This window comes from Clostridium sp. J1101437_171009_A5, from assembly GCF_015547905.1.
Classification (GTDB): domain Bacteria; phylum Bacillota; class Clostridia; order Oscillospirales; family Oscillospiraceae; genus Pseudoflavonifractor_A; species Pseudoflavonifractor_A gallinarum.
In genome coordinates this window covers 281,986-339,656 of record NZ_JADMVY010000003.1, presented here as the reverse complement: position 1 = coordinate 339,656, position 57,671 = coordinate 281,986, and the positions used below count along the sequence as shown (strand labels likewise).

The following is a 57,671-nucleotide window of genomic DNA, read 5'->3' as shown; positions in this document are numbered from 1 at the left end:
TAAAAACGAGATAAATAAAAGCTTTGCAAAGTATATTTCAGAATTTAATGATATTCCTGAGCATTTAAAAGATAAGAGAGTTGATGAGATCGATCGAACTCCAGCTGAAAATCTTGCTTATCAGGTCGGCTGGACAACTCTTGTTATTAAATGGGAATCAGACGAAAGAAAGGGTATTCCTGTCAAAACTCCTTCGGATAATTTTAAGTGGAATCAGCTTGGCGAATTATATCAATGGTTCACAGATACATATGCCCAGCTGTCACTGCAAGAATTGAAAGACAGATTGAATGAGAATATCAACTCTATTTATGCAATGATTGATTCTCTGAGTGAGGAAGAATTATTTAAACCACATATGAGAAAATGGGCTGACGAAGCAACTAAAACAGCCGTCTGGGAAGTATACAAATTCATACATGTTAATACAGTTGCTCCGTTCGGAACCTTTAGAACCAAGATTAGAAAATGGAAAAAGATTGCACTATAACTTCCAGCTTGTCTTTCAGAAATTCTAACTGAATAATCACAGCACGAACCGCTGCTACATGGAATGAAGCCAACAAACCATGCAACAGCGGTTTTTCTTTACCATTTTTTCCTCTGGCTGATAGGCGTTCCCATTTTCTTTGATTTTTGGAGAATCCGAATCAGCCAGCGAAATTCTTCTTCCGATAAATTTTTGTAGTTGATACCGAGTTGCTTGCAGTAAAGCATTGCCAGTTTTTCCAAACGGCTGCCCTTGAAATTTTCGACGGCTTCCAGATTTTCTTTCAGTTCATCGGCAACGGTGGTCTGGGGCGCACTTTCACTGTCCTTTTTGTGGGATTCCCGAATATCCCGGATAATCAGGTTGAGGTCATCCAGAACCATGTGGCTGAAATATTCATCATCACTGATATGGGCAGCTTGCAGCACTTTCAAATGCGGGTCATCTTCGCCGGGGCGATACCGTTCAATGATTTCATGCCGGACGGTATCAACAAGTGCATTGAGGTTTTGAATCTGCATGGTGGCAATCCCGTCCACATAAATCTCAATGTCTGCAAGAAACTTGATAAAATCTTTATGTGTGGCAAGCTCACAGAGCAGACGGTTGTTAATCCGACCGCTTTTCAGAAGTGCAACCATCTCATCGTTCAAATGCAGCTCCGTCAATGGCGTGTTGATCTGCTCCTTGTTCTCTGTCCGGCACAGCAGATAATCAACGGAAACCCCATAGAAGTCTGCCAGCGTGATGAGGTTTCCATGATTGATTTCCTTAAAATCTTCTTTTTCATAACTGCCAAGGGCTGATTTAGAAATACCCGTCAGCTTTGAAAGTTCTTCCAGATTTAAGCCTTTGTCCTTGCGGAGTTCCCAAAGGCGTTCCTGTATGCTTGTTGCTCCTTTCATGGGTGCACGCTCCTTTCCGGCGGTTTCATTGTTGCCGTTTAACTGGATTATATCACACTTTCCGCAATCGTGGAAATTTCTGATTTTTACCCCTAATTCCTACTTTGTGGACATACGGCACAGGGCACAAAAATGTTCTATGATACAGGTAGTTCATCGATGGATTATTCCAATCGAATGACCAGCCTGTGTGGGATATGCTTCCCCGGCGATGTAGCGCCATGACTTTTGGCAGGGATATGGAGGAACCCTGACCGAAACGAGCGTACCAAAGGGAGCGATACGCCGCTGTGAGATTCAGGGGAGGAACGACACCGGGGAGAACTGGCGAACTGACACCGAAATGATACCGAAACACGACAATCTGATAGGGGGATAGTCTACCCTATCGCTGATACTTTGGGAGATTTTAAGCGGCTCTATGGCTGTAATTTTGCCGAAAATCGCCCCGAAACCATACACAAAAACGGGAGGGAGCGCAATATGCCGAGAATGAGCAAAAAGAGAAAGCATGAGCTTTCCTTTTACCTCAATGACCGGGGGCGTGTCACTTACAACGAATTATGCCGGAAATGCCAGCATGGGTGCAGGCAGAGCTTCCGGGCGGTTGTGATTAACTGCCCCCGTTATTTATCCAAACGAGCAAAGAAAAAGGAGGAACACACCGAATGAATTTTGAATTTATGACGATAGACACACCATTGCCGCTCTGTATGCCCTTTCCCAGAGCGTTAACAGGATTTCCAGTCAGCAGCACCGCAAAGGTTATGTACTGCCGGATGCTGGACGCTATGCTATCCAAAGGGCAGGAGGACGAGAACGGAATCCTGTTTGTCTGCTTCCCCATCACAGCCATTGCCGCAGTCCTGTCCCGCAGCTCTATGACGGTCAAGCGTTCTTTGAATGAACTGGAAACCGCCGGACTTATCATGCGGGTGCGTCAGGGCGTGGGAGAACCAAACCGGATTTATGTGCTGATACCGGGAAAGGAGGACGCTGCCCTTGCCTGATACCTCAAAACTGGAAAAGCTCAACCGGGAGTTGGAAAAAAGCGAAAAGAAACTGCGGAAAGCCATCAATGATGAAAAGGCATTGCAGCACCAGTTGAAGCAGCTTACCCGAAAGGAACGGACGCACCGGCTCTGTACTCGTGGCGGTATGCTGGAAAGTTTTCTGCAAGAGCCGGAACGCCTGACAGATGATGATGTCATGCTGCTGTTGAAACTCATTTTTCACAGGCAGGACACGCAGGAACTATTGAAAAAACTGCTGGAACGGGAGAAGCCGGAAACCCCTTAGTTTACTAAGGGCGCAATTATACACCACCCAAAGGTTGGTGCATTGCGTTCTCCGAAGGCTCCTCGCCGGAGGGCTGTAATTTTCCGCAGCCACGGTCTGCTCCAAATCAAACAGGGGACGCTACACTTCCCCTGCGCTGGCTTTCGCCAGCTACCCTTTTGTGGACTTGCCATCTGGGGACACCTTGCGTTGCAAGCTGTTCCCAGCCGACAAGTTTTACAGAATCAGTTTTCTGTCTTTTGAGAAGAAATGAAAAATGTTATACTAAAAAATGAAAATGCCTATTGACTCTCACGGAACGTCATAGATTAAAGTTACCTTATCAGGAACAGGAGGTCAGCAGCTATGAGGACAGTAAAAGAAATATCAGATTTAACAGGTATCAGCGTTCGCACGCTTCACTATTATGATGAAATCGGGTTGTTAAAGCCAACAGAAAAAAGTGATGCGGGATACCGGCTTTATGACGATAAGGCACTGGAAACATTACAACAGATTTTATTTTTCCGTGAGTTTGATATCTCCTTGAAAGAAATCAGATTCTACAAGTACAGCGAAAAATGTTGGTAACAAAGAAAGAACGAATGGAACGTCTGATTGCCAGCATTGATGACATTCTGAAAGGAGAGAACAAAATGGATTTTACAATTTTTACCAAAACAGAAGTAGAAGAAATGTTCCAAACCATGCTTGAGCATATGCCGGAGAATATGAGAAACATTGCAATTAAAGAATTTGGTAGCATTGAACAATGGAAAAAGCATTATATGGAAGTCGTATCTTCGGAAGAAATGCAGAAAGGCTATGCAAAGGTAGTTGAATGGTATGGTGGAAAGGACAAGTTTCTGTCTGTTGCCCGAACTCCCGTCAGCAAAGAAGTTGCAGAAAGCTATAACAAACGGATAGAAGCGATTTTGCAAAAACTGATTGCAAAACAGAATTGTGACATAGATTCTTTTGAAGTAAAAGAGCTTGTTGGAGAATATGGCTTTGTTATGAAACAGCTTGCCCAGATAAAAGAAGAAAAAGGCTTTATGATGGCACAGGCGCAGTATTACCGCAATGAACAAATCAAACCAATGATAGACGAAAAATACGGTGAAGGGGCTTCTGATTTCTTTGCACAGGCAATAGAAAACTATTATAAAGTTAAGTAATCTTGAATTTTAACTAAATACCCGCCGCCCCCAGCGGCACACCAAGCAGGAAATCTGAAAAAGGTCTCCTGCTTTTTTTATACCTAAAATCGGAAAGGAGGAACACTAAATGCCCTGTCCACACAATCAAATCTCCATCGTCCAGCGTAGCAACCGCCAGTCTGCTGTTGCCGCCGCTGCTTACCAAAGCGGCGAAAAGCTGTTCTGTGAATACGACCAGCAAGTGAAGCACTACCCAGAAAAGCGTGGTATCGTCCATAATGAAATCCTGCTCCCGGCAAATGCCCCGCCAGAGTATGCAGACCGCAATACCTTATGGAACGCCGCCGAAGCTGTTGAGAAGCAATGGAACTCCCAGCTTGCAAGGCGGTGGGTGCTTTCCATTCCCAGAGAGATACCGCCCGACCAGTACGCCGCCCTTGTCCGGGATTTCTGCAATCAGCAGTTTGTTTCCAAAGGAATGTGCGTGGATTTTGCCATCCATGACAAAGGGGACGGAAACCCTCACGCTCATGTCATGCTGACTATGCGGGCAATGGATGAACATGGGAAATGGCTTCCCAAGAGCCGCAAGGTTTATGACCTTGACGAGAACGGGGAACGGATAAAACTTCCGTCCGGCAGATGGAAAAGTCACAAGGAAGATACGGTTGACTGGAACGACCGCAAGTATTGTGAAATCTGGCGGCATGAATGGGAGATCATCCAGAACCGCTATCTGGAAGCCAACAACCGCCCGGAGCGGGTGGATCTCCGTTCTTATGAAAGACAGGGGCTTGATATTATCCCTACCGTCCATGAGGGTGCTGCTGTCCGGCAGATGGAAAAGCGAGGGATTCAGACCAACATCGGAAATCTGAACCGGGAAATCAAAGCCGCCAACAGCCTGATGAAGTCTATCCGGCAGCTTATTAAAAATCTCAAAGGCTGGATTATCGAGCTTAGTGAAAAACGAAAAGAACTGCTTGCGGAAAAAGCTGCGGAGGAAGCGGTATTTCTTCCCAATCTGTTGATGAAGTACATGGAGGTACGAAAGGCAGAACGGAGCGACTGGACACGGGCGGGACAAAACCGTGGAACTTCCAAAGACTTAAAGGCAGTCAGCGAAGCCCTGTCCTATCTTCAGAGAAAGGGACTTTCCACCGTGGAGGATTTGGAAAACTTTATAGAAACGTCCGGGAAATCTGCCGCCGACTACCGAAAGCAGATGAAGCCAAAGGAAACCCGCAGCAACGTGATTGACGCTATCCTTGCCGCCCGGACGGACTGTAAGGAATGTAAGCCCGTTTATGAGAAATACCAGAAGATATTTTTCAAGAAAACTAAGGAAAAATTCAAGCTGGAACACCCGGAGGTTGCCCGGTTTGAGAAAGCCAGTGCCTACCTTGCCAAGCACCCGGATGATAAGGACAGCACGAAAAAGGAGCTTTTGCAGGAACAGGCGAAGCTTGTGGGCGAAATCGCAGACTTGAAAGTACCGTTGACCGAGGTGCAGGAAGATTTGAAGAAGCTGCGGGACATCCGCTACTGGGTACGGAAAGCCACACCCGGCACAGAGGAAAGCAAAGAGCCGCCCAAGAAGCAGCCCCTCAAAGAAGTCTTGCAGGATAAGGCTGACGAGAAGAAAGCACAGAAAAACGCCCCGGCGCAGACGAAACACAAACAACAGGATATGGAACTTTAACAGGCACTTGCCATTTTCAGATTGAGAATGATAAGTGCCTTTTCTTTTTTACAAGGAGGAATTGATTTGAATGTATTTGAAGCTGTGAAGCAGTCCGTTACGACAAGACAGGCTGCGGAGCATTACGGAATCCGGGTAAACAGAAACGGGATGGCTTGCTGCCCGTTCCACAACGATAAGACCCCCAGCATGAAGCTGGACAAGCGTTTCCACTGCTTCGGATGTGGTGCAGATGGGGATGTGATTGATTTTGTAGCTGCCCTGTACGGGCTGGGGAAAAAGGAAGCCGCCGCACAGTTGGCGAGTGACTTCGGGCTTGCCTATGAGGACTGGAAGCCACCGGGCAGGGCAAGGAAGCCCAAGCCCCGGCAGAAATCCCCGGAAGAACAGTTCCGGGAAGCAAAGGCACATTGCTTCCGTGTCCTTGCCGATTATCTACACCTCTTACGGGTATGGAAAACCGACTATGCCCCGCACTCCCCGGAGGAAGCGTTTCATCCCCGGTTCGTGGAAGCCTTGCAGAAGCAAGCCCATGTGGAATATCTGCTGGATGTGCTGCTGTTCGGGGAGACAGAGGAAAAAGCGGTTTTGATTATGGACTACGGAAAGGATGTGATACAGCTTGAACAGCGAATGGCAGAGCTTGCAGCCGCAGACGCAGCAAGAACTAAAAAACACCATGAACGCCATGCAGCCGCCCCAGAGCGTTGAGGAAGTAAAGGCAACTCTGGAAACCACCGAGAAAGGCGGCGTCCGCCAGAGCATACGGAACTGCCTGACCGTATTCCAGCGTGACCCTGTGCTTGCCGGGGCAATCGCCTACAACATCCTGACCGACCGCAAGGACATCATAAAGCCCATCGGTTTTCACAGAGAAAGCACAGCCCTGACCGATACGGACATGAAGTATCTGCTTCTCTATCTGGAGGAAACCTACGGGCTTACCAGTGAGAAAAAGATTGAAACCGCCATCGGGATTGTGGCGAATGAGAATAAGTACCACCCCATCCGGGATTTTCTGAACAGCCTTGCATGGGACGGGACTGAGCGCATCCGCTTCTGTCTGCGGCACTTTCTGGGAGCTGATGTGGACGATTACACCTATGAAGCCTTGAAGCTGTTCATGCTGGGGGCGATTACAAGGGCATTTAAGCCCGGAAGCAAGTTTGAAATCATGCTGTGTCTGGTAGGCGGTCAGGGGGCTGGCAAATCCACCTTCTTCCGGCTGCTGGCAGTCCGGGACGAGTGGTTTTCCGATGATTTGCGGAAGCTGGACGATGATAACGTGTACCGCAAGCTGCAAGGTCACTGGATAATTGAAATGTCGGAAATGATGGCAACCGCCAATGCCAAGAGCATTGAGGAAATCAAGTCCTTTCTAAGCCGCCAGAAAGAGGTTTACAAAATTCCCTATGAAACTCACCCGGCAGACCGCCCCCGTCAATGCGTGTTCGGCGGCACTTCCAACGCCCTTGACTTTCTCCCCCTTGACCGTTCCGGCAACCGCCGATTTATCCCGGTCATGGTGTACCCGGAGCAAGCCGAGGTTCACATTTTGGAGGACGAAGCCGCTTCCAGAGCCTATATCAGCCAGATGTGGGCGGAAGCAATGGAGATTTACCGAAGCGGCATGTTCAAGCTGTCATTCAGCCCAGCCATGCAGCGGTATCTCAAAGAACACCAGCGGGATTTTATGCCGGAGGACACCAAAGCCGGGATGATACAGGCTTACCTTGATAAGTACACCGGGGAAACGGTCTGCTCCAAGCAGCTCTACAAGGAAGCCTTAAACCACACCTTTGATGAGCCGAAGCAATGGGAAATCCGGGAAATCAACGAGATAATGAACCAGTGCATTACCGGGTGGAACTACTTTTCCAATCCGAGGATGTTTGCGGAATACGGCAGACAAAAGGGCTGGGAGCGTGAAATCCCGGCAACGGACACCGACAACCCGCCCGAAAAATCTATGGACGGTTTTGTGGAGGTCACAGAGCAGATGGAGCTTCCATTCTGAAAATGACAGCCCGTTGCCGACTTCGTTGCTATCCCGTTGCCGAGCCGGTTGCCGGGGAAAATCCCTTATTTCCGGGCTTTTTCCCTCTCTGACAACCAAAACAACAGAAAAATAAAAGAAAAGTATAAATAGTAATCAACGCCAGATTGAGATTGTTTGCAAGGTCTTTTGAAGCCCGTTGCCGGACTTCGTTGCCGACCGTTCTCTGTCTGGCTATTTTCATGTATGGAGGATAACTGCCTATGGCGAAAAATAAGACCAAGATTGAAGTGACAACCGTATTTGACGGGGAACTGGACGCCACCGATGTGTTCGTCAGCCTGATTTCCCAGAAATACGGCAAAACAAATGCAAAAGAATATCTTGCTAAAAAGAAAGATTTGAAGTATAATGAAGATGAGGTTCAACAGAGCCAGATACCGTCTGGATTGTGTGGGTAAATGGCTATGATGAACGAAATGGAATACAGAACAATCGGTTCAGCACTTGCCGGGGGCTATCGTGCGGCGGTCTATTGCAGGCTGTCAAAGGACGATGACCTGCAAGGCGAAAGTGCCAGTATCGCAAACCAGCGTGATATGCTGGAAAAATACTGCGAAAAGCAGGGATGGGAGGTTGTGGCAGTCTATCAGGACGATGGCTTCACAGGTCTTAATATGGAGCGTCCTGATTTACAGAGAATGTTGAGAGCCATTGAGCGCAGGCAAATCAACCTTGTCATCACGAAAGACCTCAGCCGACTGGGGCGTAACTATTTGCAAACAGGGCATTTGATTGAGGACTTTTTCCCAAGAAACGGTGTCCGCTATATCGCCATGAATGACGGTATCGACACCCTGCGGGATAACAACGACATCGCCCCGTTCAAGAATATCCTGAACGAGATGTACAGCAAGGATATTTCCAAGAAAGTCCATTCCTCTTATCTTCTGAAAGCGCAGAAAGGACAGTTTACCGGGTGTCTTGCCCCGTTTGGGTATCGGAAAGACCCGGAGGACAAAAACCATCTGCTCATTGACGAGGAAACCGCCCCGATTGTGCGGCTGATTTTCGGATATGCCCTAAACGGTCATGGTCCGAACTATATCCGCAGACGGCTGGAGGAAGAAAAAATCCCCTGCCCCACATGGTGGAACCGGGAACGGGGGCTTCGCAATACCCGCACCAAATGGGAAAAGAAAGACCCGGAAAACGGGCGGTATATGTGGGACTTTTCCGTTATCAAAGACCTTTTGATGAATCCCGTTTACACTGGGGCGATTGCTTCCCAGAAAAAGGACTACCGTTTCAAAATCGGCACGATTGGGGAAAAGAAGCCGGAGGACTGGATTGTAGTGGAAGGACAGCATGAACCGCTGATTGACCGCATGAGCTTTGACATTGTGCAGAACAAGCTGAAATCCCGCCAGCGTCCGGGGCAGACCAATGAAATCAGCCTGTTTGCCGGACTGATAAAATGCGGCGAGTGTGGGAAGTCTCTGACGGTACGCTACACAAACGCAAAACATCCCCAGCAGATTTACTCCTGCAAGACCTACAATGCCTTTGGAAAGAACCACTGCACCCAGCACCGGATTGATTATGACACCCTTTACAGTCATGTGCTGCGGAAAATCCGGGAATGTGCCAGAGCTGCCCTGATGGACGGGAAAGCGGTTGCTGACCGCCTGACCAATACCTGTGAAGCCGAGCAGCGGGAACAGCGGGAAGCAATGGAACGCTCCCTTACAAGGGACGAGGAACGGATTGAGGTTCTGGACAAAATGGTAATGCGGCTTTATGAAGATATGATTGCAGGGCGTATCAGTGAGCAGAACTTCAACACCATGCTGGAAAAGACACAGACCGAGCAGACGGAACTTAAAACAAAAGTGTCCGAGGGCAGAAAGCGGCTGTCCGATGAAGTCCAGCTTGCCAATGACGCAAAACAATGGGTGGAAGCCATTCAGGAATATGCCAACATCACAGAGTTGGACGCAGCCACCCTCAACCGCTTAATCAAAGAAATCGTCGTGCATGAGCGCATTGACGAAGATAAAACAAGACACATTTCTATCGAAATTCATTTTAATCTCAAACCCATCCCGGAGGTGGAACAGGTCACTGCCTGACCTGTCCCGCCGGGACGGTTCTCTTAAAAACACCATATAGATTTTTTGTACGCCGCCGCCCGCCATCGAGCAGAGTTTTACACCTAATTGGGGATAAAACAGCTCATGGCTGGCGGCGGTGTTGCCCTCATCGGCACCACCCTTGTACCTCTGCTCTCCGGACTGTTCGGTTAATCACAAAACAAGGAGGTAATCGCCTTTGGACAGCATACTCCAACAGATCACAGACTGGCTGAAAGAAATGCTCGTTTCAGCTATTATGGGAAATCTGTCGGGGATGTTTGAGTCCGTCAACAACCAGGTTGGCGAGATAGCAACCTCCGTTGGCATGACCCCGGCGAATTTTTCGCCGGGTGTCTTTGCCATGGTACGAAACATCTCCGAGTCAGTGATTATCCCAATCGCAGGCTTGATTCTGACCTTCATTGCCTGTTATGAGCTAATTCAGATGATTATTGACCACAACAATCTGGCAAATTTTGAAACCTGGATCTTCTTCAAATGGGTGTTCAAGACTTTTGTTGCGGTCATGTTAATCACAAACACATTCAATATCACGATGGCTGTGTTTGATGTGACACAGCACGTTATAAACGCAAGCGCCGGTATCATATCCGGAAATACTGCCATAGATGCTTCGGCATTGGAAACAATGGAAGAAACGCTGATGGCAATGGATTTGGGTCCTTTGCTCGGCTTGTTCCTGCAATCCTTTATCGTGCAGGTCACGATGTCCGCTTTGGCAATCATCATCTTTGTGATCGTCTACGGTCGAATGATTGAAATTTATCTGATGGTCAGCCTTGCCCCGATTCCGCTTTCCACTTTTGGAAACAGAGAACAGAGCAATATCGGACAGAATTATCTGCGTTCGCTGTTTGCAATCGGATTCCAGGGATTCCTGATTATGATCTGCGTGGGCATTTATGCGGTGCTGATTCAGTCTATCGCATTCAGTGATGACATCATCGGTTCTATCTGGGGTGTTATGGGCTACACCGTCCTTTTGTGCTTCACCCTGTTTAAGACTGGTTCGCTTGCGAAGGGTGTATTCAGCGCTCACTAAGGGAAGGAGGAAATTGTTTGGCAGCGTATATTCCCGTACCTCGTGACCTGACGAGGGTAAAAACAAAAGTGTTCTTCAATCTGACGAAACGGCAGTTACTTTGCTTTGGTGCGGCGGCGCTCATCGGAGTGCCGATTTTCTTTCTGGTCAAAGCAACCGGAAATGTGAGCCTTGCAGCACTGTCCATGATGATCGTCATGTTACCGTTGTTCTTTCTGGCAATGTATGAAAAGGATAGTCAGCCGTTGGAAGTGGTTGTAGAACACTTCATTCAGACCAAATTCGTTCGTCCCAAGGTTCGCCCTTATCAGACGGACAACTATTATGACGCTTTGATGCGTCAGTACAAACTGGAAAAGGAGGTTGAACGAATTGTTTTTCAAAAAGAAGCCACAGGCAAGAAACATCAAAATGCCTGCAAATCTGAATCGGAAGCAGCAGCGAGAAATTAAAGCTGTTGTGGAACGGGCAAAGAAGGACAACGGTATTCCGCAGACTGCACAGCAGTCCATTCCCTTTCAGAGAATGTTCCCGGATGGCATCTGCCGTGTCACTGACAGTTATTACACCAAGACCATTCAGTTTCAGGACATCAACTATCAGCTGGCACAGCAGGAAGATAAGACTGCCATCTTCGATGAGTGGTGCAGTTTCCTGAATTTCTTTGACAGCTCCATTCACTTTGAGCTTTCCTTTATGAACCTGAGTACCGATGCTGAAAGCTTTGAAAAGAGTATCCGTATCCCGTTCAAGAAGGACAGCTTCAATCCCGTCCGTGCCGAGTATAGCCAGATGCTGAAAAAGCAGTTGGCGCAGGGCAACAACGGCTTGACCAAAACCAAGTACCTGACATTCGGCATTGAAGCCGAATCCATGCGGCAGGCAAAGCCGAGACTCAACCATATCGAAAACGATCTGCTCAATAACTTTCGGCGTTTGGGTGTCATTGCCACTACCATGAACGGCAAAGAGCGGCTGCATCTGATGCACTCTATGTTCCACATGGGTGATAATGATAAGTTCTTCTTCGATTGGAAGTATCTTGTGGAATCCGGGCTGTCCGTAAAGGACTTCATTGCTCCGACGGCGTTTGCCTTTAAGACCAACCGCACCTTCCAGATGGGCAGTATCTTCGGTTCGATGTCTTATCTGGCAATTACGGCATCAGACCTGTCTGATCGTATGCTGGCGGATTTTCTGGATATGGAATCCACGCAGATCGTGACCATGCACATCCAGTCGGTTGACCAGACTGCGGCGATTAAGACCATCAAGAGAATCATCACCGAGCTTGACCGTTCCAAAATCGAGGAACAGAAAAAGGCTGTGCGTTCTGGCTATGACATGGACATTATCCCATCTGACCTTGCTACCTATGGTAAAGATGCGAAGTCACTTCTGAAAGAATTGCAGAGCCAGAATGAGCGAATGTTCATGGTGACATTTCTGGTGCTGAACACCGGGCGCACCGAGCAGGAACTGGAGAACAATGTGTTCCAGGCACAGAGCATCGCCCAGAAGCATAACTGCAATCTGCGTCGTTTGGATTTTCAGCAGGAATCCGGACTGATGAGCAGCCTGCCTTTGGCACAAAACCTGATTGAGATTCGTCGTGGCCTGACTACCAGTTCCACGGCTATTTTTGTGCCTTTCACCACGCAGGAGCTGTTCCAGAATGGTGGAGAAACGCTCTATTACGGGCTGAATGCTCTGTCGAACAACCTTATCATGGTGGACAGAAAGAAGCTCAAGAACCCCAACGGACTGATTCTGGGTACTCCCGGTTCCGGTAAATCCTTTTCCGCAAAGCGTGAAATCACCAATGCGTTCCTGGTTACGGATGACGATATTATCATCTGCGACCCCGAAGCGGAATATGCGGCTCTGGTTCACAAGTTCAATGGTCAGGTGGTAAAAATCAGCTCCTCCAGTACCAACTATATCAACCCTATGGACATCAACCTGAACTACTCTGAGGATGACAACCCGGTAGCACTGAAAGCTGATTTTATCCTGTCCCTCTGTGAGTTGATTATGGGCAGTAAGGATGGCTTGCAGCCTATCGAAAAGACGGTTATCGACCGTTGTGTGCATCAGATTTACCAGAGATATTTCGACAATCCTGCCCCTGAGAATATGCCGATCCTTGAGGATTTGTATGATGCCCTTCTGAAACAGGACGAAAAGGAAGCCCACCATGTAGCGACCGCCTTGGAAATCTATGTTAAGGGTTCTCTGAAACTGTTTAACAACAGAACCAATGTGGATATTCAGAATCGTCTGGTGTGCTTCGACATTAAGGAGCTGGGCAATCAGCTGAAAAAAATCGGTATGCTGATCGTTCAGGATCAGGTCTGGGGGCGTGTAACTGCCAACCGTTCTGCCGGTAAATCGACCAGATATTATATTGACGAGTTCCATCTGCTTCTGAAGGAAGAACAGACGGCAACCTATTCCGTAGAAATCTGGAAGCGATTCCGTAAATGGGGCGGCTTGCCGACCGGTATTACTCAGAATGTCAAAGACCTGCTTCGTTCCCCGGAGATTGCCAACATCCTCGAAAACTCTGATTTCATCTATATGCTGAATCAGGCAAGCGATGACCGAAGTATTCTGGCACAGCGGTTGAACATTTCGCCGCATCAGCTGTCCTATGTAACCAACTCCGGTGAGGGCGAAGGACTTCTGTTCTATGGCAATGTGATTCTGCCGTTCATTGACCGATTCCCGACAGATCTGGAACTGTATCGCATTATGACCACGAAGTTAAACGAGGTGGCACAGGAAAAGGAGGCGTAATGTATGGCGAAAAGACCTACACGACTCCGTTTTACCGAAGATGACCTTGCAGATTCTCATGTGAAGAAAGCTGCCGACCGTGCAGATAAGGCGGTTGATAGGGCTGAAAAAGCGGCAGACAAATTGGCTTCTAAAAAGGCAAAGCCGAAGCTAAAGCTGGAAACAGATGCAGCCGGTTCCCGTAAAGCAAAGCTCCGTTTTGAAAAAGCGGAGTTTACGGAAATCGAGCGCCCATCTGTGGCAAAGCACATGGCAAGCCGTGGTGCCGCAGTCACGCTCACATCCAAAGCACATCGGGCGGTGTCAGAATATGAGGATGATAATATCGGCGTTCAGGCTGTGCAGGAAACGACCAAGGCTGTTGAATCCACTGTCTATACCGTCGATCATGCCGTTTACAGTCACAAGCTGAAAGCCTACGACAAGGCGGAAAAGCTGGTTGAGAAGTCAGATAAAGCAAATGTAAATGCCCTGTATGAGAAGTTCAAAAAGGACAACCCCGATGCCGGTTCCAATCCCTTTTCCCGTTGGCAACAGAAAAGGGCAATCAAGAAAGAATATGCTGCCGCCAAAGCCGGTAAGAATACCGCTTCGACAACGGCTTCTGCATCTAAGGGTGCAGGCAAGGCAACGGGCAAAGCAGCTCAGGGAGCCAAGAACATCACAGAAAGAGTAACGGAGTTCTGCACCACACACTCTAAAACGATTCTGTTTGTTTTGATTGCCGGACTGCTTTTTATGATACTCTCAGGGATGTTCTCGTCTTGTTCGGCTATGTTCCAAGGCGGCACACAGATCATTCTGGGAACTTCTTTTACTGCAAAAGAGGAAGATATTATTGGTGCGGACAATGATTACAAGGCTTTGGAAGCTGCGCTCCGCAATAAAATCAATAATATCGAGCGTACTCATAGCGGATATGACGAGTACCGGTATGACCTTGATGAAATCAACCACAATCCTTATGAGCTGGCGGCGTATTTGACGGTGAAGTTTGAGGATTACACCAGAGATGAGGTGCAGGCTACCCTGCAATGGCTATTTGAGCAACAATATGAGCTGACCCTGACGGAAGTAGTAGAGATTCGTACACGAACAACATCTTCTACTGATCCCGAAACGGGAGAGACAACAACAGAGGAAGAAGATTACGAATATTATATTCTGAATGTGAAGCTCAGAAATAAGGGCTTGAACAGTGTGATTTCAAATTCCGGCTTGTCGGAAGATGATATGGAGCGATATAGAATTTTGCTTCAGACAAGGGGCAACAGACCGGATATTTTCGGAAATGACATTTACGCCACCCCTGGCGGCGAGTACACCGATTATGATATTCCGGGCGAAGCGCTGACAGACACAAGATTTGCCAATATGATTCGGGAAGCTGAAAAATATCTGGGATACCCGTATGTGTGGGGCGGCAGCAGCCCGTCTACCTCCTTTGACTGCTCCGGATTTGTTTCCTATGTAATCAATCACTGCGGAAACGGTTGGAGTGTTGGTCGTTTGACCGCAAACGGTTTGATGGGCGTATGCGACATTATCCCGAAAAGCTCTGCCAAACCGGGAGATTTGATTTTCTTCCAAGGCACTTATGATACCTCCGGTGCATCACACGTTGGTATCTATGTTGGCAATGGTATGATGATCCACTGCGGAAACCCCATTTCCTACGCTTCTATCGAATCGAATTACTGGCAACAGCATTTTTACTGCTTCGGCAGAATCAGAAACTAAAGGAGGGATGGCGATTGAGTGCCAAGTTAGACAGAATAGGTGCAGACCTTGAAAAAGCCCGTAAGAAACGGGCAGAATGGGATGCTAAGGTGAAAGACCTGGAACGCAGATACCGTGAGGAGGAAAATTCCGAAATCCATGAGATGGTTCATGCTGCGAACCTGAATCCCGAACAGCTTTCCGAGCTGCTCCGTATGTTTGCTGCGGATATGGCTCCGAAGCCTGATACGATCAATACTATGAATGAGGAGGAAACGCAGAATGAGATTTAAGAAAATTGGAGCCGCATTGCTGGCGTGTGCAATGTGTTTTGGCGTGTTTTCTACAACGGCATTTGCCTATGTAGATGAAAGCGTAGCGACTGAAGAACCTGCGGTCGAAGAAAAAGTTCCCGAAACAGAGCCGGAGGAGCCGATGCTACCGCTTACTCCCGACGGCAATCTGACTTTGGTTGATGACGCTGGCTCGCCTACGAAAAGCGGAAAGCAGTTCATTACCGCTGTAACCAAAAACGGAAACTACTTCTATATCATCATTGACCGTGATGATAAGGGCGAGGAAACCGTGCATTTTCTGAATCAGGTGGATGAAGCCGACCTGCTCAAGCTGATGGACGAGGAAGAAGTTGCAGAGTTCACCAAGCCGGTTGAGGAAACAAAGCCGGAAGTAGTTGAAACAGTTCCTGAAATTACAGAACCGACACCGGAGGAAAAGCCGAAATCCACAAATATGCTCCCGGCGATTCTTACTCTGATTGTGCTTGCCTGTGGTGGTGGATTCTTCGTATTTAAGAAAGTCCAGGAAAAGAAGAAGGCACAGGAAGCGGCAAAGCCTGACCCAGATGCTGATTATGTGGACGATGACGAGGACTATGGGTACGATCCGGAGTTTGAGGACGACGATGAAGATAGCTCCGTCGATGAAGATGATAATGAACCTGTGTAAACAGGATAGGCTTGATGCCTGGGGCAGCCTTCGGGTTGCCTTTACATAGTTTCCGCTTTCAAAAAATAAAAAAATTTGCGTTTTTGAAAGTGACATCTTGCATATACTATTAGCAGACAGTATAATAAGTACAGCGAAGCGGTTTCGAGAAATGAAAAAACTTCAATTTTTGAAAGCGGGTGACTATATGAAAACAATCACGAGAGCAAAATATCTCGATAGAATCATTGAACTGAATGGTACTCCTGACATCAAGATCATCACGGGCATTCGTCGATCTGGTAAGTCCAAATTGATGCAGGCGTATATTGCGTATCTGAAAAGCAATTTTGAAAACATCAATATTATCTTCATCGACTTCATGGATTTGGCGTATGAAGAAATCAAGGAATACCATGCCTTACACGCCTATGTGGAAGAACATTATCAGGAAGGAAAAACGAACTACCTGTTTGTAGACGAGGTTCAGATGTGTCCCAAGTTTGAGTTGGCAATCAATAGCCTGTACTCTAAGGGAAAATACGACATCTATGTAACAGGCTCTAATGCTTTCCTGTTGAGTGCAGATCTGGCAACTCTGTTTACCGGACGCTATATTGAAATTCATGTGTTTCCTTTCAGCTTCCAGGAATATTGCCAGTATTATGATGATATTAGTGACAAAGATAAGCTCTTTGATGAGTACGCTATCAAGGGCGGTTTAGCAGGTTCCTATGCTTATAGAACCGAAAAAGACAGAACAAACTATATCAAAGAGGTCTACGAAACGATTGTTACAAGGGATTTGGTACAGAAATATACTCTCCCGGACACTTTGGTTTTACAACGTCTGAGCGAGTTCCTTATGGATAATATCAGCAACCTGACTTCTCCGAATAAGGTCAGTCAGCTACTGACAGCAAATGAGACTCCAACCAATCATGTAACCGTCGGCAAGTACATTAAGTATTTGTGCAATGCTTTTGTATTTTATGATATTAAGAGATATGACATCCGAGGTAAGAAATACCTTGAAAGCTCTGAAAAGTTCTATTTGTGTGACAGCGGTATTCGATATGCAATACTGGGAAGCAGAAATATAGACTATGGCAGAGTATATGAAAACGTTGTTTGTATCGAGCTTCTTCGCCGTGGATATGATGTCTATGTCGGCAAGCTCTATCAAAAGGAAATCGACTTTGTTGCTCAGAGAGGTAGCGAAAAGATTTATATTCAGGTCAGCGACAACATTTCCGGGCAGGAAACATTTGAGAGAGAATGCTCTCCTCTGCTTCAGATTCGAGACGCTTATCCGAAAATGATTATTGCCAGAACCAAACATCCCCAATATAGCTATGAAGGAATCGAAATTCACGATATAGCCGATTGGTTGCTACAAGAATAAGCAAGGTGAAATATCTCCGTCATTCTCTTTTGAAATGATGGAGATATTTTTATTATGACGGAGATTGTAGAACAGAAAATTGTATCAGGTTGCAAAAATCCTTTCCGAACTTTTTACATAGCAGTCATGCACTACGGTGTGTGGCTGCTTATTTTTTTGTGAAAGGAGCAGATGCAAATGAAATTAGTTTTGGCTGAAAAGCCTTCGGTTGCACAGAGTATTGCCAAAGTGTTAGGTGCTGCCAAGCGTGAGGATGGCTACTTAGAGGGAAACGGATATGTGGTCAGCTGGTGTGTAGGGCATTTGGTGGAGCTGGCACAGCCGGAAGTCTATGATGCGAAGTACAGCAAATGGGCTTATGCAGACCTTCCTATCTTCCCGATGGACTGGCAGTATGAGGTTTCTGCCGGTACGAAAAAACAGTTTGGGATTCTGAAAAAGCTCATGGCCAGAGAAGATGTTGCGAGTCTTGTGTGTGCAACAGATGCCGGTCGTGAGGGCGAGCTGATCTTTCGGTTGGTGTACCACAAAGCCGGGTGCAGAAAGCCGTTTGAGCGGCTTTGGATTTCCTCGATGGAAGATGTAGCAATCAAGGAGGGCTTTGAAAATCTCAGGTCTGGAACGGAATATGATGCTTTGTATGAAGCAGCACTGTGTCGAGAACGAGCCGACTGGATTGTTGGTATTAACGCTACTCGACTTTTTTCGACCCTTTACGGGCAGACCCTGAATGTTGGTCGTGTTATGACCCCTACCCTTGCTATGGCTGTTATGCGAGAAGCTGCCATTTCCGCATTCAAGCCTGAACTGTTCTACACAGTTCAGATTGGATTGGATGGTTTTACGGCTGCAAGCGAACGCTTCAAAACCAAGGCAGCAGCCGAAGCTGTCAAACAAAGCTGTTCGGTGGCAATCGTTCAGAAAGCTGAATGTAAGGAGAAAACAGAAAAGCCGCCTGCGCTCTATGACCTGACCAGTTTACAGAGAGAAGCCAACCGTGTGCTTGGCTACACGGCACAGCAGACCTTGGACTACACGCAGAACCTCTATGAAAAGAAACTGGTCACTTATCCCCGTACCGACAGCAGGTTTCTGACGGAAGATATGGCACATAGCCTGACCGACCTCGTAAAGCTGGCTTTCCACACATTCCCCGTGGAGGATGTGGATAACATACCAGTTCATGCAGAGCAGGTTGTGAATAACAAAAAGGTCACAGATCACCATGCCATCATTCCGACCAGAGAATTGCAGAAATGCAATCTGAGCGAACTTCCCAAGGGTGAACTTGCAATTTTGCAACTGATCTCGAATCGGTTGTGCGTAGCTGTTGGCGATCCGCACCGATACGCAGAGACAGTTATTGAGCTGGACTGTGGCGGTACCGTGTTTTCCACCAAAGGCAAAACTGTTGTGCAGGATGGATGGAAAGCTCTGGTTCAGAAAAATGATTCGACAAAATCCGACGAAAACGTGCAGACACTCCCTTCTGTTTCCGTTGGTGACGAAATGACCGTCAGCGGCACGGAAATCAAGGAAGGGAAAACATCTCCCCCTAAACACTTTACCGAGGATACTCTGCTTTCTGCTATGGAAACTGCCGGTGCGGACGAAATACCTGATGAGGTGGAGCGCAAAGGTTTGGGAACGCCTGCGACCCGTGCCGGTATCATTGAGAAGCTGGTTCGCATCGGTTTTCTGGAGCGTAAGGGTGATAAGAAAACCAAACACCTGATTCCGACCCACAAGGGTACGGCTCTGGTAACAGTCATGCCGGAACAGATTCAGTCCCCATCCATGACGGCGGATTGGGAAGAAAAATTGTTGCTCATTGAGAAAGGCGAATATGCCAGCGAGGACTTTATGGACGAGATCAAAGATGTGATTGCCGGTCTGATTCAGAACTATGAAGTAATCCGTGATTCCGAGGTTATGATGTCGAAAGAAGCCAATTCTATCGGCAAATGCCCGCTCTGCGGCAGTGCTGTAGAGGACAAAGCCAAGGCATTTTTCTGTTCCAACAGAGCTTGCAAATTTGCCCTCTGGAAAAACAATCGCTACTTTGCGAGCATCGGCAAGAGCATGACTTCTGCCACGGCGCAGAAATTGCTTGGTTCCGGCAAGGTAAAGCTCAAGAATTGCAAGTCCGAAAGAACGGGCAACACCTTTGATGCCACCGTCTTTATGGAGGTATCAGATGATGGCAAAACGAAGTTCAGTATGGAATTTGAAAATGGAGGAAAGCGCAAATGACAAATGAGTACAACCCGGATGGTAAGGAAATCCGATTTATCGACAGCCATTATAAGGATTTGTTTCATATCCCCGATGGCAGCTGTGTGCAGATTCACTACCCGGATGAAATGGTTGTGAAGCCCTGCACCTTCATTGACGAGTATCATACGCAGATCGGATACAATGTGTTTCATATCTGCCAGTTTGCAGAAATTATGGAGCGCAACGGCGCAAGCTATATGCCGGAGCCTGAGATTATGGGCGATGAAGCCGCATGGAAGGTCGGAAAGGATAGAATCCTTGCGGTGCAGACCTGCGAAGATGGTTACGACTACACCCTGTTGGATGAAAACTACAACGAGATTGATGGCGGTCAGGTTGATAACCCTGAACTGTCCATGCTCGAAGTCCGCCGGGATATTCTGGAATCCTTCGGGCTGGAGCGCCGGGAACTGCGGGCAATGTTCTATGAGGATGTCATGGAGCAGGCTTTTGAAGTCGGCAGACAGGCGGTGGTGGTCAATGACCCTATCGCTGAGCTTGCTTTTAAGCTCGACCGTTTTGCAGAGAACTTCGACCCCTATGAATATATGGATCAGGTCGATGATGTGCAGGCGCATATCCAAGAAATCAAGGCAGATCTTGCCGCTGGTAATACGGCTCCGTATCGTGAGTTCCTGAATACAGCCATTGAAGAAGCCCGTGAGGAAACTGCGGTTGAGGTTGCCAAAGTGCTGAAAAGTCAGCTGGATAAGCTCGACTCTCCGAAGCGTGAGTCGGTCATGGAAAAACTGGCACAGGCCGCAGAAAAAGCTGCGCCTGCCAGTCCCTCTCCCAAACGCAAAGAGCCTGAACGATAAGGAGGACACGGATATGAAAAACGAAAAATGGGATGATGTTCACGGAAATACCACCCCGGATGACAGAATGGTTGCTTTTCTGGAAAGCCCCACGGATTCCTATGCGATTCTTCAGCTGCGGGAAGATGTAGACGATAATATCCCGCTCATGTTTGCAAATTACAGCTACCTTCAGAAGAAAGAAATGGAGCCTGAGATTGACCGTTACGAGGTGGTCTATCATGGCTCCATTTCTATGTCCGAGGATGTGAATCGGCAGCTGGAAGATTTGTATGTAAAGTTCAATATTGACCACCCGGATGATTTCCGTGGTCACAGTATGTCGGTCAGCGACATCGTAGCCTTAAAGGTAGTCGGTGAGGTATCCTTTCACTATGTAGATTCTGTTGGGTTTCAGAAGCTGGAAAACTTTATGAAGTCCGAAAACTACCTGAAAAACGCAGAGATGGCAATGGAAGATGATTATGGGATGATTGACGGTATCATCAATAACGGAAAAGCGTCCGGATTAGAGGAACGTCCTTCGGTGTTGGAGCAGTTAAAGGAAAAGCCCGTGCCGGATGTTTCCCATAAGCCGCCCAAGAGCCACCCGGAAAGGGAGATTGAATGATGGATTTCACACAGGATGAGCGGAACATGATGATGCTTTACAGCCCTGGCACAAGGTCAGGGCTGTGTGAAGCACTGACACTGATGAAGGAACAGCTTTCGGAGGACGAGTCAGAGCTTTTTGCTTTGGCAGACTCGGTTCTCCGTAAAGTTTCAGCCATGGACGATGCCGCCTTTGAGAAGCTGAACCTTTATCCGGATTGATAGGATTGGAGGGATACAATGAACGCAAAAGAGCGATTTTATTCCGGATTAGCAAAAGAAACGATTGGGAAAATCACCTCGAACACAGATAACTGGACTTCGTTTTTGAGAACGATGTCCCGCAACTATGAGTTCACCTATCCGGAACAGGTGATGATTTATGCTCAGCGCCCCAATGCGACCTTTTGCAAGCCCTATGAGGACTGGAACGCTGAAAATTACCGCAGATATGTAAAGCGTGGCTCTACCGGCATTGCTCTGTTTGTGATGAACAGGGATAAACCGTATCTGCGCTATGTGTTTGATGTGGCGGATACCGGCGTTCGCCGTTCTTCCCCGGAACTGAAACCGTGGGAGGTGACGCCTGAAAACCGCTCCTATGTCATGGAAGCGATGGAGCGTACCTTCGGTGTTGCCGCTGACGGGGTACTGGAAGCACAGCTTGAAGATATTGCATCCGCACTGGCGGCTGAGTATTGGGACGATTACAAAAAGCAGTTCCTCGACATCGTTGCCAACAGCTTCCTTGAGGAGTATGATGAACTCAACATCGAAGTAGCTTTCAAAAATGCGGTGGCAAACAGCGTATCCTATACGATGTATTGCCGGTTCGTGGAAAGTCCCGACAACTACTTCGAGCATGAGGATTTCCAGAAGGTGTTTGATTTTAACACCAGACAGACGGTAAATGCCCTTGGTACTGCGGTGAATGCCATCAGCACAAGGATGTTTCAGGAAATCGAAAAAGCGATTGGAGAACATGAGCAGATTAAAGCTACCGAAAGGAGTACAGATTATGAGCGAGATGACTTACAGACAGGCCGGAGATTATCAGATTCCGAACCTTCAGTTGGAGAACGAGGGAGAGAAACCTCTGGGCAAGTACGGCAGGATGCGTCGAGCATTTTTGGAACAGAACAATCCGATGCTCCTGAACGACATGATTCTGACGGAGAGCCTGTTCCCGCACCTGTGGGAGATCGAGGAAACAGCGAAAGCCAGAGTGGAGTTTCTGATGGAGCAGTACCTGAAGGACAGCCCCGCACCGGACAAGGAAACGCAGCAGATGGCGTGGGTGCAGCACATGAACAGCCTGAAAGCACAGGCGGAGGAAGTCGTGATGACGGAGCTTATCAACAGCTGAGTCTGAACCTTTTCCTCTCCGAAAATGAACAAATCAGTTTTATCGACCGAGCAGAGAGCTTTACGCCCTCTGCTTTTTCTTTTGCCCAGGAAGAAATCGACCACTTCCTTCTGCTTGGTAGCAATACCGATGAAGCCCGAAAAGTCGTAGCGCTGGAATATATGAAGCAGAAGCCGTTGGAAGAAATCGTTCAGACCTTAAAGCAGGTCTATCACGGCGGCTATGGTCTGAAAGAAGATAGCGGGAATATCTGTGCGTGGTATGCCGAGGACGGTATCCACCTTGCCAAAGGTTCCTCTGCCATTGACAGCCCCAGAGCGCAGATCGTTTCTTGGGAAACGGTTGCCGAGCGCATTGGAGAACTGCTTGAAAATGGTCGGTTCGCAACTAATGTGGAACTGGTAGAAGCATCCGGATATGAGCGTCAGAAGTTGGCAGAATCCCTGTGGCATCTTTATCACGATTTGAGTGAAGAAGCCCGTTCCAGCAACTATCTGGCAATTCTTCATCAGGAACCGTTTCGTGGTTTCCCTGACGAAACCGCAGACTTGGCTGAAAAGTTGGATGACCCTCGTTTCCACGCAACCTTGGTACAGCAGTATTCGGAATTTAGAAAAACCCTTGCGGAAAATCCCGATCTGCTTCGTTTTCACTATCACAAGCTGAATCTCATTCAGAAACAGCTGTATGAGTTGAATATGCCTTTGCGTGAGTATCAGACCGATATGATGCAGATGCCCCTTGTCCGCCAGTTCATTACGGATGATGAAGTCAATGCAGACTTGACCCGTGGAAGCGGCTTTTCCGGTGGTAAAGCCCGTATTTATAACTACTGGCAGGAGAATCATTCTGCCAAGGAAAAGATGGACTTCCTGAAGCATGAATACGGAACCGGTGGTCATTCCCATGCCTGCTCTGGTGCAACGCACAGCGGTCAGGATCACGATGCCAAGGGTGTTGCTTACACCAAGAGCGGTTGCGATAAATTGCAGATGTCCTGGGCGCAGGTGGTGCAGAGAATCGACGGTCTGATACGAAAGGGACGCTACCTCAGCCCGGAGGAAGAAGCGGAACGACAGGCTATCGAAGAAGCTAAAACTGATCCGTTGGAAGATGTTTATGACCGTTTCGCAGTGATTGATACCGAGGATGGCGAGTATGCGATCTGGGATAATCAGACCGATGACTACTATGTAGACCCGGAAGGCGTTACGGAATACTTCACGGACGAATGGCTTGCCAATGACTATTTGGAGGAAGTTCGTCAGTCCGTAGCTGCGATGGAGTCGGTTCAGCCAGAAGCGCCTGTGGCAGAGCCTGCCGAAGTTGTGGAAGCATCTGCTTCCGAGGAACCGAAATGGAATTATCAGGTCGGTGACACGGTATATCTGGACGATACAGCTTTCCGTGTGGAGCAGATCACGGACAGAGAAGTTCAGCTGCGTGACCCTACGCTTGCTTATCCCATCTTCCGTGCCGAGAATCGTGAGAATTTCGAGCGTATGCTCTCTCAGGACGAAAGAAACCATGCGGTAAGGGTTGATGCCCAAACCGAAGAAAAGCCCGTTACAGAGGATTTTCTGGGCAAAACCGAACCGAGGGACTACACCCCTGAGTATCAGCTGTTAGACCGTCTGCGTATGGACTGCGAATACTTCCTTGGTGCAGGACAGCACAGCGAAAAGCATCTGTGGGCAGGCAACCGCCATGCACAGATTGCCAAGATGCGTGAGCTGTATGAAATGATTCCCGACAAACCAGAATGGCTGACACCTGAGATGATTAACAGCTACGAGGAGCGCATGGCTCCCCGCTATCTGGTTGCCGCCTACCATCACTTTGAAAACGGCTTCGATGATAAACTGGACTACTACACTCTGGAAGAAGCGGAAAAAGCTGCCCAGGGCTATGTGGACGGAACCATGGAGGATGACGGATTCAAGTACGATGGTGCTGCCGTTTACGATCAGCAGGAGCATAAGTGCATCCGTATCTATGGGGACTACCCTGACGAAAAGGCACACGCACAGGTCAGAGCCAGTGCGGAACCCGAACAGCAGGAACCGGAACACTTCATCGATCATTTTTATGTTGCCGAGGACATTCAGAAGCGGGGTGCGCTGGACATCAAGGAATACAGTTCCTTTGATGATGCCCTGCGAGCCTACTATGCACTTCCTGACACGCAGAGAAAAGCCCTGGGTGCAATGAATACCAGAGATCTGCCGGGTAGTCTGGACTTCGTACAGTGCGTAGATGGAAAGGACACCATCATTCAGGATTATGCCCAGGTGGACGGATGGCAGAATGCCGAAGTCATGGACATTATCGCTCAGCTTGAGCAGTCCATCACCACCAGAGAAATCCCACCTGTTCCTGCGGTGAACTTCCACATCACGGATGACAACATCGGTGAAGGTGGACCGAAGCAGAAATTCGCAAGAAACATCGCAGCCATTGAAACTCTGTTCAAACTGGAAAGCGAGAACAGGAACGCCACTACCGAAGAACAGGAGATTTTGTCGAATTATGTCGGTTGGGGCGGTCTGGCAGATGCCTTTGACCCGGACAAGGGAAATTGGGCGAAGGAGTATCAGACACTGAAAAACCTGCTTTCCGAAGATGAATATGCTGCGGCAAGAGCTTCCACCCTGAACGCACATTACACCAGCCCTACGGTCATTCGCTCCATCTACGATGCGGTCGGACAGATGGGCTTTGAAACAGGAAATATTCTGGAGCCTGCTATGGGTATCGGCAACTTCTTTGGTATGCTCCCTCCTGAAATGCAGAGCAGCCGTTTGTATGGTGTGGAACTGGATTCCATCACCGGCAGAATTGCTCAGAAGCTCTATCCCAACGCAGAAATCAAAGTAGCCGGTTTTGAAACGACAGACCGCCGAGACTTTTACGATCTGGCTGTGGGTAATGTCCCTTTCGGCAACTACAAAGTGTCCGACAAGCCGTATGACAAGCTGGGATTCTCCATTCACAACTATTTCTTTGCCAAGGCTTTGGATCAGGTTCGTCCCGGTGGTGTGGTCGCTTTTGTGACAAGCCGTTACACCATGGATTCCAAGAACTCTGACGCAAGGCGATATATGGCGCAGAGGGCGGAACTGCTTGGTGCAATCCGTCTGCCAAACGATGCCTTTAAGAAAAACGCAGGCACGGAAGTCGTGTCCGACATCCTGTTCCTGCAAAAGCGTGACCATCCGATTGACATTGTACCGGAATGGGTAAACCTTGACCGCACCGAAGAAGGACACACCATGAACAGCTACTTTGTCGCTCATCCTGAAATGGTTCTGGGCGATACGGTGGAAGAAAGTACCGCCTACGGCATGGACATTACAGTGCGTCCCATTGAGGGCATGGAACTGTCCGAACTTCTGAAAGAAGCAGTTTCCCACATCCAAGGAACCTATCAGGCTGTGGAGCTTCCCGAAGCTGACAAGGGTAAGGAAATCGAAACCATTCCTGCAACCCCGGATGTAAAGAATTTCTCTTATACCGTGGTGGATGGCAATGTGTACTTCCGTGAAAACTCCCTGATGCGCCGTGTAGACCTGAATGAGAAAGCAAAAGACCGTGTGATGGGCATGGTGGAACTTCGTGGTATCGTCAACGAGCTGATCGAATATCAGCTTGAGGATTACCCGGATGAAATGATTACTCAGAAACAGGCAGAACTGAATGATGCCTACGATGCGTTTGCCGCAAAGAACGGGCTTATCAATAATCGAGCCAATGGTCAGGCATTTGCTGACGATTCCTCCTACTATCTCCTGTGTTCTCTGGAAAATGTGGATGAGGACGGCAATCTGAAAAGCAAGGCGGATATGTTCACCAAGCGAACCATCAAGCCGGAACGCAGAGTGACGAGCGTGGATACGCCGTCCGAAGCTCTGGCAATCTCTATCGGTGAGCGTGGCAAGGTGGATTTGCCGTTTATGGCACAGCTGCTTGGAACACCTGGAGAATACGATGCGATTCAGGCAGAGCTTCGAGGGGTGATCTTCAAAGACCCGATGGCTCCCGATGCTGTGGAAGTTGGATGGCAGACTGCCGATGATTACCTTTCCGGTGATGTAAGAAGCAAGCTGCGTGTCGCACAGATGGCGGCAGACAGGGATTCTTCCTTCCACATCAATGTGGAAGCCTTGCAGAAAGCACAGCCGAAGGACTTGGATGCGTCCGAGATTGATGTGCGTTTGGGTGCAACATGGATTGATGCCGATTATATTCAGCAGTTCATGGAGGAAACCTTTGAAACGCCGTATTACTTGCGCCGTTCCATTGAGGTCAAGTTCTCCGAGCTGACCGCAGAGTGGCGCATCAACGGTAAGAGTTCTCCCAACTACAACGATGTGGCGGCGTATGTCACCTACGGTACAGAGCGAGCCAACGCATATCGGATTCTGGAGGAAACGCTGAATCTGAAGGATATTCGTATCTATGATACGATTGAAGATGCAGATGGTAAGCAGAAGCGTGTCCTCAATAAAAAAGAAACTACCCTGGCACAGCAGAAACAGCAGGCAATCAAGGATGCGTTCCGAGATTGGATTTGGAGAGATCCGCACAGACGAGAAACCCTTTCCACCAAGTACAACGAACTTTTTAACTCCACCAGACCTCGTGAGTATGATGGCTCTCATATCCGTTTCGGCGGCATGAACCCGGATATTACCCTCCGTGAACACCAGAGAAATGCTATCGCTCATGTGCTATATGGTGGAAATACGCTGCTTGCACACGAAGTTGGTGCGGGCAAGAGTGCGACACGTTCGTAACTGAAAAGGTTACGCACAAGTCAGCTAACAATAGAATCGGGATTTGAAAGGAGTCCCTGAAAAGACTTGGAGAACTAATATTCCGATAGGTGGAATGAAGGGGTAACGCCCTGAAACGCCTACCTTATAAACTGCGATATGCGGCAGTCCTCTGTAACAAGGGCTACGGTATAACGCTCGCTAAAGTCGGCGGAAATGCACCCAAACGGATTATGCCGTGGAAAGTGTCCCAGAGGTGGGATATGTGCATGATACGCCGGAGGTCTATAAACTGCCTATGGTCAGAATGTCATGGATGACTGACGAAATCCCGAATGTACGGGTCTAAAAGGCGCAGGAGCAGAAATGCTCCTTTCCGATTACGGAAGTATGTGAGGATGAGTAAGAATTTTTACTATGAAAGTCCTTGCGGTGTTATAGGCACCGCCCAGCATACAGGCTCAGAGGGACACCTAAGGGCAGATATGTACAGATAGGAATATTGGAACGTGGAAAGGCTGGAACACGGAGCCGGTTACAGGCTATGAGGTGTTGGATTGGAAAGCGTATTGCGTATAACAATCCTTTATCCAGTTGAGAGAGATGGCACAGTACCGTTGAAGCCGTAGAAATACGGTGGAGGGATGGCCATTAGTCGTCAGCAATCAATAAATTGAAAACTATACAGACACAAAGGTTCGAGTATGACTAAGAAAAGCGAAATCCTCTCGAAAGAAAGGAAAGTACCTGACTTTGGCAAACAAGAAGAAACCCTTAAAGAAACAGAAAATCCGCAACTCCGAATACTACGATATGCAGCTCGTTCTTGACGAACTGTATGCCGCAAGTGTCAAGGGGCAGCGGTTCTGCAATCTTGTGGAACTGATAAAACGCCCTGAAAACATCAAGTTGGCATATAGAAATATCCGAAAGAACAGCGGCAGTCGGACGGCGGGTGTGGATAATAAAACAATAAGCGATTTGAACAAGTGGAACGAAAATGCCTTAGTTGCCCATGTTCAGCGCAAGCTGGACTGGTATATTCCTAATGCTGTCCGCAGAGTGGAAATACCAAAGGATAACGGGAAAACCCGTCCCCTCGGAATACCCACGATTATGGACAGGCTCATTCAGCAATGTATTCTGCAAGTATTAGAACCTATCTGTGAAGCAAAATTCTTCAAGCGAAGCAATGGTTTCAGACCAAACCACAGTGCAGAAAATGCCATTGCCCAAGCGGAGAGAATGATACAGAACGTCGGTTGCCACTATGTCATTGATATAGACATTAAGTCTTTCTTTGACAATGTGAACCACGGAAAACTGCTGAAGCAGATGTGGACACTCGGAATTAGGGATAAAAAGCTGCTGTCTATCATTTCTGCCATGCTAAAGGCAGAAGTGGCTGGAATCGGTTTTCCCGAAAAGGGTACGCCACAGGGCGGTATCATTTCCCCACTGTTGTCAAACATCGTCCTGAATGAACTGGATTGGTGGATTGTCAGCCAGTGGGAAGAAATGCCCACCCAAAGGAACTATGTACACAGAATCTATGCGAATGGAACTCCCGACAAAAGCAGTACCATCCGTACTCTGCGTAACTACACGAATCTAAAAGAGTGCTATGTTGTCCGTTATGCAGATGATTTCAAAATCTTTTGCAAAAAGCGGTCGGATGCAATCAAGCTGTTCGAGGCTACGAAACAATGGCTTTTAGATCGTCTGGGACTGGAAATCAGCCCGGAGAAATCAAAGATCGTAAATCTGAAACGCCATTACTCTGAATTTCTTGGCTTTAAGCTGAAAGTTCGAACAAAAGGAAAGAAGCCAGATGGACAACCAAGGTATGTAGTAGAAGCGCATATCAAGGATAAAGCATTGCAGAAAATCCGGGAGAAAAGCAAGGAAATTATTGGGCAGATACGGCAGACCTATGACCCAGGAATGGAATATCGTCTGATACAGAAATACAACTCCTATGTCATGGGCGTTCATAACTATTACAGCATTGCAACCCATGTGAATATTGACTTTCACAAAATCGCTTTCGATGTCAAAAAGAGCCTTTACAACAGATTGAAGCACAGACTGCAAAAGAAAGGTCAAATCACAAACAGGTATATCAAGGAGAAATACGGCACAAGCCGGGAGGTGCGTTATCTGAATGGTCATGCCATCGTCCCGATTGCCTATGTTCAGCATAGAGTACCTATGGATAAGAAAAGTCGGGTAAACAAGTACACGCCAGAAGGACGGGTTGAGATTCATAAGAATCTTGCTGGTATCAATATGGCAGTACTCTATCATCTGATGAACAATCCATGCGGTAAGCAGAGCGTAGAGTACAACGACAACCGCATTGCGCTCTATGTTGCGCAGAAAGGAAAATGTGCTGTCTCTGGTGCTGAACTGGGAGCAAATCAAGTGGACTGTCACCACAAAAAGCCGTTGGTGCTTGGGGGCAATGACAGTTACCAAAACCTGATTATTGTCTCCGATGTGGTTCACATTCTCATTCATTCCAGTAATGAGCGCACCATCCGAAAATACCTGAAAGTGCTGAACCCAGATAAAAAGCAGTTGGCAAAGCTCAATAAACTTCGTGTGATGGCAGAAATGCCGGAACTCGTTTTCTAAAGGGCAAATCTGTTTGATGTATAGATTATCATAAAAAAATGCTGACGATGGAAAGCCGTGTGATGGGAAACTGTCACGCACGGTTTGGAGCGGGGGAAAATCTGGAGGAACGGATATGCAGCCTGCGGCTGCATATCCCGACCAAAGGATTACCTATCGCTATCCTTCGAGATGGCTGCATCGGCTATGGAGAGTAAACGGCTTGGATTGAGCCAGAAATCCCTGTTCGTTGTGCCGAATCACTTGACCTTACAGTGGGCAAACGAGTTCCTGCACCTCTATCCGAGTGCCAAGCTCCTTGTTGCCACCAAGAAGGATTTTGAAACAGCAAACCGTAAGAAGTTCTGCGCTCGTATCGCAACGGGTGACTATGATGCAGTCATCATCGGTCACAGCCAGTTTGAAAAAATCCCGCTTTCTGCCGAACGACAGGAACGGCAGCTGCGGGAGCAGATTGATGAGATCGAGGGTGCGATTGCGGAGCTGAAATGGCAGCGTGGCGAAAACTTCACGATCAAGCAGATGGAGAAAACACGAAAATCATTGGAAGCCAGACTGGACAAGCTCCTTGCCGCTGACAAGAAAGATGATGTCATTACCTTTGAGCAGTTGGGTGTAGACCGGCTGTTTGTGGACGAAAGCCATGCGTTCAAGAATTTGTTCCTCTACACAAAAATGCGAAATGTGGCAGGTCTGTCCACCTCCGAAGCCCAGAAATCTTCGGATATGTTTATGAAGTGCCGCTATATGGATGAGCTGACCGGCGGGCGTGGTGTGATCTTTGCAACCGGTACTCCAGTAAGTAACTCGATGACCGAGCTTTATACGGTCATGCGCTATCTCCAGTACAGTACGCTCCAGCAAAAGAACCTGACCCATTTTGATTCCTGGGCATCGACCTTCGGAGAAACAACAACTGCGATTGAGCTTGCACCGGAGGGAACCGGCTATCGTGCCAGAACCCGATTTGCGAAGTTCTTCAACCTGCCTGAACTGATGAATATGTTCAAGGAGGTTGCCGACATCAAGACCTCTGACCAGTTGCATCTCCCTGTTCCCGAAGCAAAGTTTGAAACGGTTGTGGTTCAGCCCTCTGAGTACCAGAAGGATATGGTGGCTTCCCTTTCAGAGAGAGCAGCAGATGTTCATGCCGGTATTGTAGACCCGTCCGTCGATAATATGCTCAAGATTACCAGCGACGGACGAAAATTGGGACTGGATCAGCGGCTAATGAACACCCTGTTACCCGATGACCCTGACAGCAAGCTCAATGCCTGCGTGGGAAATATCCTGCGTATCTGGCAGGACGGTCAGGCTGACAAATTGACCCAGTTGGTGTTCTGCGACCTTAGCACACCGAAAAATGATGGAACCTTCAATGTCTATGATGATGTCAAAACCAAGCTGATTGCAAACGGTGTGCCTGCGGAAGAAGTTGCCTTTATCCATGATGCAGATACCGAGGCAAAGAAAAAAGACCTCTTTGCCAAGGTTCGTACCGGGCAGGTGCGAGTGCTTCTTGGCAGTACGCAAAAGATGGGTGCAGGAACCAACGTCCAGGACAAATTGGTGGCAGTTCACCACTTGGATGTGGGTTGGCGTCCGTCTGATATGACCCAGAGAAACGGTCGTATCATCCGTCAGGGCAACCGGAACAAAGAGGTTCAGGTGTATCAGTATGTGACCGAGGGAACCTTCGATGCCTACCTGTATCAGACCTTGGAAAACAAGCAGAAGTTTATTTCTCAGATTATGACCTCCAAATCACCGGTTCGCTCCTGTGACGATGTGGATGAGCAGGCGCTGTCCTATGCGGAGATCAAGGCGCTGTGTGCCGGCAATCCGCTTATCAAGGAAAAGATGGACTTGGACATTGATGTGGCAAGGCTGAAGGTGCTGAAAGCTGACCACCAGAGCCAGCAGTACCGTATGGAAGATAAGCTTCTGAAATACTTCCCGGCTGAGATTGAAAAGCAGACAGGCTATATTCATGGCTTTGAAGCTGATATTAAAACCGTGGAAGCACACCCGCAGATTGCCGATGGCTTTTGCGGCATGGAAATCATGGGCAAAGCCTACACCGAAAAGGCAGATGCCGGTGAAATCCTCCTTGCGGCTTGTAAGGACACGAAAAGTGCCGATCCGGTTCCTCTTGGCAGTTACCGTGGCTTTCAGATGGAGCTTTCGTTTGACAGTTTCCGGAACGAGTTCGATGTGACCCTGAAGGGCGCTGTGAGCCACAGAGTAGCCCTTGGAACGGACGCACGAGGAAATATCACCCGACTGGACAATGCCCTTGCAGGCATCCTTGAGCGCTTAGAACGAGCCAATGAGCAGTTGAATAATCTCTACAATCAGCAGGAAGCAGCCAAGGCGGAGGTTGGAAAACCGTTCCCGCAGGAAGCAGAGCTGACAGCCAAAAGTCAGCGACTGGCAGAACTGGATGCAGCCCTGAATATGGAGGACTCTGTGGAAAATCGTGACGAAAGAAGCGAGTCAGAGCGTCCTTCTGTGTTGGCTGATCTGAAATCCAAAGCGGAGCATATCCCGCCTGCAAAATACTCTGAAACCCGTGAGGAGGTGTTGTAATGGCAAAGCGAGATCAGGATGTTCATTTCCTTGCATCCAAGGAGGAGGTCGAGCGAATCCATGAGAAGATGGACGAGCTTGGCATCCGCAGCATGGGAGCCTATCTGCGGAAAATGGCTCTGGATGGTTACTGTATCAGACTGGATTTGCAGGATGTGAAAGCCCTGGTTTCGCTCCTGCGAATCTGCTCCAACAACCTGAACCAGTACGCAAAGCGAGCGAACGAAACAGGCAGCATCTATCGTGCTGACATTGAGGATTTGCAAAAACGGCTGGAGGAGATCTGGACGGACATGAGAGAAGTTCTTGTTCGCCTGTCCTCAATCCAGTAATCCGACAACTTGTTGGGAAGTCGCAGTTTCGGCTGCGGCTTTTACATAAGGGTTGACATCATTGCGTTATGGCAGATACCCTTGTACAATATAATTAAAAGAAAGGGGTTGAGCCTATGAAGCTGGTATTGAAGATATTGGCACTGCCGGTGCTGTTCGTTGTAAAAGTGATTTGCATTCTTGGAAATCTGCTTACAAATGTTGTGTCCTATGTAATTGGTTTATTGCTCTTGGTCATTGGCGGATCTGCGATTTACTGCATTGTAAAGGCTTTGTGGCAGTCCCTGCTTATTCTTGTGGTTCTTGGAATTGCGACAATAGCAGCGGTGTTCTTGCTCGTCTGGGCTGTTATGAAAGTCGAGAATATTGGAGAAAGTCTGGGAGCATTTATCAGGTCATAAGATAATATCAGAGAAAAGTCACCGACCGGTGGCTTTTTCTTTTTGGGAAGGAAGTGATGGGAATGGCAGCGACAAGATTGATTGCACTCCATGTGAATAAGGGAAAGACGGTCGCTCAATGTTTGGCAGACAGAACCGACTACTCACAAAATGCCGCAAAAACCAATGATGGCGAATTTATCAGTTCCTATGAGTGTGATCCAAAGACAGCAGATGAGGAATTTCTGCTTTCCAAACGGCAGTATCAGCATATTACCGGCAGACAGCAGAAGAACAATATCATCGCATACCAGATACGCCAGTCCTTTAAGCCGGGAGAAATCACCCCGGAAGAAGCGAACCAAGTCGGCTATGAAACAGCGATGCGATGGACAAAGGGAAAACACGCTTTCATCGTTGCGACCCACATCGACAAATCCCACATTCACAATCATATCATTTATAATTCGACCTCGCTGGATGCCACACGGAAATTCAAAAACTTCTTTCTTTCCGGTCTGGCGGTGCAAAGACTCAGTGATATGGTTTGCCTGGAACACGGGCTGTCCATTATTACACCGAAGCCGTATCGGGAGCGCCAGAAAAGAACTGTTTATCCCAAGAAGCGTACCCAGCGTGACGAATTATGTGATGCGATTGATGCGGTGCTGAAGCAGAAACCAAAGAGCTTTGATGGCTTTGTTCAGGCTCTGGCTGACATGGGATTTGAGTTCAAGGATGGAAAGCAGCCTGCGTTCAAGGGCGAGAATCAGAAGCGTTTCATTCGGCTGCGTTCCCTGGGCGAAGGATATAGCAAAGAGGAAATTCAAGCGGTTATCTCCGGCAAGAACCTGCACAAATCAAAAGGCGGCTCTGCCAAGGCTCCTGCCCCGAAGCAGTTCCAGATGCTGATTGATATTCAGGCAAAGATGGCCGAGGGCAAGACGGTCGGTTATGAAAAGTGGGCGAAGAAGTTCAACCGAAAAGAAGCTGCCCGAACGGTAATCCTACTGAAAGAAAAAGGCTTGGGCAACTACGACGATCTGACTGCTCATATTGAAAATCTGTCTGCCCGGTTCGATGCGCTTTCTGATTCTATCAAGGTCGCAGAGAAACGTATGGTTGAGGTTCAGGCGTTGCAGCAGCACATCAAAAATTATCGCAACACAAGGCAAATTTATATCGAGTACCGCAAGTCTGGATATAGCAAAAAATTCTTTGAAGAACACCGTCAGGAAATCACAATTCATAAAGCGGCGAAGCAAGCCTTTGATGAATTGCAGATTACAAAGCTCCCGTCCATGCAATCATTGTATGAGGAGTTTCATCAGCTGGCAGTCCAGAAAAAGCAGGACTACGCTGAGTACCGTCAGATCAGAAAAGAGAAAGAAGAACTGCTGATTGCCAAACGGACGGTTGAAACGATTTTGAATATCGACAGGCAGAAAGAGCAGGAAAAAGAGAAAGAGAAAGAGGAAAAGAAGAACTTCCGTTAAAGCAAAAAGCCACGGTCTGCACTCCCCAAAGGGTGCGGATCGTGGCTGCTTTTTTGCTTTTCGATTTCGGTGCTTTCAACCATGGGCAAATTTTTATTCTACTGTTCTTTGAGAAACGATTGAAAATCGTGTAGCCATCATCGGCAGATGATGTTCAAAGGGGATTGGGGATGCTTCCCCAACAAGCAAATTTGCGAAGATTGCACCGAAGGGAAAATCGAGAAAATGAGTGAACCTGTACAGGTTTACACTGCTTGCCAATTTGTGAGATTATGAATTTAGTATCGAGAATAGGGTACACCTAAATTTTGCAATGCTGCAACCCTATCATCGTTGCATGGATGAGTTGAGTATATTGCACTGAGAAAACCATCATGCGGAACATCTGAGATATGTTGGTCTAATACCGTCGCTAATTCAAGACCAAAACCAATTTTATAAGCAAATTCATCAGCCAGATACTCATTTTGTCTCATAGACCACATCAGAAAAAGCATACAGAACTTTACCCATAACCAAGAAAGTGCTGTTGATATTCCTGCGAAAACTGCGGTAATTATACCCATTACACCACTACGAGAGCATATTGCGAACAGCCCCATGATTGCAGAAAAAATCCAGTAGGATATTTTGATTAACAGGAGGCACCCGGATATAAATATATTGCCCCCGCCAATCAATAATTGGATAACAGTATGTCCGTATGAGAGATGTCCGATCTCATGGGCGAGAATTCCAAGTATCATATCATCGGAGAGTAAAAGCAATCCGTCAGTTATGCATAGTGTTTGCCTACCTAGAGCAAATGCATTTGGAGCAGGATCATGGATAATCTTCACTTTCACTTTTTTAGGACAGTATGATGTGTTCTCTTTTGCTTTATCTAAAACATATTGAACCAGCGGGACAACTCGAAGTTTTATATCTACTCTTTTTATATCGCTTGCTCCTGCGAAGGCAGCCAGGCACATTTCGCCTAATGGGGATAAGCTGATAGCTACTGTGAAAAAGTAAATACAAATCAGTTCAACAATGCTTCCTGACGAACCGAACACAGCAACAATCAGCAGAATATTAAGAGTAAAGAACAGAAGAGTTCCTAAGTTTGAGAAGCGAACAATTCTGCCTACACGATGCCAAATATCCATAATGCACCCCCCTTTTATCGTGTTGTTGGTTTGAGCTTGCATTGTTTAATTACTCAAATGTAAAGAAATCTTTGTTTCGCTCTTTGAACAGAGCAAAGACAGTCTCTAACACAAATTCGTTTTCAACACCAACATATTCTTCTGTTTCATCGTCAATTTCTTTCAGCTGCAAAATAACAACTTGCCCATCCGAATCTCCAATAGGAAGCAGGACAACATATTCGTTCTGGCGATACGGTATTAAGTCAAGAAATTCAAATTCAACTTCGTTCCCATTCTCATCATTCAAAGTTATAATGTTGTCTTCATCCATGTCGTCGTTCCTTTTCTTAATATAAATAATTATCGTTGATAATGATGCCTAATAGTTCAAAGAGATTATCCTTTTTGGAAAGAATGCATTTTTTCATGGCTTGTTTAATTTGTTCCGTTGAAATGCTATCAGGCAACATTTCCCTTGGGACACCATGACCGAATTGCCGAAAATACTGTTCTTCGATTTCATAATACTCATTATCAATTTTCGGTTCAGGTGTATTAAGGAAGCTATTCATAAAATCTGCAACGCTCTTGTTTTTGTCCATTGTATGCACCTACCTTTCTCTGCTCAAGACCCTAACATGATTATCTGGTCTAATAGAATCAATCATTGAAGAAAAAATACCAAACGCTGTAGGAAAGAAATTTGCTAATAGCTCTAATTTGCCTTGGTCTCCCATAGACGCTTCAAAAAAGTGGGCAAAGGCTTCTGCTTGTAGATTGCCCGGTCTCGTCCAATAGTTCCTTGAGTGACCATAATTTCCGTGCAATTGACCATTTGTTGTCGCATCAATTAAGTCCGAGAAGGAGTGAGCTGAATCCTGCCTAATACGGGTCAGAAAAGCAGTTTGCTTTTCCACTGGAAGATTGTTATATAAGCTCAGGATTCTTTGTCCGTCCTCAACCAGTGCCTCAGCAAATTCTGGAGTATTGGATAGATTGCTCCGATAGTTGCACGAAGCATGGTCGATCATGTGAGCAAGCTCGTGGAAATAAGTTGTTCCTGCACCTCTTGGATTTGTCATATCAGAAGCTGCATTGTAGTAGACTCCTCGTGAATGCCCTATATAATTTCCCGGTGAGTAATGTGCTGTCTGATCCGGTGGATATTCAGAATCTTGTATCATCAGTTTACCAGCGAAATGGTCAAACACTTCTCTGACATTCTGCTCTGCATTTTCATGGCGTTGTGATATAACAGCGATATATCCGTCTGGTGTGCTACCTTGGGTTAGCACGCCAAGGCAATACTGATAAGACGAATTACCAACATTAGGTGTTTGCAGACCCTGGAGGAAAGAATTTCGTGCAGAAGGAGTGTCCAAATTAACATTATCATATTCTTGTACACTTTTGGCAAGTGAAGCAACGTATTTTTCGGCCTGAAGCATAATCTGTAAAATATCATTCAGGGCTTTGTTGCAATCTTTTACGATAGTTCCCAGCTCATCGTACTTCTTGTCATTCCATCCAATTCCCAATTGCTGATATTTCATCTTCACAGAACTTCTTGTAGTTTCGATAGAAGAAATGGAGGTCCGCATATTTTTCAGTATTGTCAGTAATTGAGTTGCATCAGCATTTACGTTGCTCAAACACTCACCTCCTCATTTGTTAATCATTTCGAGTGTAGCTACCTGTTACTAAAACCGGGATATATGTATCAAGCGATTGAGCTGCAAGTGTTCGATGTCGCCCATCACTCTGAAATACATAATAAGAACCTACCTGCGCAACCTGGACAGGATTATTGTAATAGCTACGAATGGTATCATCTAACACTGGGTTTTGTGAAAGCTCATCCAAAGACATTCCTGACTCAGTATTTTGACGAACATCTTGGATGTGCGAAGCTCGCCTTAGAATGTTTTCTCTCGACCATCCCTCTCGACCATTCCGTGTCCAAAATCCTTCCGGGTTCCCAAGTTCTCGGTCACTGAGATAAACTCCTTCAATATCCCTTGCTCTAACGTATACGAGTTCTGGATTTTCATTTCGAGAAAAGGTATAGTTCCCGTTCTCCCAATAATCTCGATATTCTTCATAGTGATTTCCACGGGAAAAATATCGTTCAGCTGATAGTCTGTCTTGAACAAATGCAAGATTAGAACCAAAGGTATTTGACTCAAAGGTGGTTGTATCTGCACTTGATGGTGTAACAGCAAAACTACTGGTCTGAGGTGTGCTTGCAGATATTCCATTTGTAGATCCTAGTTGAACACTTTCGTATTCACTAAGGCTCTTGGCGAGTAAAGCCACATATTTTTCTGCTTGAAGCATAATTACCAATATGTCATTGAGAGCCTTGTTGCAGTCTCTTACAACCACGCCCAACTCGTTGTATTTTTTATCTTGCCATCCAGCACCTAACTGTTCATATTTCATCTTTACAGATTTTTTGGTAGTTTCGATGGAGGAAATGGAATCCTGCATTTTTTTCAGCATTGCGAATAGCTGAACGGAGTCAGCATTTACCATACTCATTTCATCACCTCCTGGCAGCGGATTTTGTGAAGTGCAAAGCGGCGATGTGTCAGGAAAGTCTGACACATCACTGCTTCGGCAAGATTTAATTTAGAGAGGAAAGAAATTGTTCCAACTCAGCAGCGGTCGGTGCAATGTACGGTTTCATCTGGTAAGTATCCTTAACACCGTCTGTGAAGTATACGCTCCTTTCTTTTTTCGTTTTGTTGGTTCATTTTCGCCAGTGTGTTCGTGTCGTTTGCTGTGACGAGAACGCAACATAGACACAAAGAAAACACAAGGGCGAGCTTGCTCGTTTATATACCCTTGTGTTTTCGACTGGATATGTTAAGGTAACAAACAGTAAATGACACGTTACAGACTGCAAAATGTACCAACTGAAAAAAGAAAGAATACCGTTGTGTGCTTTATTTCTCGATCAGCTTTTCAAACATGAGGAAAGGTTTTTATAAAAAAAGAGTAGTTACCGTTTTTTGGTAACTACTCTTTTCCTTTTTTAAGGTTTAAAGTCCTGGAAGTTTAGGTGTTTTGGGTATTGGTGGTGTAGGTAGCTGCAAGCTTTCCAATTTTTGTTGAATTGCTTTAAATTCAGGGGTTTCTTGGTGTTGATTTTGAACCATTTTTTGCTCTATTCTCTCCAAAGTCGGTTGAATTTCTTTCCCTGATACTTTACGATTTAATTCTCTTTCTAAGGTCTCTTTCGGACTAATGGAAGGCGTTTCTAAACTTGAATAGAAGTTTCACTCCTTCTCTATTATAAAGCCTTATATCGCTAAATAAGCCCGTTTTATGAAGGGTTTCTAAGCTGAAATGAACGGGTTTACACCCGGCCTTGACCTCCGCCCGCTGTCCCGCTGAATGGGTGGACAAGGCGGCCAATCCCTCAAAGTGCTTGGACGCTCTCTTTCTGATTTTGGAGCGTTTCTTTTCTAAAAATTGAAATGGGCGGGAAGCCATTTTAGGGCTTTCCCGCCTTGATTACTTTTTAGCAAAGACGGGCGTGACTGTCAACGGCGGCGCATGAAATGCGCCGTTCATCTTGACCGTTGACTGGCTCGGCTGGCTTTGCTATCTTCCTGACAAATGGGAATGTCTAAGATAGTAAAGACGTCCCACATGCAACTCTTTCTTTTATTGCGGAAACCGTATCTTTAATTGTGAATGTAGTTGTGTCTATGACATTTGATTCATATATCCCCAAACCGGAAAATTGCTCCCACATTGTTTCCACTAATTCAATATTTGTTTTTCTATCTAATTTTGAGCGTTCCACAGCTCGCTTCATAGTTTCTTTTTTACTCGCTCTTAATACAATATAGTGTACCTCGTAATCTTCTTGGGCAAGAGCTTTCCATGGCTCCAAAAACCATGGCCCGACAATCCCATCTACAATTACATCATATCCGCCACGAGCATATCGCTTTGCAGCTTCTAAAAAGGCTTCAATGACAACCAGATTTTGCTTGTTGGATTCTGGCAAATGTGGTGGTATTGCGCCTTTGCTTAAGTAATGAAAAAAGTCATCGGTGTGCATATGCACTGATTTATCCATATCTGATTCCTTTGCGACAATTGACGCAGTTGTTGTTTTTCCTGTCCCCGGTGAGCCTGTAATCACAATAATTCTTCCTTGATTCATCTGTATTTTCCCTCACAATTTGAATTTATCACTTTGTTCCTGCCTGCTCAATCATCTTCTTCGCAAACTGGTTTTCCCTGACCCTGATTGCCCACCAAGTAAAAAAGCGGTTGGCGATTCAACCGCTTTTTTACTTGAACCAATTCTTCTAAATTATCATTTAAGCGATTCTCAAACTGTTTGTCAGTAAAATTGACTATATTTGCCATATTAAGCCACTTTCTCTTTATTCAAAACTTGTTTTGAGTAACGATTCATTGACCGCCAATACTCATGAACGGCTTGTAATTCTTCTAAAGAATAATCAAAAAGATTTACACGTTTTGCAAGCTTTAATTGGTTTAATAAATTGACTTCCAATAATTGAGAGTCATTTTTATTTAATTCATGGTTCAAAACATAGTTTAATACTCGATTATAAACGCTTGCCGATAATTCGTTAATGATCTCTATTTCAAATGTTTTTTCATACGTAACTGCCATTTCATTTTCACTCCTTTTAAAGTTTGTCAGGTAAATATTTCCGTATATATTCTTCTAAGGCTTGATCCATAACTTCTTTTACGTTTCCGCCATTCTTTGCTGTTTCGATTTTTATGATATGGTGCAAGTCAGCACGAACACGAACCGTCTTATCTCCCATTATATCTTTTTTTGCACTGATTGGTGTATCATTTCGTTTTGCTTTTTGTGCGCCTAAATTTCCCACAATCACTCACTTCTTTCTATTTCTTCTTATTCTTATTTTATCATCAACAATCACAAATCACAAGTGATTTGTGATTAATCACTTGTGATTTGTGATTCTATTCTTTTTCGTTTTCTAATTGAATGATTCGCTCAAGCATTTCAAAAAATACGTTCTCATACATGGATAAAACTTTTTTGTCATAGCCTTTGTGTTCTGTAATTCCGTTTTTAGACCAGGTACTTACTTTATTACTTCGCTTGATAATATTTTGGAAAACCAAGTTATCTTCTTTATGTTGCTTGTACAGTTCTTCCAGGTTTGATTTTATCGTTGCGCTGTCCGTATCAACTAAATAAGGAACAAAACCGATCATATCTAGTCCAGGGTTAAACTGTTCTTGTAAATCAATCAAATAGGAAATATAGTTTTGAATGTTGTTTGTACTTTCTTCTTCTGCTTGTAAAGGGATCATAACGTAATCACTTGCCACGATTGCATTATTTGTATAAACGCTTGGCGTTGGTACAGTATCAATAATAATGAGATCATAGTCACTTTTTAAAGGTGCTAAAAGAGTAGCAAGCAATCTACTTTCATTTTCAAAAGTCCATGAGCGAGTTAATTTTGGCAGTAACATCAAATCAAACGTGCCAGGGATCAAGTCTAAATTATCAGTCAAATGAACAATAGAAGAAGCCAAGTTTCCATTTTTCAGTCCTTCATAAAAATTAACACGTGGCAATTCTACCTTAAATGTTTTTGCTAAGTCTTTTGTCAATGTTGCTTGTAAGTCCTTATCGATCATTAAAACTTTTAAATTAAATTTGTCTGTCAAGTAAGCAAACATAGTCGATAATTTTGACTTTCCAACACCACCTTTAAAATAATTGTTTAAGATAACAATCGCTTCATTTTTACTGTTTAAAATACGTCTTAATTCTTCAAGTATTTTGAGTTCTTCCTTCTCCATAACTACGCCCCATTCTTTTTTTGTATAGTAATATTGTATCATTAGGAATCACAAATCACAAGTGATTTGTGATTAATCACTTGTGATTTGTGATAAGTGATTTGTGATTAATATATAAAAGCCCTCTTTAAAGGGCTTTTATGCTTATTTTGAAAAAGAGATAAAATCAATATATCCCTTTTCTCCGATTTTTACAACGGCATTGTAGGACTTTCTATCTTTCGTTTTGATTCCTTTTACCAGGGTTTCTTTTCCCTCTAGTAATTCTTTTACATTTGTTTTGGTGAGTTTTTTCTTTCTAAAATGTTCAGCTAAAGTGAAGGTACATTCAGGATAATTTGAACAACCATAAAACGATTTTTTTAATACAATATTGTTGCCACACTTAGGACATTTTCCTACAAGGGGTCCCGAGCGCTTAGTGGGAATTTGTACCCCTTATCGATACAAATTCCCCGTAGGCGCTAGGGACCTCTTTAGCTCCTTGGAAGCTGTCAGTAGTATACCTAATAATTTATCTACATTCCCTTTAGTAACGTGTAACTTTCCAAATTTACAAAAGCGACTCATAGAATTATTTCCTCCCGTTAAATAATAGATAACTATTAAAAATAGACAATACTTGCTCATAAGTAACGGTACTTAAATTGTTTACTTTGGCGTGTTTCATTGCTTGATGAAACTGATTTTTAGTAAACAGTTGACGATATTCTCGATTGACCCATTTTGAAACAAAGTACGTATATAGCTTCCAATATTTATCTGGAACATCTGTGGTATGGCGGGTAAGTTTTATTAAGACACTGTTTACTTTTGGTTTAGGATGAAAGCATTCCGCTGGCAGCTTAAGCAATTGCTGAATCGAGACTTGAGTGTGCAAGAGCAACCCTAGTGTTCGGTGAATATCCAAGGTACGCTTGTAGAATCCTTCTTCAACAATCAGATAGATGTCAGACGCATGGCTTTCAAAAACCACTTTTTTAATAATTTGTGTGCTTAAATGGTAAGGAATACTCCCAACAATTTTATACCTCTGTTTGTTAGGGAATTGAAACTGTAGAATATCTTGGTGAATTAAAGTGACACGAGTATTCAGTTTTAATTTTTCTGACGATAAGTTGAATAGATGACTGTCTAATTCAATAGACGTTACCTGTTTACTTATTTTAGCCAGTTTCGTCGTTAAATGCCCTTTACCTGTTCCAATTTCGTAAACGGTATCGGTTTCTTTTAAATTCAATTGTTTTATTATTTGGTTGAGTACTTTTTCACTCGTTAAAAAGTTTTGAGAATATTTTATATTTTTGTTCATGTAATCACTCCTTCTTAATTACAAATTTTTAGCATCTAATTTAACTTCAATTCCTATTATACAAAATTTTAAGATACTGCACTATCAACACACTCTTAAGTTTGCTTCTAAGTCTTATTTCCATAACTTCTTTCATTTGGGAATAATTCAAGCTGGCGAATCATATAATGTGTACTTGGAATGTAATCAAAATAAAACAATAGTGCTAGATATAAACTCCATGGAATTGGGCGTGTCCGATTTTCGTAGGCACTATAAGTTTGTCGTGAAATACCAACAGCCGAAGCAATTTCTTCTTGTGATGCACCAACTTTTCCTCTGAGTGCGGGTAACTCAATCGCCAATTGAGTGGCCAAGTTCTCTTTCTCATCTTTACTAAAATTCCAAAACTGCTTATAAGCATCTCGCCCTACAAATTGAATCAATAAATCTCCTCCTGGGTATACTCTTTCGTAGAGTACATTACTCCACGAAAAAACACCGCCAAACACTGAAAACTCAGCATTATTTGACGGTGTTGACAATTTATTTGACGGCTAATAAATCAGAAAGCCGTTGCATATTTTCTCTTTTTAAATCCATGGATGGGTGTACATAGCGATTCATTGTAATATTCACGCTGGCATGACCCAATATTTCGCTGAGACTTTTTACATCGAATCCAAGCTCTATGCACCTTGTAGCAAATGTATGACGTAACGAGTGATAATTTGCGGAGGTGATTCCGCTGTTTTTCAATACCTTCTTAAAATGATTTTGCATGGTTCTTGGTTCTAATGGATTCTGATCGCTATTGGTTAGGATGTAGCCAGTAGAAGAAGCTTTGTGTGCTGTAAGAATAGTCATTAAGCCATGGGGTACTGGAATAGTACGGATGGAGCAAGCACTTTTTGGTGTGGTAACAACAATCCTTGTCTTGTATTCACTGTTGGTTCTATCTTGGATTCTCTGGAGCGTTTGATGCACGTGGATTGTGTAATCTGAGAATGAAACATCTTCCCATCGTAACGCACAAATTTCACCTACTCTGAGACCAGTGAATAAACATACTAATATACCAATATTGCAGGAATCAAGATTAGAATACAAGTATTGGCATAATTTTTCCTGTTCAGCACGACTCAAAACTCTCATTTCCTTCGTTTGACGTTTTATCTGTATAGATCGTGCGTCACAAGAAATGGCTTTCCCGTTTCGGGTGGCAAATTGTAAGACATTTCGAATTAGAGATAAAATATCTGAAACAGTTTTAGAGGAAAGTCCATTCTCCTTTAATCCACCAGAAACAAGGAAAAAATTACACTGCGTTTCAATAAACTCGTGTGTTATATCACGCAATTGTTTGCTTCCGAACACAGGAAGTATATACGAGCTGAGAAGATTCCTATATTTGTTGCTTGTAGATTCCTTCACTTTAGGACATATAGCTTGAAACCATTCCATAGCAACCTGTTCAAATTGATCTGAGCTAATTTCTGGATCGACAGTGACAGAATTACTCGTGCACGAACTTTGACTGATAAGTTTTGCCTTGACTTCTCGATATGACTTTGCATAAACATAACCGTAATTGGCTTTGCCTGTAGAAGATCGGGACTTAATGTATCTTCCTTCCCATCTGCCGTCTTTCCTTTTGTAAATATTTTCTCCTTTTCGTGCCATAAGGTACACCTCCTTCAATATGACTATAATTCTGACGGCAAATTGTGACTTTGGAACTTTCTAAGATGGATTTTTGTGCAAAACCTCGTGTTTTATGTCCCTAACATATTGACAAACAGTGCGACAATTTGTAAAATAAAGATATAAACTAAAAAAAACAGAGAAGAATGCGATTCGTGGAGTAATGTACTCTACGAATTTTTTATTTTAAAGAACCTCAAGATAGCTCATATTGTCGTCTTGGGGTTCTTTTCATTCTATCATTTAATGCAATCTGCCTATAAAATTTTATCATATTGCATTTATAAATGCAACTTGCACCCGATGTTGGTTGTTGAGATTTTTGGTACATTTTATAATGTATAGCAGAATCATACACAGCATGGAGGTGATTGAAACGCAACCGGAAATTGATTACGTTAAGATTGGTCAGCGCATTAGAGCTGCCCGACTGGAAAAGGGTTATAGTCAGGCTGATTTGGGTGCGTTGGTTGGTTGCTCGAACAATCATATGAGCCATGTTGAAGTTGGACAGACGAAAGTTTCTTTGGCAATGCTTCTAAAACTGGCATTCGTCTTGGAAAAGAACTTTGACTATTTTTTACTGGATACCCCATATGCAAAATGCGACAGCATCATTGATAATGAGATTGCTGCAAAACTGAAAAAGTGTAATGTAACAACATTGATAACCGTAGGAAAGTTGATTGATGTCTTGATTGACCAGCAAGAGATGATAAAAAAAGCGGAGCTTGATTGATATAATGAAAAAGAAGCCCATTGACGGTACAGAGTGAACTGCTATGGGGTTCTTTTTTGCAGCACAATATACTGATTCTTTAAGAAGCAAAAAGTCCACCAGTCATGATGCACTACGCATCGTACTGGTGGACTTTTTCTGTAAAGATATAAAAATAGATATTCATATATCGCCATAACCAATGTCGTTATCGTAGGCATGAAGATCTTCTTTCAGGAAATCTGCTTTACGAATATACATCGAATTTACCAGCTCTCCTTTTTCGTGGAGCAGGCTGAATTTGTAGTCTAATAATGCTGCCGGTACATAGAGCATTTTAGCCGTTTCAAAAAATGTGTGTTCCGAAAGGCATTCCAGGACTTTCCCATCTTCTAACAGAAGCTCCGCCGCAAAGAAGTTTGCTTCATTTTCTTCGATTGATCTATCATCAAAAACTTCCATTTCTTGAAAGCCGTGCATCATAGCGATTTTTGTATGCAGGACAGCGTGTCCTAATTCATGTGCGACTAATATACGCTCCAGGATACCGTTCACATTGTGATCTATCACGATATTCTTTTGTCTGGACTGGTAATAGAAGAAGCCCTTCAATTTCTTCTGTAAATCGTAATAGTGGATTTTGATACCTAACAGCTGACATAGCTCGTAAGGGTCTCTGGTGTGATATTTTCGCACAAGCTTATCGACAGTTTCAATGATATGCTCTGCCGTTTTCATTTGCTTCACCTCCGAATCGCACACAGAAAACATATTCTGTGCTTGAGGATTTTACTCTTTATCTTTATGCTTTCTGTATTTCTTCGGAGTGTACTTTTCCCGTGCTGTTTTCTTAGAGTCCATATAAACTGACATAATCGCCTGGAAGAATACATCTTTTGCGTCCTCGTCCAATTCTCCACCGGCAAACAGAGAATTTACACGACCCAACACTTCCTGAGCTTCTTTTGCTCCTTTTGAACCGAAGTTTTCCTTTGCCTCTAAAATAAACATATCCTGATCTATATGGCTCTGGCTATCCGTTTCAGATTCGTCCAAAAGATAGGACACAGAGATATGCAGTGCTTCAGCAAGTTTTCTGATGTTGCTTTTTCTGGGGAGTGTTCCGAGCTGCTCATAGGTGTAAAGGGATCTTTCGGAAATGCCGGTCATCTGGGCAAGCTCCGTTTGAGATAGGTTCATAGCCAAACGAGCTTCTTTAATTTTTTCTCCAAATGTCATGGTAGTATCCTTCCTTTCAAAAAATATTTATTCGTAACTTCCGATTATTTGTTGACAAACTTCTGGAAAATGCTATAATAAGAATCATAACAGAAGTTTTAATTCCACTTAATTATATATCGGAACTTTTATAAAGTCAAGAACTTCCGATTTCACTTCTGTTATTTTAATCAAATATCGGAAGTTATAGTCATTCTTGTCCCATGGTATTTGTTTCCCTTTAGCCAAGTGACAGGAGTTAGAAAGGAATTCTTATTTTATGGATTAGGCTGAAAGGAGATTCTGAATGAGCAGATATAATACACAGGTATTAAGCAGTATTCGAATGCTTTGCCGGATGCAGAACATTGACGAGAAGGTTCTGTATGAAAGAGCAAAGCTGATTTTATCCATATATCGAGAGGTGTGCTGGTCTACCATTGATCGTGCGAATGATGTATGTGATACCCTTATTTGTACTTACGGTGACAGCTTAGATGGTGCATTGATTTATCTGGAGAACTTTGCTCCGGATGAAGCGAGAGAACGATTTGAAGAACGCATTCGCAGCTTATTTGAGACAAAGTGGATCATTGAACTGGTAGATATGGCTATGTTGAAAATCAGAGAATATCCAGATAAAGGCGCTCTGTACTGTGAGATTATCTCAAAGGCATATCTCAACCGCTTCAAGTACAGGGAATCAGAAATGCTGGAGGTTTTGAATATGGAACGCAGCACCTACTATGACCGAAAGAAAGAAGCGATACTGTTATTTGGTCTGTCACTTTGGGGAACAGCCATTCCTAAATTGAAAGATTTCCTGGAAAGTGCCCGGGAGGAAGAAGCATTGTGTTATTGTGAATGCTAAGACAGGATTTTAGTCCGACTAAAATCCGATGAAAATACGACGGTTCCCCTACTGAAAGTCCGACTTGTCCAGTGTTAAAATGGCTATGCTGGGAGATAGCGGCATAAAATTGAATAGAGAGAGTTACGCCTCGTGCCTGTAATGGGTACGGGGCTTTTTTTATACCTGCCTATTTTCCCCCATAATTAACACAAAGGCATGAACGAGAGCTTGGAGTAATTTACTCCGGCTCTTTTTTTATGCCTGCAAGGAGGACAGGCAGATGGCAAAGGGTATTGAGAATCGGGCACGATCTCCTCCCGCTGTTTTTGATTTTGCAACTTCACAAATTCAAAAACACGGAGGAACGAAAATGTATTACGACTTGGTTGAAAGCGGAAAAAGAATTAAAGCCTTGAGAAAGGAACATGGGCTTACACAGGAACAGCTTGCGGAGCAGTTAGGTGTTGCCGCAAACACCATTGCACGAATTGAAACCGGCAACAGAGGTATCTCTATTGATTTGGCAATCGAACTGGTTGTGCGCTTTGAGACAACCCTTGATTACATATTTTTAGGTCGTGAATAACCTCAAAACTATACCTACGAGGCAATAAAAACTTGCATGAGGAACAGGTACAATTTAGATACAGCCAAAGAAAATCGGCTGCTTGATCCTTGAAAACTGAATACACAGTCATCGAATACGTTCCTGTTGCCGGTGCGAGAGCATCAGCCACATCAGCGGTACGCCGAGACGTATCGGATAGAGAAACAGAACGACTTTCTTCTATAAATTAAGCGCTTGTCTCTCTCCCGATGCCAGCGATCAATACTGGCTTGTAAATATTGGGTTGCTCCCAATACGGCCATGAAAGCAACAGGATTAAAGATACTTCTCTACGGAGCTGGCGGAGAACCCGGCAGAGGTTAGATTCCTATGGAACTGATTCGCAATCAGTCGTTCGGTGATTCCCTGAGGGCGTAAGCCCTCTTTCCCAGGGGTGCGTGGCAAATATGGGACACATAGACTTTTGGACTGACTGCCTGATTCCTTTCTGGCAGTCAGTTATTACATAGCCAACGAAAGGAGGTCATGGCACATGATGAAAGAAAATTGGGTATATTGCCGTGGTGATATTTATTGCGCCAAGCTGGACCCGGTAGTTGGGTCGGAACAAGGCGGCATCCGTCCGGTTATCGTCATTCAGAACGATACCGGTAATAAACACGCTCCCACATTGATTGTGGCAACGGTCACCACCAGAATCCATAAGAAAGCGAATATGCCGACGCACTTTGTTATTTACGACAATCCTGCATTCAAAGAAGCGTCCGTTGTTCAGCTGGAACAGATTCGTACCATTGATAAAAGCAGGATTGATAATTACTTAGGTAAGGTAACGCCCCGTGAAATGGTAGCGATTGAGAAAGCCTTATCTGTCAGCCTGGCAATGGAACAGCTGAAAAAGCGTTCCCCAAAACATAAAGCAAAGAGAGCGAAGGAGTGAACATAAATGTTTGAAGAAAGAATCGCTGCCATGAATCAGCGCACCGAAGAAGCGATGGCTGCTAACGCAGTTCAGTTTGATAAGAGAACCTATACGGTTGATGAGATTCAGGATATTCTGGGCATCAGCAGAACCAGCGCATACAACCTTGTGAAAAAGAAAGTTTTCCATAGCGTCCGCATCGGTGGCAGTATCAGAATCTCCAAAAAGAGTTTTGATGAGTGGTTGGATCATCAAATGTAAAATTTGTCAAGGGCGTCGTACAACCCGGCGACAAACTTCAAAACATATTGAGAGTTCGATAAAATGTAGCCATGACAAGAAACACATGGCTACATTTTTTACATAGGAGGTTGTACGATGGCGGAAATGAGAAAACGCACGAGTATGTCTGTTCTGGAAATGGGCAGGATGCTCGGTCTTGGTAAAACGGAGTCATACTGGCTCATTAAGAAGAATTACTTCAAAACCATTCTTGTCGGCAACACCATGAGGGTGATGATCGACAGCTTTGAAGAATGGTATGCCAATCAGTTCAAATACCAGAAGGTCGATGGAACCCCTCCCGGCGAGGAATTGAAGAAAACTACATATTCAATGGAGGAGCTTGGACAGCGCCTTGGGCTGAAAGAAGCGACTGCTTACGAACTGGTTGCCAAAGGGCATTTTGATGTGGTCGATGTCCTGGGCAAGCGCAGAGTGACAAAGGAGAGCTTTGAAAGATGGTATGCTTCTCAAACCGATTACCGCACGGTAGAGGATCAGGAACTGGATGCAGATATTATGGCATCCACCTACGGTCTGCCGGAAATGGCAAGAATGCTTGGGGTACATCGTCAGACCATTTACTATATCGTTGCCAATGAAGATTTTGAGCTTATCAAGGTTGGCAGGTATAAGCGAGCTACCAAAGAGAGCTTTGAAAAATGGTATCACAATCAGACCCGCTACCAGTTAGCGGAAGATAGACAGGAAAGGAGCTGATTACATGGCATCTATCGTTAAGAGAAAAAAGAAGTATTCTGTGGTTTATACATACACCGATGAGAACGGCAACAAGCGTCAGAAGTGGGAAACCTTTGAAACGAATGCCGAAGCAAAGAAAAGGAAGTTGCAGGTTGAATATGAGCAGGAGTCCGGAACCTTTATTCCCCCTTCTGCTAAAACCGTCAATGATCTTTTGGATGAGTATATGTCAATCTATGGTGTGAACACCTGGGCGATGTCTACCTATGAAAGCAGAAAGAGCCTGATTGCAAACTATATTCGTCCCCTCATCGGTGATATGAAGCTGGAGGATGTCACGCCGAGAATCATGGACAAGTATTACCGAGATTTGCTTTCTGTCAAAGCGGTTTCTTCTAAGTATGTAAAAGCCCGTACAGAATATCTGACTCCGCATACTGTCCGAGAGGTTCACAAGACATTGCGAAATGCTTTCAATCAAGCGGTCAAGTGGGAATTGATGACCAGAAACCCTGTGGAGCACGCTACGCTGCCGAAAGAAGAACACAAGACCAGGGATATCTGGACAGCAGAAGTGCTCCAGAAGGCTCTGGAAGCCTGTGACGATGATATTCTTCGTCTGGCTATTAACCTTGCCTTCTCCTGTTCCCTGCGAATGGGCGAGCTTCTGGGGCTTACCTGGGACTGTATTGACATTTCCCCCACCAGTATTGAACTTGGTCAGGCAAGCATCTTCGTTGAAAAGGAGTTGCAGAGAGTAAATCGTGAAGCGATGGCAGATCTGGACGGTAAGGACATCATGTTCAAGTTCCCACCGACCTTCGCCAGTACGCATACCGCATTGGTTCTCAAAACTCCTAAGACCAAAACAAGTGTCCGCAAGGTGTTCTTACCGAAAACCGTAGCGGAAATGTTGGTACAGCGAAAGGCTGACATCGAAGAACTGAAAGACCTTTTCGGTGACGAGTTCGTAGACTTCAATCTGGTTTTCTGTTCTTCCAATGGCAAGCCGATTGAGGGGCAGGTTATCAACCGTGCTTTCAATAAGCTGATTGAGGAGAAGGGACTGCCGAAAGTGGTTTTCCATAGTCTCCGACATTCCAGTATCACTTACAAGCTGAAGCTGAACGGCGGCGATATGAAATCCGTTCAAGGCGATTCCGGTCATGCACAGGTCAAGATGGTAGCGGATGTTTACTCCCATATCATCGACGATGACCGCAGACTGAACGCTGAAAGAATGGAAGCTGCGTTCTACTCAGGCAGACAGGCAACGCCTGAGCCGGTTCAACCAGCCGCAACGGAAAGCTCCGCTGATGATAAAGAACTTCTTCTGAAGCTTCTGCAAAATCCGGAAATGGCAGCACTCCTGAAGTCGCTGGCAAAAACATTATAGTAACTGCAAGGGCAGATCCTTTTACATAGCTACAATAGCTGTAAAAGGGTCTGCCCTTATTTTTTTGTTATGGAGGTCAACGAGTATGGATAGAATCTTTATGGACGAGTATTACGAGCATCTGAGAGCTGACAATATCGAGGCATTTTCCAAGGAAAGGAACGACGAATATGTTGGCAGAGCTGAGGAATACAAAGCAGCAAAGTCGGCATTGCTTGAAGGATTGGGACTTGAGCATTTGTTTGACCATAGCCATGAACTGACTCCGAAAGAGAAAGAAATATGGATGCTGTTCGATAGGGTTGATGTAGCAGAGCTTCTTGCAAGGGATGCTTTTGCCAAGGGTGCTTATATGCTCGGCGCTGAGGATAGAGAGATTATGCTGAAATAAAAAAAGACCTGCTTCGGCGGGTCTAAATTACATAGAATCATTGAGTCTGAAAAACCTTTGAAATTCTTAATAATTCTGGTTGAAAAATTCATTTTGAAATGATATATAAAACAGACTGAAATCTGTGTCTAAGGACACCCGCACCCTCACACGAGAATGAATAGGATTTCCTATCATTTCGCATCACGAGAAGTTACATAGTGACATTTACTTGCACTTGCAACGTCCACCAAAAATCGAAAGACTTGCTAATTTCGAGCCAATCGGACGGTGTAAAATCCCTCTGAATTAGCTATCACAGCGTAGTATCAGATGGGATTTGAAATGCTGAAAAACCTTGTATTTCCAAGCATTTTTAAGCATTAGATGCCACTTCCCGATGTCGTATCGGGTCTACTCCTAAGCGGAATGTAGTGCGTTCGAGTCGCGCCAGGGGTGCCACGTCGGAGCAAGCTTTGTATCGCTTGCTCCGGCTTTTTTATTCTCTTACAGAAAGGATGGGGTTCCCGCCATGCACGATCAGAACATCTATGATAATGAGGTCTTTTTTGAGGGTTACCGGAAGTTGCGGGAGCAGCCATCCGCTGCCAATCACCTTGTGGAAAAACCGGCGCTCTTTTCCCTCTGCCCAAACCTGTCCGGCAAGCGGGTCTTGGACCTGGGCTGCGGTTACGGGGAGAATTGCAGGGAATTTCTGCATCTGGGCGCGTCTCATGTGACGGGTCTGGACCTCTCCGAAAAAATGCTCCAGATTGCAAAGGCGGAAAATAACGCTGAACGCATCTCCTTTGTCCGCATGAGTATGAGCGACCTCTCCGCTCTGGATGGCACGTTTGACGTGGTGTTCAGTTCCCTCGCTGTACATTATGTGGAGGATTTTGACCAGCTGCTCGCTCAGATCCACCGGCTGTTGGCCGACGGTGGAATCTTTCTCTTCTCCCAGGAGCATCCCTTTACGACGGCCCTGCGGAAGGGTCCGCGCTGGTCCCAGAATGAGGACGGAACCATCAACCACTATAATTTGAGCGATTACGGCATTCCCGGTATTCGGACCACCACCTGGATCGTGGACGGTGTCATCAAATACCACCGCACCTTTTCCGACATCGTCAACGCCCTTTCGACCGCCGGTTTTCAGCTGGAGCAAATGCTGGAGCCGCTGCCCGGGGCAGATATTCTGGCACAATATCCCGCCTATCAAAAGTGTTATCATAAGCCGGACTTTTTATTGGTCCGTGCGAAAAAGTGTTGCGTATGATTGCAGTATAGCCGGACAGATTCTCGCTCCGCTCCCCGGCTTCTACTTGCACAATCCCGCAGCCTTGCCTATAATGAGTCTGACCCCATGGAAACAATACTACCATCATCATGGACGAATGGAGGCAGTACGATGTATCAAATCTCTAATTTTTTGGATAACGACGACGTTGCCGTCCTCTCGGCACTGGGCCCTTTCCAGGTCATCGAGTATCAGCGGGACCTGAGCGTAACCCCCAATTCCGCCATGCAGGCCTATTACTGCGCCCAGATGAATGTGAAAAAACGCCAGCTGGTATGTGATCTGAGCAAGGCCAATGTCACCATCCAGGCTGGCGCCATGCAGTGGATGCTGGGCAATGTGAATGCCACCACCGGCATCAAAGGCGTGACCGATCTGCTGGGAAAGGCCATGCGCGGCAAGGCCAGCGGCGAATCCACTATCAAACCCGAGTATACCGGCGATGGCCTTTTGGTCCTGGAGCCCACCTATAAGCACCTTCTTCTGCTGGACTGCGCCGACTGGGGCGGCAGCGTGGTGCTGGACGACGGTCTCTTCCTGGCCTGTGACAGCAATCTCAAGCACAAGGCTGTCATGCGCTCCAACTTCTCCTCGGCGGTGGCCGGTGGGGAAGGCCTCTTTAACCTGAGCCTCAATGGAAGCGGCACCTTCTGTATCGAGTCTGATTGCCCCCGGGAGGAGCTGGTTGAGATCACCCTCCAGAACGACGTCCTCAAGATCGACGGCAACTATGCCATCGCCTGGAGCGGCAGCCTCGACTTTACGGTGGAGCGCTCCGGAAAGAGCCTGATCGGTTCGGCCGCCTCCGGGGAAGGTCTGGTCAACGTCTACCGCGGCACCGGCAAAGTTCTTATGATGCCTACCGCAAAAATGCCCAATATCTGATCGCTTCACCGCCCCGGGCGGCTGAGCGGGGAAGGAGAACCCCTATGTCCCATATTATCGAGATAACCGATCTCAGCGCGCCGGAACTGGCGGTCTTTGCCCACCTCACCGAGGCCCAGCTGCGCAACCGGTTGGAGCCGGAGCAGGGCGTCTTCATTGCGGAGAGCCCCAAGGTCATCCGGCGGGCCCTGGACGGCGGGTGTGAGCCCCTCGCCCTCCTTATGGAGCGGCGCCATCTCACCGGACAGGGGCAGGAACTTCTGGAGCGCTGTCCCCAGATCCCGGTGTATACCGCCGACCGGGAGGTGCTGGCCCAGCTGACCGGCTACACCCTCACGCGGGGAATCCTGTGCGCCATGCGCCGTCCCTGGCAGGCAGAGGTGGAAACCCTGTGCGCCGACGCCCGCCGGATCGCCGTGCTGGAGGGGATCGTGGACAGCACCAACATCGGCGCCATTTTCCGCTCGGCCGCCGCGCTCCACATGGACGCGGTGCTGCTCACCCCCACCTGCTGCGACCCCCTCTGCCGCCGGGCCGCCCGGGTGAGCATGGGCACGGTCTTTCAGGTCCCCTGGACGTACATCGGCAGCGACTACACCCACTGGCCCCACCCCGGTTTGGAGCGTCTGAAGGCGCTTGGCTTCCGCACCGCCGCCATGGCCCTGAGTAACCGGTCCGTGAGCATTGAGGACCCCGCGCTCATGGCGGAGGAACGTCTGGCCATCATTCTGGGTACCGAGGGGGACGGCCTGGCCGCCGAGACCATTGCCCACTGTGACTACACCGTCCGTATTCCCATGGCTCACGGGGTGGACTCCCTGAATGTGGCGGCCGCCAGCGCGGTGGCCTTCTGGCAGCTACGCGCCCGCTGACCGGCGCTCCCGTTTTCCAACCATCCCATCGTATAAAAAAGGTCTCTGCACTTGCGTTCTGTGCAGAGACCTTTTTTCTTATTCCCGTTCTCTGGCCGCCTGTTCTACTCCGGCCAGCTGCCGGGAGAGGCCGTGGGCACTGGCGAGATAGCGGCCCAGTACATAGCCCAGGTCGCCCTCCTCCATTCCCGCCTCCAGCGAGAGGGCGTCCAGCGGTGGCCCCGGCCGGTCCATTTCCACACAGAGGGTACGGGCCAGCCGGTTCAGCCCCTGCCCCTGCTCCGGCGGGATAGCTCCCGCCTGGAGGAGATAGTGTACCTGCTCCAGCTCTGAGAACATATTCCACAGCGTGAGCAGAAGCGTACTGGCCTCTGTCCGCTCCTCCCCCTGGGGCAGTGTAAGGACGTAGCCCATGGCCGCGTCGTAGACCAGGTGGAACTCGGTCAGAATCTCACTGGAGAAAGCCGGGTCTACCCGCCCGCCCAGTCCCTGTGAGACCATATCCCAGTAGGTGGCGTGGAGGTGCGTCAGTGTGTGGAGATTGCTGCGGAACTGCTTCTCCCGCCGGGTGGGGACAAAGAAACGGTTGATCACCAGCACCAGCAGCACCGCCAGCAGCAGATAGAAGATCCGCAGACCGATGGCCACGGTGTCCTCCATGGTCAGGGAGGCCATGGTCACCGCAAAGGCCGTGGAGAAGATGGGGTGGACCCAGGTCCCGGGGGTGCAGCAGTACATAAGGGAGATCATCACAAAGGAAAAGACAAAGACACCAGGCACACCGGGCAGAAGGGGATAGACCACAAAGACCAGCAGACAGCCCAGGGCCGTGCCGATGGGCCGGGTGACCATCCGGTGGGCGCTCTCCTCATAGCTGGGCTGAATCAGAAGAAACGCATGGAGGGGGAACCAGTAGGTGTGTTCAAAGTCCCACAGGAGGCTGATGGTACAACTCACCGTCAGCACCACCGAAAGCCGCAGGGCAAAGCGCATCTCAAACCGCTCCAGGGAAAACCGCTCCCGCAGGCGGCGCCACAGTTCTCTTCCGCCCCCTCCTCGCCAGAGCGGGTGCCGGACCGGTCGGACCTCCCGCCAGTGCCGGAGCAGGAGGAGCATGCGGTGGAGAAAGCTCCGGTAAAAAATGCGCAGGCGCCCCTCGGGCAGAGGGGTATCGGCCAGCATGGCCTGGATCTGTTCCGCCACCGCGGCACGCTCCTCCGCGGTCTGGGCAGCACGCACGGCCCGGACCAGTCCGGCCAAGCCCTCCAGCGCCTCCCGCCGCTCCGGGGGAAGGACCTCCTCCTGCCAGGCCGCGTCGGACACCAGGTAGACTGCCCGCTGGAATAAGATCGCAAACATATTGTAAAAGAGTTTTTGGGGATCAGAGGATCCCGGGAGACGGTGGTTGCGGTATCCCATGCGGTGGAAGCTCTGTTCCAGCCCATACAGCTCCTTGCGCACCTCGTCGCTCCCGCCTTCCTCCGCCATGCGCTTGAGCAGAGCGGCCAGACGGTCCAAACTCTCTCCCACACTGTCCCGCTTTTTTTCCGTCCGGCCCCGCCACCATCCATAGCCCGCCAGGGCCAGAATGAGGGCCGCCGTACAGGCCGCCACCGCCAGAAGCTGTGTCCCCATCTCCTCCGGCGCAGGCGGCCGGAGCTCCAGAAACACAAAGGTCATGGCATAGCCGATATACCCCTTGGGCGCAAACTGGCTGCTCTGAAAAAAGACCAGCAGAAAGGGCACACTGAGATTCAGCAGTACACACAGCCATCCGCTCCTGGTGGCCACCATGGCCAATACGCACAGCAGCATGCACATGAAAAACAGGCGGACATAGTCGCCCAGTGTATGTTCCCGGTTGCGGCGCACCTGAAACAGGGTGGTCGTTCCAGACACTGCCATGGCATAGGCGCTGCCAAAGCAGACCGTGATCATCAAAAACAGCGCGATAAAAAAGAATACGGTGGGTCTGGCGCCCTTCCAGCGGCTCCGAAAGAGCTTGACCCCCTCACTCCATCGCAATCGCACCGGTAAATTTCCGTCCTTCATGCTTTCTCTCCTCTCCCGGCACGCGATCCTTTCTATCTTATCATACCACGCCGCTTTCCAGAGGAAAAGAGCGGGGTTTTGGGGGGCGGCGGGCATGGAGGCGGCTCTTTTCGGGGATGATAGCAGGAGAACCACCGCTTTGCACAAAAATAGCCTCTGATTTTTGGCGCCTTGACTGACTGAAAACGATTGTTTAAGATTGAAATTGATTGTAATTCTGCTATAATAGCATCAAGCAATAAAAACAAATCATTTCAGATCAAAAAGGAGGGTCTGCTATGTTGGCGGAAGAGCGGTTGGCCGCCATTGTCGCCGCAGTGGAGCAGCGGGGCGCCGCTACGGTGGCCCAGCTCTGTGAGGCCACCGGGGCCTCTGAGGCCACGATCCGGCGGGATCTGAACCTGCTGGACCGGCAGGGCAAGGTGAGCAAGGTCCACGGCGGGGCCGTCGCGGTGGGAGGACAGTTTGACCCGGAAGAGCCAGATCTCTCCACCAAGTCTCTGCTCCACATTGAGGAAAAGGCATCCATCGGACGGTACGCCGCCTCGCTGGTGTACGACGACGACTTTGTCTTTCTGGACGCGGGCACAACCACCCTGGCCATGGCCAACTGTCTGGGCCAGTCCGGCGCCACCTTTGTCACCACCAGCATCGCCTGTGCCCGCCGTCTGAGCGAGCTGGGCCGCAAGGTCTACATGGTGGGCGGCAG

At 46.6% G+C, this 57,671-nt stretch carries 57 protein-coding genes and 3 pseudogenes (2 of these 60 only partly in view); 42 read left to right on the top strand and 18 right to left on the bottom strand.

The features are described from left to right. A protein-coding gene (locus I2C21_RS07055; protein ID WP_007047424.1) for a ClbS/DfsB family four-helix bundle protein crosses the window boundary here: on the top strand, positions 1-490 show its 3' portion. It extends 29 nt beyond the left edge of the window; only the last 490 of its 519 coding nucleotides appear in the window; the start codon falls outside the window, past its left edge; it ends in the stop codon at positions 488-490. A gap of 98 nt (positions 491-588) precedes the next feature. On the opposite strand, the gene I2C21_RS07050 is transcribed toward I2C21_RS07055, so the two are convergent. Then, entirely contained in the window at positions 589-1,395 is an 807-nt protein-coding gene (locus tag I2C21_RS07050; RefSeq protein WP_007047423.1) for a helix-turn-helix domain-containing protein, read from the bottom strand. A gap of 483 nt (positions 1,396-1,878) precedes the next feature. Between I2C21_RS07050 and I2C21_RS07045 the strand changes: the two genes are divergently transcribed. The 29 genes and pseudogenes from I2C21_RS07045 to I2C21_RS06915 all read left to right on the top strand — a co-directional run bounded on the left by I2C21_RS07045 (position 1,879) and on the right by I2C21_RS06915 (position 34,858). After that, a complete protein-coding gene (locus tag I2C21_RS07045) occupies positions 1,879-2,067 on the top strand; it encodes a hypothetical protein (protein ID WP_003533394.1) in 189 nt (62 codons plus the stop codon). Then, positions 2,064-2,405, top strand: a complete 342-nt coding sequence (locus I2C21_RS07040) for a replication initiator protein A (RefSeq protein WP_195278853.1) — start codon at positions 2,064-2,066, stop codon at positions 2,403-2,405. The genes I2C21_RS07045 and I2C21_RS07040 overlap by 4 nt, the downstream gene beginning before the upstream one ends. After that, on the top strand, positions 2,398-2,694 hold the full coding sequence (locus I2C21_RS07035; RefSeq protein ID WP_002594808.1) for a DUF3847 domain-containing protein: 297 nt from the start codon (positions 2,398-2,400) through the stop codon (positions 2,692-2,694). Before I2C21_RS07040 ends, I2C21_RS07035 begins: the two co-directional genes overlap by 8 nt. A 345-nt stretch (positions 2,695-3,039) precedes the next feature. Next, positions 3,040-3,264, top strand: coding sequence for a MerR family transcriptional regulator (locus tag I2C21_RS17785; protein ID WP_353654786.1), 225 nt, complete (start codon positions 3,040-3,042; stop codon positions 3,262-3,264). A 14-nt stretch (positions 3,265-3,278) separates the two neighbouring features. Continuing rightward, positions 3,279-3,851, top strand: a complete 573-nt coding sequence (locus I2C21_RS07030) for a TipAS antibiotic-recognition domain-containing protein (protein ID WP_353654785.1) — start codon at positions 3,279-3,281, stop codon at positions 3,849-3,851. A 109-nt stretch (positions 3,852-3,960) separates the two neighbouring features. Next, positions 3,961-5,535 carry a MobQ family relaxase gene (mobQ, locus tag I2C21_RS07025; protein WP_025544159.1) on the top strand — a complete coding sequence of 525 codons (1,575 nt, stop codon included), beginning with the start codon at positions 3,961-3,963 and terminating at the stop codon, positions 5,533-5,535. Positions 5,536-5,601: 66 nt separating this feature from the next. Further along, complete coding sequence (locus tag I2C21_RS07020; RefSeq protein WP_025544160.1) at positions 5,602-6,246, top strand: CHC2 zinc finger domain-containing protein; 645 nt, start codon at positions 5,602-5,604, stop codon at positions 6,244-6,246. After that, complete coding sequence (locus I2C21_RS07015) at positions 6,215-7,552, top strand: virulence-associated E family protein (RefSeq protein WP_008394605.1); 1,338 nt, start codon at positions 6,215-6,217, stop codon at positions 7,550-7,552. Before I2C21_RS07020 ends, I2C21_RS07015 begins: the two co-directional genes overlap by 32 nt. A 242-nt stretch (positions 7,553-7,794) precedes the next feature. Further along, positions 7,795-7,992, top strand: coding sequence for a hypothetical protein (locus I2C21_RS07010; protein ID WP_195278852.1), 198 nt, complete (start codon positions 7,795-7,797; stop codon positions 7,990-7,992). Beyond that, positions 7,993-9,663: a recombinase family protein gene (locus I2C21_RS07005; RefSeq protein WP_008394601.1), complete on the top strand. Its 1,671-nt coding sequence runs from the start codon at positions 7,993-7,995 to the stop codon at positions 9,661-9,663. Between the two features lie 90 nt (positions 9,664-9,753). Then, positions 9,754-9,837 (top strand): annotated as a pseudogene (locus I2C21_RS07000) (Maff2 family mobile element protein); the annotation flags it as partial. A 25-nt stretch (positions 9,838-9,862) separates the two neighbouring features. After that, a complete protein-coding gene (locus tag I2C21_RS06995; protein ID WP_002304374.1) occupies positions 9,863-10,729 on the top strand; it encodes a VirB6/TrbL-like conjugal transfer protein, CD1112 family in 867 nt (288 codons plus the stop codon). A 17-nt stretch (positions 10,730-10,746) separates the two neighbouring features. Continuing rightward, positions 10,747-11,181, top strand: a complete 435-nt coding sequence (locus I2C21_RS06990; protein ID WP_002304375.1) for a PrgI family protein — start codon at positions 10,747-10,749, stop codon at positions 11,179-11,181. After that, positions 11,141-13,528 carry a VirB4-like conjugal transfer ATPase, CD1110 family gene (locus I2C21_RS06985; protein WP_002588967.1) on the top strand — a complete coding sequence of 796 codons (2,388 nt, stop codon included), beginning with the start codon at positions 11,141-11,143 and terminating at the stop codon, positions 13,526-13,528. Before I2C21_RS06990 ends, I2C21_RS06985 begins: the two co-directional genes overlap by 41 nt. A gap of 3 nt (positions 13,529-13,531) precedes the next feature. Beyond that, positions 13,532-15,268 (top strand): C40 family peptidase, encoded by a 1,737-nt coding sequence (locus tag I2C21_RS06980; RefSeq protein WP_002304377.1) that lies wholly within the window; start codon positions 13,532-13,534, stop codon positions 15,266-15,268. A 14-nt stretch (positions 15,269-15,282) separates the two neighbouring features. Further along, on the top strand, positions 15,283-15,540 hold the full coding sequence (locus I2C21_RS06975) for a DUF4315 family protein (RefSeq protein ID WP_002304378.1): 258 nt from the start codon (positions 15,283-15,285) through the stop codon (positions 15,538-15,540). Continuing rightward, on the top strand, positions 15,530-16,213 hold the full coding sequence (locus I2C21_RS06970) for a DUF4366 domain-containing protein (protein WP_002578950.1): 684 nt from the start codon (positions 15,530-15,532) through the stop codon (positions 16,211-16,213). The genes I2C21_RS06975 and I2C21_RS06970 overlap by 11 nt, the downstream gene beginning before the upstream one ends. Before the next feature lie 151 nt (positions 16,214-16,364). Next, entirely contained in the window at positions 16,365-17,597 is a 1,233-nt protein-coding gene (locus I2C21_RS06965; RefSeq protein ID WP_002304383.1) for an ATP-binding protein, read from the top strand. A 177-nt stretch (positions 17,598-17,774) separates the two neighbouring features. Beyond that, on the top strand, positions 17,775-19,850 hold the full coding sequence (locus I2C21_RS06960; protein ID WP_195278851.1) for a DNA topoisomerase 3: 2,076 nt from the start codon (positions 17,775-17,777) through the stop codon (positions 19,848-19,850). Beyond that, positions 19,847-20,692 (top strand): LPD16 domain-containing protein, encoded by an 846-nt coding sequence (locus tag I2C21_RS06955; protein ID WP_002304387.1) that lies wholly within the window; start codon positions 19,847-19,849, stop codon positions 20,690-20,692. The genes I2C21_RS06960 and I2C21_RS06955 overlap by 4 nt, the downstream gene beginning before the upstream one ends. Before the next feature lie 13 nt (positions 20,693-20,705). Further along, positions 20,706-21,302: a YodL domain-containing protein gene (locus I2C21_RS06950; RefSeq protein ID WP_002304389.1), complete on the top strand. Its 597-nt coding sequence runs from the start codon at positions 20,706-20,708 to the stop codon at positions 21,300-21,302. Further along, entirely contained in the window at positions 21,302-21,505 is a 204-nt protein-coding gene (locus I2C21_RS06945) for a transposon-transfer assisting family protein (RefSeq protein ID WP_015564218.1), read from the top strand. Before I2C21_RS06950 ends, I2C21_RS06945 begins: the two co-directional genes overlap by 1 nt. A gap of 18 nt (positions 21,506-21,523) precedes the next feature. Next, a pseudogene (locus tag I2C21_RS17905) lies at positions 21,524-27,430 on the top strand (DUF8437 domain-containing protein); the annotation flags it as partial. 747 nt (positions 27,431-28,177) lie between these two features. Continuing rightward, complete coding sequence (ltrA, locus tag I2C21_RS06935) at positions 28,178-30,061, top strand: group II intron reverse transcriptase/maturase (protein WP_195278850.1); 1,884 nt, start codon at positions 28,178-28,180, stop codon at positions 30,059-30,061. A 38-nt stretch (positions 30,062-30,099) separates the two neighbouring features. After that, complete coding sequence (locus I2C21_RS17435) at positions 30,100-30,258, top strand: hypothetical protein (protein ID WP_207730601.1); 159 nt, start codon at positions 30,100-30,102, stop codon at positions 30,256-30,258. Continuing rightward, positions 30,224-32,650 (top strand): annotated as a pseudogene (locus I2C21_RS06930) (helicase-like domain-containing protein); the annotation flags it as partial. The gene I2C21_RS17435 and the pseudogene I2C21_RS06930, both read left to right, overlap by 35 nt. Then, positions 32,650-32,982 (top strand): plasmid mobilization protein, encoded by a 333-nt coding sequence (locus tag I2C21_RS06925; RefSeq protein WP_002578947.1) that lies wholly within the window; start codon positions 32,650-32,652, stop codon positions 32,980-32,982. The pseudogene I2C21_RS06930 and the gene I2C21_RS06925, both read left to right, overlap by 1 nt. Before the next feature lie 116 nt (positions 32,983-33,098). Then, entirely contained in the window at positions 33,099-33,383 is a 285-nt protein-coding gene (locus tag I2C21_RS06920) for a hypothetical protein (RefSeq protein ID WP_002578946.1), read from the top strand. A 62-nt stretch (positions 33,384-33,445) separates the two neighbouring features. Next, positions 33,446-34,858 (top strand): relaxase/mobilization nuclease domain-containing protein, encoded by a 1,413-nt coding sequence (locus I2C21_RS06915; RefSeq protein WP_002578945.1) that lies wholly within the window; start codon positions 33,446-33,448, stop codon positions 34,856-34,858. A 278-nt stretch (positions 34,859-35,136) separates the two neighbouring features. On the opposite strand, the gene I2C21_RS06910 is transcribed toward I2C21_RS06915, so the two are convergent. The 14 genes from I2C21_RS06910 to I2C21_RS06835 form a co-directional block, all read right to left on the bottom strand. Continuing rightward, the gene (locus I2C21_RS06910; protein WP_002588966.1) at positions 35,137-36,006 is read right to left on the bottom strand and encodes a zinc metalloprotease HtpX; all 870 of its coding nucleotides are present in this window, start codon (positions 36,004-36,006) and stop codon (positions 35,137-35,139) included. A 49-nt stretch (positions 36,007-36,055) separates the two neighbouring features. Then, entirely contained in the window at positions 36,056-36,319 is a 264-nt protein-coding gene (locus tag I2C21_RS06905; RefSeq protein ID WP_002304397.1) for a DUF1292 domain-containing protein, read from the bottom strand. A gap of 16 nt (positions 36,320-36,335) precedes the next feature. After that, positions 36,336-36,590 (bottom strand): hypothetical protein, encoded by a 255-nt coding sequence (locus I2C21_RS06900; RefSeq protein WP_002588965.1) that lies wholly within the window; start codon positions 36,588-36,590, stop codon positions 36,336-36,338. A 9-nt stretch (positions 36,591-36,599) separates the two neighbouring features. Next, positions 36,600-37,640, bottom strand: a complete 1,041-nt coding sequence (locus tag I2C21_RS06895; RefSeq protein ID WP_002304399.1) for a hypothetical protein — start codon at positions 37,638-37,640, stop codon at positions 36,600-36,602. A gap of 19 nt (positions 37,641-37,659) precedes the next feature. Continuing rightward, the gene (locus tag I2C21_RS06890; protein WP_002578944.1) at positions 37,660-38,529 is read right to left on the bottom strand and encodes a hypothetical protein; all 870 of its coding nucleotides are present in this window, start codon (positions 38,527-38,529) and stop codon (positions 37,660-37,662) included. Between the two features lie 1,093 nt (positions 38,530-39,622). Next, a complete protein-coding gene (locus I2C21_RS06880; RefSeq protein WP_002304402.1) occupies positions 39,623-40,168 on the bottom strand; it encodes a P-loop nucleotide/nucleoside kinase family protein in 546 nt (181 codons plus the stop codon). 47 nt (positions 40,169-40,215) lie between these two features. Further along, the gene (locus tag I2C21_RS06875) at positions 40,216-40,377 is read right to left on the bottom strand and encodes a hypothetical protein (RefSeq protein WP_002304403.1); all 162 of its coding nucleotides are present in this window, start codon (positions 40,375-40,377) and stop codon (positions 40,216-40,218) included. Between the two features lies 1 nt (position 40,378). Then, positions 40,379-40,651 (bottom strand): antitoxin, encoded by a 273-nt coding sequence (locus I2C21_RS06870; protein WP_000301765.1) that lies wholly within the window; start codon positions 40,649-40,651, stop codon positions 40,379-40,381. A gap of 16 nt (positions 40,652-40,667) precedes the next feature. Further along, complete coding sequence (locus I2C21_RS06865) at positions 40,668-40,883, bottom strand: peptide-binding protein (RefSeq protein ID WP_001835296.1); 216 nt, start codon at positions 40,881-40,883, stop codon at positions 40,668-40,670. Positions 40,884-40,974: 91 nt separating this feature from the next. Then, positions 40,975-41,829, bottom strand: coding sequence for a ParA family protein (locus tag I2C21_RS06860; RefSeq protein ID WP_002594335.1), 855 nt, complete (start codon positions 41,827-41,829; stop codon positions 40,975-40,977). A gap of 144 nt (positions 41,830-41,973) precedes the next feature. Then, positions 41,974-42,258, bottom strand: a complete 285-nt coding sequence (locus I2C21_RS06855) for a topoisomerase C-terminal repeat-containing protein (RefSeq protein ID WP_073459356.1) — start codon at positions 42,256-42,258, stop codon at positions 41,974-41,976. Positions 42,259-42,403: 145 nt separating this feature from the next. Continuing rightward, positions 42,404-43,141, bottom strand: coding sequence for a 23S rRNA (adenine(2058)-N(6))-methyltransferase Erm(B) (gene erm(B), locus I2C21_RS06850; protein WP_002292226.1), 738 nt, complete (start codon positions 43,139-43,141; stop codon positions 42,404-42,406). A gap of 107 nt (positions 43,142-43,248) precedes the next feature. Beyond that, positions 43,249-43,632, bottom strand: coding sequence for a helix-turn-helix domain-containing protein (locus I2C21_RS17770; protein ID WP_099323097.1), 384 nt, complete (start codon positions 43,630-43,632; stop codon positions 43,249-43,251). A gap of 34 nt (positions 43,633-43,666) precedes the next feature. Continuing rightward, positions 43,667-44,803, bottom strand: coding sequence for a tyrosine-type recombinase/integrase (locus I2C21_RS06835; RefSeq protein ID WP_002304408.1), 1,137 nt, complete (start codon positions 44,801-44,803; stop codon positions 43,667-43,669). 382 nt (positions 44,804-45,185) lie between these two features. On the opposite strand from I2C21_RS06835, the gene I2C21_RS06830 reads away from it, so the two are divergent. Beyond that, positions 45,186-45,563 (top strand): helix-turn-helix domain-containing protein, encoded by a 378-nt coding sequence (locus tag I2C21_RS06830; RefSeq protein ID WP_002578940.1) that lies wholly within the window; start codon positions 45,186-45,188, stop codon positions 45,561-45,563. Between the two features lie 162 nt (positions 45,564-45,725). Here the strand turns inward: I2C21_RS06830 and I2C21_RS06825 are convergent, their stop codons facing one another. Together I2C21_RS06825 and I2C21_RS06820 are read right to left on the bottom strand one after the other, a co-directional pair. Beyond that, on the bottom strand, positions 45,726-46,280 hold the full coding sequence (locus I2C21_RS06825; protein WP_002304410.1) for an ImmA/IrrE family metallo-endopeptidase: 555 nt from the start codon (positions 46,278-46,280) through the stop codon (positions 45,726-45,728). 51 nt (positions 46,281-46,331) lie between these two features. Next, positions 46,332-46,781 carry a helix-turn-helix domain-containing protein gene (locus I2C21_RS06820; RefSeq protein WP_002304411.1) on the bottom strand — a complete coding sequence of 150 codons (450 nt, stop codon included), beginning with the start codon at positions 46,779-46,781 and terminating at the stop codon, positions 46,332-46,334. A gap of 286 nt (positions 46,782-47,067) precedes the next feature. On the opposite strand from I2C21_RS06820, the gene I2C21_RS06815 reads away from it, so the two are divergent. The 10 genes from I2C21_RS06815 to I2C21_RS06770 all read left to right on the top strand — a co-directional run bounded on the left by I2C21_RS06815 (position 47,068) and on the right by I2C21_RS06770 (position 54,910). Beyond that, positions 47,068-47,631 carry a hypothetical protein gene (locus I2C21_RS06815; RefSeq protein WP_002304412.1) on the top strand — a complete coding sequence of 188 codons (564 nt, stop codon included), beginning with the start codon at positions 47,068-47,070 and terminating at the stop codon, positions 47,629-47,631. A gap of 262 nt (positions 47,632-47,893) precedes the next feature. Then, the gene (locus I2C21_RS06810) at positions 47,894-48,199 is read left to right on the top strand and encodes a helix-turn-helix transcriptional regulator (RefSeq protein ID WP_002304413.1); all 306 of its coding nucleotides are present in this window, start codon (positions 47,894-47,896) and stop codon (positions 48,197-48,199) included. 517 nt (positions 48,200-48,716) lie between these two features. Beyond that, a complete protein-coding gene (locus tag I2C21_RS06805; RefSeq protein WP_002304415.1) occupies positions 48,717-49,121 on the top strand; it encodes a type II toxin-antitoxin system PemK/MazF family toxin in 405 nt (134 codons plus the stop codon). A 30-nt stretch (positions 49,122-49,151) separates the two neighbouring features. Continuing rightward, positions 49,152-49,364, top strand: coding sequence for a helix-turn-helix domain-containing protein (locus I2C21_RS06800; protein ID WP_477100006.1), 213 nt, complete (start codon positions 49,152-49,154; stop codon positions 49,362-49,364). 117 nt (positions 49,365-49,481) lie between these two features. After that, the gene (locus tag I2C21_RS06795; RefSeq protein ID WP_002304420.1) at positions 49,482-50,105 is read left to right on the top strand and encodes a helix-turn-helix domain-containing protein; all 624 of its coding nucleotides are present in this window, start codon (positions 49,482-49,484) and stop codon (positions 50,103-50,105) included. 4 nt (positions 50,106-50,109) lie between these two features. After that, positions 50,110-51,483 (top strand): site-specific integrase, encoded by a 1,374-nt coding sequence (locus tag I2C21_RS06790; protein ID WP_002304423.1) that lies wholly within the window; start codon positions 50,110-50,112, stop codon positions 51,481-51,483. Positions 51,484-51,568: 85 nt separating this feature from the next. Next, positions 51,569-51,874: a hypothetical protein gene (locus I2C21_RS06785; protein WP_002304425.1), complete on the top strand. Its 306-nt coding sequence runs from the start codon at positions 51,569-51,571 to the stop codon at positions 51,872-51,874. A gap of 511 nt (positions 51,875-52,385) precedes the next feature. Further along, entirely contained in the window at positions 52,386-53,132 is a 747-nt protein-coding gene (locus I2C21_RS06780; protein ID WP_193535912.1) for a class I SAM-dependent methyltransferase, read from the top strand. 132 nt (positions 53,133-53,264) lie between these two features. After that, positions 53,265-54,038: an AIM24 family protein gene (locus I2C21_RS06775; RefSeq protein ID WP_195278849.1), complete on the top strand. Its 774-nt coding sequence runs from the start codon at positions 53,265-53,267 to the stop codon at positions 54,036-54,038. Between the two features lie 44 nt (positions 54,039-54,082). Beyond that, positions 54,083-54,910: a TrmH family RNA methyltransferase gene (locus tag I2C21_RS06770; protein WP_195278848.1), complete on the top strand. Its 828-nt coding sequence runs from the start codon at positions 54,083-54,085 to the stop codon at positions 54,908-54,910. A gap of 78 nt (positions 54,911-54,988) precedes the next feature. Here the strand turns inward: I2C21_RS06770 and I2C21_RS06765 are convergent, their stop codons facing one another. Next, positions 54,989-56,962 carry an FUSC family protein gene (locus I2C21_RS06765; RefSeq protein WP_195278847.1) on the bottom strand — a complete coding sequence of 658 codons (1,974 nt, stop codon included), beginning with the start codon at positions 56,960-56,962 and terminating at the stop codon, positions 54,989-54,991. 278 nt (positions 56,963-57,240) lie between these two features. Between I2C21_RS06765 and I2C21_RS06760 the strand changes: the two genes are divergently transcribed. After that, positions 57,241-57,671: the 5' portion of a DeoR/GlpR family DNA-binding transcription regulator gene (locus I2C21_RS06760; RefSeq protein WP_101692324.1), read on the top strand. 328 nt of this gene lie beyond the right edge of the window; only the first 431 of its 759 coding nucleotides appear in the window; the start codon lies at positions 57,241-57,243; its stop codon lies off the right edge, out of view.

Coding starts and splice junctions, on each gene's coding strand:
- I2C21_RS06765 (WP_195278847.1), bottom strand. CDS start 56,962: ATGAAGGACGGAAATTTACCGGTGCGATTGCGATGGAGTGAGGGGGTC.
- I2C21_RS07010 (WP_195278852.1), top strand. CDS start 7,795: ATGGCGAAAAATAAGACCAAGATTGAAGTGACAACCGTATTTGACGGG.
- I2C21_RS07015 (WP_008394605.1), top strand. CDS start 6,215: ATGAACGCCATGCAGCCGCCCCAGAGCGTTGAGGAAGTAAAGGCAACT.
- I2C21_RS06905 (WP_002304397.1), bottom strand. CDS start 36,319: ATGGATGAAGACAACATTATAACTTTGAATGATGAGAATGGGAACGAA.
- I2C21_RS06825 (WP_002304410.1), bottom strand. CDS start 46,280: ATGAAAACGGCAGAGCATATCATTGAAACTGTCGATAAGCTTGTGCGA.
- I2C21_RS06960 (WP_195278851.1), top strand. CDS start 17,775: ATGAAATTAGTTTTGGCTGAAAAGCCTTCGGTTGCACAGAGTATTGCC.
- I2C21_RS06925 (WP_002578947.1), top strand. CDS start 32,650: ATGGCAAAGCGAGATCAGGATGTTCATTTCCTTGCATCCAAGGAGGAG.
- I2C21_RS06860 (WP_002594335.1), bottom strand. CDS start 41,829: ATGGAGAAGGAAGAACTCAAAATACTTGAAGAATTAAGACGTATTTTA.
- I2C21_RS06970 (WP_002578950.1), top strand. CDS start 15,530: ATGAGATTTAAGAAAATTGGAGCCGCATTGCTGGCGTGTGCAATGTGT.
- I2C21_RS06820 (WP_002304411.1), bottom strand. CDS start 46,781: ATGACATTTGGAGAAAAAATTAAAGAAGCTCGTTTGGCTATGAACCTA.
- I2C21_RS06965 (WP_002304383.1), top strand. CDS start 16,365: ATGAAAAAACTTCAATTTTTGAAAGCGGGTGACTATATGAAAACAATC.
- I2C21_RS06915 (WP_002578945.1), top strand. CDS start 33,446: ATGGCAGCGACAAGATTGATTGCACTCCATGTGAATAAGGGAAAGACG.
- I2C21_RS17785 (WP_353654786.1), top strand. CDS start 3,040: ATGAGGACAGTAAAAGAAATATCAGATTTAACAGGTATCAGCGTTCGC.
- I2C21_RS06920 (WP_002578946.1), top strand. CDS start 33,099: ATGAAGCTGGTATTGAAGATATTGGCACTGCCGGTGCTGTTCGTTGTA.
- I2C21_RS17435 (WP_207730601.1), top strand. CDS start 30,100: ATGCTGACGATGGAAAGCCGTGTGATGGGAAACTGTCACGCACGGTTT.
- I2C21_RS06785 (WP_002304425.1), top strand. CDS start 51,569: ATGGATAGAATCTTTATGGACGAGTATTACGAGCATCTGAGAGCTGAC.
- I2C21_RS06770 (WP_195278848.1), top strand. CDS start 54,083: ATGTCCCATATTATCGAGATAACCGATCTCAGCGCGCCGGAACTGGCG.
- I2C21_RS06880 (WP_002304402.1), bottom strand. CDS start 40,168: ATGAATCAAGGAAGAATTATTGTGATTACAGGCTCACCGGGGACAGGA.
- I2C21_RS07030 (WP_353654785.1), top strand. CDS start 3,279: ATGGAACGTCTGATTGCCAGCATTGATGACATTCTGAAAGGAGAGAAC.
- I2C21_RS06870 (WP_000301765.1), bottom strand. CDS start 40,651: ATGGCAGTTACGTATGAAAAAACATTTGAAATAGAGATCATTAACGAA.
- I2C21_RS06985 (WP_002588967.1), top strand. CDS start 11,141: ATGCCTGCAAATCTGAATCGGAAGCAGCAGCGAGAAATTAAAGCTGTT.
- I2C21_RS06795 (WP_002304420.1), top strand. CDS start 49,482: ATGGCGGAAATGAGAAAACGCACGAGTATGTCTGTTCTGGAAATGGGC.
- I2C21_RS06875 (WP_002304403.1), bottom strand. CDS start 40,377: ATGGCAAATATAGTCAATTTTACTGACAAACAGTTTGAGAATCGCTTA.
- I2C21_RS07045 (WP_003533394.1), top strand. CDS start 1,879: ATGCCGAGAATGAGCAAAAAGAGAAAGCATGAGCTTTCCTTTTACCTC.
- I2C21_RS06910 (WP_002588966.1), bottom strand. CDS start 36,006: ATGGATATTTGGCATCGTGTAGGCAGAATTGTTCGCTTCTCAAACTTA.
- I2C21_RS06955 (WP_002304387.1), top strand. CDS start 19,847: ATGACAAATGAGTACAACCCGGATGGTAAGGAAATCCGATTTATCGAC.
- I2C21_RS06890 (WP_002578944.1), bottom strand. CDS start 38,529: ATGAGTATGGTAAATGCTGACTCCGTTCAGCTATTCGCAATGCTGAAA.
- I2C21_RS06810 (WP_002304413.1), top strand. CDS start 47,894: ATGGCAAAGGGTATTGAGAATCGGGCACGATCTCCTCCCGCTGTTTTT.
- I2C21_RS06945 (WP_015564218.1), top strand. CDS start 21,302: ATGGATTTCACACAGGATGAGCGGAACATGATGATGCTTTACAGCCCT.
- I2C21_RS06790 (WP_002304423.1), top strand. CDS start 50,110: ATGGCATCTATCGTTAAGAGAAAAAAGAAGTATTCTGTGGTTTATACA.
- I2C21_RS06980 (WP_002304377.1), top strand. CDS start 13,532: ATGGCGAAAAGACCTACACGACTCCGTTTTACCGAAGATGACCTTGCA.
- I2C21_RS06950 (WP_002304389.1), top strand. CDS start 20,706: ATGAAAAACGAAAAATGGGATGATGTTCACGGAAATACCACCCCGGAT.
- I2C21_RS07040 (WP_195278853.1), top strand. CDS start 2,064: ATGAATTTTGAATTTATGACGATAGACACACCATTGCCGCTCTGTATG.
- I2C21_RS07050 (WP_007047423.1), bottom strand. CDS start 1,395: ATGAAAGGAGCAACAAGCATACAGGAACGCCTTTGGGAACTCCGCAAG.
- I2C21_RS06830 (WP_002578940.1), top strand. CDS start 45,186: ATGGAGGTGATTGAAACGCAACCGGAAATTGATTACGTTAAGATTGGT.
- I2C21_RS06775 (WP_195278849.1), top strand. CDS start 53,265: ATGTATCAAATCTCTAATTTTTTGGATAACGACGACGTTGCCGTCCTC.
- I2C21_RS06780 (WP_193535912.1), top strand. CDS start 52,386: ATGCACGATCAGAACATCTATGATAATGAGGTCTTTTTTGAGGGTTAC.
- mobQ (WP_025544159.1), top strand. CDS start 3,961: ATGCCCTGTCCACACAATCAAATCTCCATCGTCCAGCGTAGCAACCGC.
- I2C21_RS06805 (WP_002304415.1), top strand. CDS start 48,717: ATGAAAGAAAATTGGGTATATTGCCGTGGTGATATTTATTGCGCCAAG.
- I2C21_RS07005 (WP_008394601.1), top strand. CDS start 7,993: ATGGCTATGATGAACGAAATGGAATACAGAACAATCGGTTCAGCACTT.
- I2C21_RS06835 (WP_002304408.1), bottom strand. CDS start 44,803: ATGGCACGAAAAGGAGAAAATATTTACAAAAGGAAAGACGGCAGATGG.
- I2C21_RS06800 (WP_477100006.1), top strand. CDS start 49,152: ATGAATCAGCGCACCGAAGAAGCGATGGCTGCTAACGCAGTTCAGTTT.
- I2C21_RS06815 (WP_002304412.1), top strand. CDS start 47,068: ATGAGCAGATATAATACACAGGTATTAAGCAGTATTCGAATGCTTTGC.
- I2C21_RS06900 (WP_002588965.1), bottom strand. CDS start 36,590: ATGGACAAAAACAAGAGCGTTGCAGATTTTATGAATAGCTTCCTTAAT.